Source organism: Gilliamella sp. W8145, assembly GCF_016101145.1.
Lineage (GTDB): Bacteria > Pseudomonadota > Gammaproteobacteria > Enterobacterales > Orbaceae > Gilliamella > Gilliamella apis_A.
This window is the reverse complement of the sequence record NZ_JACFRC010000001.1, coordinates 1,614,801-1,672,471: the sequence shown is the minus strand read 5'-3', so window position 1 is coordinate 1,672,471 and position 57,671 is coordinate 1,614,801. Positions and strand designations below refer to the sequence as shown.

52 protein-coding genes, 2 tRNA genes and 1 pseudogene (1 of these 55 only partly in view) are annotated in these 57,671 nt (G+C 34.9%); 28 read left to right on the top strand and 27 right to left on the bottom strand.

Annotation, left to right across the window (positions count from 1 at the left end; genetic code table 11):
- Positions 1-226 precede the first annotated feature (226 nt).
- The 9 genes from tolB to murJ all read left to right on the top strand — a co-directional run bounded on the left by tolB (position 227) and on the right by murJ (position 12,916).
- Positions 227-1,522, top strand: coding sequence for a Tol-Pal system beta propeller repeat protein TolB (gene tolB / locus H3T80_RS07450; RefSeq protein ID WP_181414674.1), 1,296 nt, complete (start codon positions 227-229; stop codon positions 1,520-1,522).
- Between the two features lie 163 nt (positions 1,523-1,685).
- A complete protein-coding gene (gene pal / locus H3T80_RS07445; RefSeq protein WP_198201042.1) occupies positions 1,686-2,159 on the top strand; it encodes a peptidoglycan-associated lipoprotein Pal in 474 nt (157 codons plus the stop codon).
- A 68-nt stretch (positions 2,160-2,227) separates the two neighbouring features.
- Entirely contained in the window at positions 2,228-2,959 is a 732-nt protein-coding gene (gene ybgF / locus H3T80_RS07440) for a tol-pal system protein YbgF (protein ID WP_181414612.1), read from the top strand.
- 135 nt (positions 2,960-3,094) lie between these two features.
- Positions 3,095-3,170: transfer RNA gene (locus H3T80_RS07435), tRNA-Lys, on the top strand.
- 502 nt (positions 3,171-3,672) lie between these two features.
- Positions 3,673-5,790 carry a TonB-dependent siderophore receptor gene (locus H3T80_RS07430; RefSeq protein ID WP_198201041.1) on the top strand — a complete coding sequence of 706 codons (2,118 nt, stop codon included), beginning with the start codon at positions 3,673-3,675 and terminating at the stop codon, positions 5,788-5,790.
- Between the two features lie 525 nt (positions 5,791-6,315).
- Entirely contained in the window at positions 6,316-8,580 is a 2,265-nt protein-coding gene (locus H3T80_RS07425; RefSeq protein ID WP_198201035.1) for an aconitate hydratase, read from the top strand.
- Positions 8,581-8,601: 21 nt separating this feature from the next.
- Positions 8,602-9,864, top strand: coding sequence for an NADP-dependent isocitrate dehydrogenase (icd, locus tag H3T80_RS07420; RefSeq protein ID WP_198201034.1), 1,263 nt, complete (start codon positions 8,602-8,604; stop codon positions 9,862-9,864).
- 19 nt (positions 9,865-9,883) lie between these two features.
- Complete coding sequence (locus H3T80_RS07415) at positions 9,884-11,239, top strand: citrate synthase (protein WP_198201032.1); 1,356 nt, start codon at positions 9,884-9,886, stop codon at positions 11,237-11,239.
- Positions 11,240-11,377: 138 nt separating this feature from the next.
- Positions 11,378-12,916, top strand: coding sequence for a murein biosynthesis integral membrane protein MurJ (murJ, locus tag H3T80_RS07410; RefSeq protein ID WP_198201030.1), 1,539 nt, complete (start codon positions 11,378-11,380; stop codon positions 12,914-12,916).
- A 1,047-nt stretch (positions 12,917-13,963) separates the two neighbouring features.
- Here the strand turns inward: murJ and dusC are convergent.
- The 6 genes from dusC to H3T80_RS07380 form a co-directional block, all read right to left on the bottom strand.
- Positions 13,964-14,914: a tRNA dihydrouridine(16) synthase DusC gene (dusC, locus tag H3T80_RS07405; RefSeq protein WP_198201028.1), complete on the bottom strand. Its 951-nt coding sequence runs from the start codon at positions 14,912-14,914 to the stop codon at positions 13,964-13,966.
- On the bottom strand, positions 14,905-15,684 hold the full coding sequence (locus H3T80_RS07400; RefSeq protein WP_110447067.1) for a molybdopterin-synthase adenylyltransferase MoeB: 780 nt from the start codon (positions 15,682-15,684) through the stop codon (positions 14,905-14,907). Before H3T80_RS07400 ends, dusC begins: the two co-directional genes overlap by 10 nt.
- A gap of 79 nt (positions 15,685-15,763) precedes the next feature.
- Entirely contained in the window at positions 15,764-17,083 is a 1,320-nt protein-coding gene (locus H3T80_RS07395) for an amidohydrolase (protein ID WP_110447068.1), read from the bottom strand.
- Between the two features lie 21 nt (positions 17,084-17,104).
- Positions 17,105-17,554, bottom strand: a complete 450-nt coding sequence (locus H3T80_RS07390; protein WP_198201026.1) for a hypothetical protein — start codon at positions 17,552-17,554, stop codon at positions 17,105-17,107.
- A gap of 10 nt (positions 17,555-17,564) precedes the next feature.
- Positions 17,565-18,341 carry a DUF3100 domain-containing protein gene (locus H3T80_RS07385; RefSeq protein ID WP_086354316.1) on the bottom strand — a complete coding sequence of 259 codons (777 nt, stop codon included), beginning with the start codon at positions 18,339-18,341 and terminating at the stop codon, positions 17,565-17,567.
- Positions 18,342-18,386: 45 nt separating this feature from the next.
- The gene (locus H3T80_RS07380) at positions 18,387-18,932 is read right to left on the bottom strand and encodes a cysteine hydrolase family protein (RefSeq protein ID WP_110447069.1); all 546 of its coding nucleotides are present in this window, start codon (positions 18,930-18,932) and stop codon (positions 18,387-18,389) included.
- 285 nt (positions 18,933-19,217) lie between these two features.
- Here H3T80_RS07380 and aspS point away from each other — a divergent pair, with 285 nt between their 5' ends.
- The 5 genes from aspS (at position 19,218) to H3T80_RS07355 (ending at position 24,572) form a co-directional block, all read left to right on the top strand.
- A complete protein-coding gene (aspS, locus tag H3T80_RS07375; RefSeq protein ID WP_110447070.1) occupies positions 19,218-20,975 on the top strand; it encodes an aspartate--tRNA ligase in 1,758 nt (585 codons plus the stop codon).
- 10 nt (positions 20,976-20,985) lie between these two features.
- A complete protein-coding gene (gene nudB, locus H3T80_RS07370; RefSeq protein ID WP_110447071.1) occupies positions 20,986-21,453 on the top strand; it encodes a dihydroneopterin triphosphate diphosphatase in 468 nt (155 codons plus the stop codon).
- The gene (locus H3T80_RS07365; protein WP_086359542.1) at positions 21,450-21,866 is read left to right on the top strand and encodes a hypothetical protein; all 417 of its coding nucleotides are present in this window, start codon (positions 21,450-21,452) and stop codon (positions 21,864-21,866) included. The genes nudB and H3T80_RS07365 overlap by 4 nt, the downstream gene beginning before the upstream one ends.
- 56 nt (positions 21,867-21,922) lie before the next feature.
- A complete protein-coding gene (ubiD, locus tag H3T80_RS07360; protein WP_110447072.1) occupies positions 21,923-23,386 on the top strand; it encodes a 4-hydroxy-3-polyprenylbenzoate decarboxylase in 1,464 nt (487 codons plus the stop codon).
- A 115-nt stretch (positions 23,387-23,501) separates the two neighbouring features.
- Positions 23,502-24,572 carry a tetratricopeptide repeat protein gene (locus tag H3T80_RS07355; protein WP_110447073.1) on the top strand — a complete coding sequence of 357 codons (1,071 nt, stop codon included), beginning with the start codon at positions 23,502-23,504 and terminating at the stop codon, positions 24,570-24,572.
- 11 nt (positions 24,573-24,583) lie between these two features.
- On the opposite strand, the gene ppc is transcribed toward H3T80_RS07355, so the two are convergent.
- Entirely contained in the window at positions 24,584-27,226 is a 2,643-nt protein-coding gene (gene ppc / locus H3T80_RS07350; RefSeq protein WP_110447074.1) for a phosphoenolpyruvate carboxylase, read from the bottom strand.
- Positions 27,227-27,554: 328 nt separating this feature from the next.
- Between ppc and H3T80_RS07345 the strand changes: the two genes are divergently transcribed.
- The 12 genes and pseudogenes from H3T80_RS07345 (at position 27,555) to H3T80_RS07295 (ending at position 38,849) form a co-directional block, all read left to right on the top strand.
- A complete protein-coding gene (locus H3T80_RS07345) occupies positions 27,555-28,046 on the top strand; it encodes an NADH-quinone oxidoreductase subunit J (protein ID WP_110447075.1) in 492 nt (163 codons plus the stop codon).
- A gap of 1 nt (position 28,047) precedes the next feature.
- Complete coding sequence (gene nuoK / locus H3T80_RS07340) at positions 28,048-28,350, top strand: NADH-quinone oxidoreductase subunit NuoK (RefSeq protein WP_065577763.1); 303 nt, start codon at positions 28,048-28,050, stop codon at positions 28,348-28,350.
- Positions 28,347-30,194: an NADH-quinone oxidoreductase subunit L gene (locus tag H3T80_RS07335; RefSeq protein ID WP_198201024.1), complete on the top strand. Its 1,848-nt coding sequence runs from the start codon at positions 28,347-28,349 to the stop codon at positions 30,192-30,194. Before nuoK ends, H3T80_RS07335 begins: the two co-directional genes overlap by 4 nt.
- Positions 30,195-30,210: 16 nt before the next feature.
- A complete protein-coding gene (locus tag H3T80_RS07330) occupies positions 30,211-31,755 on the top strand; it encodes a NuoM family protein (RefSeq protein WP_110447077.1) in 1,545 nt (514 codons plus the stop codon).
- 6 nt (positions 31,756-31,761) lie between these two features.
- Positions 31,762-33,477, top strand: a complete 1,716-nt coding sequence (locus H3T80_RS07325) for an NADH-quinone oxidoreductase subunit N (RefSeq protein ID WP_110447078.1) — start codon at positions 31,762-31,764, stop codon at positions 33,475-33,477.
- A 182-nt stretch (positions 33,478-33,659) separates the two neighbouring features.
- Positions 33,660-33,992 (top strand): preprotein translocase subunit YajC, encoded by a 333-nt coding sequence (yajC, locus tag H3T80_RS07320; protein WP_086359534.1) that lies wholly within the window; start codon positions 33,660-33,662, stop codon positions 33,990-33,992.
- 58 nt (positions 33,993-34,050) lie between these two features.
- Positions 34,051-35,907: a protein translocase subunit SecD gene (gene secD, locus H3T80_RS07315; RefSeq protein ID WP_198201022.1), complete on the top strand. Its 1,857-nt coding sequence runs from the start codon at positions 34,051-34,053 to the stop codon at positions 35,905-35,907.
- Between the two features lie 15 nt (positions 35,908-35,922).
- Positions 35,923-36,918 carry a protein translocase subunit SecF gene (secF, locus tag H3T80_RS07310; protein ID WP_110448012.1) on the top strand — a complete coding sequence of 332 codons (996 nt, stop codon included), beginning with the start codon at positions 35,923-35,925 and terminating at the stop codon, positions 36,916-36,918.
- Between the two features lie 123 nt (positions 36,919-37,041).
- Positions 37,042-37,117, top strand: a tRNA-Ala gene (locus H3T80_RS07305).
- A 183-nt stretch (positions 37,118-37,300) separates the two neighbouring features.
- Positions 37,301-37,552 carry an integrase arm-type DNA-binding domain-containing protein gene (locus H3T80_RS07300; protein ID WP_110447080.1) on the top strand — a complete coding sequence of 84 codons (252 nt, stop codon included), beginning with the start codon at positions 37,301-37,303 and terminating at the stop codon, positions 37,550-37,552.
- A 496-nt stretch (positions 37,553-38,048) separates the two neighbouring features.
- Positions 38,049-38,333 (top strand): annotated as a pseudogene (locus H3T80_RS12250) (DNA primase); the annotation flags it as partial.
- Entirely contained in the window at positions 38,307-38,849 is a 543-nt protein-coding gene (locus H3T80_RS07295) for a primase-like DNA-binding domain-containing protein (RefSeq protein ID WP_255547869.1), read from the top strand. The pseudogene H3T80_RS12250 and the gene H3T80_RS07295, both read left to right, overlap by 27 nt.
- 168 nt (positions 38,850-39,017) lie before the next feature.
- Here the strand turns inward: H3T80_RS07295 and H3T80_RS07290 are convergent, their stop codons facing one another.
- Positions 39,018-39,659, bottom strand: a complete 642-nt coding sequence (locus H3T80_RS07290; RefSeq protein ID WP_309146260.1) for an NADPH-dependent F420 reductase — start codon at positions 39,657-39,659, stop codon at positions 39,018-39,020.
- 79 nt (positions 39,660-39,738) lie between these two features.
- Between H3T80_RS07290 and H3T80_RS07285 the strand changes: the two genes are divergently transcribed.
- The gene (locus tag H3T80_RS07285; protein ID WP_370548235.1) at positions 39,739-40,635 is read left to right on the top strand and encodes a LysR family transcriptional regulator; all 897 of its coding nucleotides are present in this window, start codon (positions 39,739-39,741) and stop codon (positions 40,633-40,635) included.
- Positions 40,636-40,788: 153 nt separating this feature from the next.
- Here the strand turns inward: H3T80_RS07285 and H3T80_RS07280 are convergent, their stop codons facing one another.
- The 7 genes from H3T80_RS07280 to H3T80_RS07250 all read right to left on the bottom strand — a co-directional run bounded on the left by H3T80_RS07280 (position 40,789) and on the right by H3T80_RS07250 (position 46,614).
- Positions 40,789-41,148, bottom strand: a complete 360-nt coding sequence (locus tag H3T80_RS07280; RefSeq protein WP_198201016.1) for an MmcQ/YjbR family DNA-binding protein — start codon at positions 41,146-41,148, stop codon at positions 40,789-40,791.
- A gap of 811 nt (positions 41,149-41,959) precedes the next feature.
- Positions 41,960-42,175, bottom strand: a complete 216-nt coding sequence (locus tag H3T80_RS12415) for a LysR substrate-binding domain-containing protein (RefSeq protein ID WP_370548274.1) — start codon at positions 42,173-42,175, stop codon at positions 41,960-41,962.
- A gap of 104 nt (positions 42,176-42,279) precedes the next feature.
- Positions 42,280-42,531 (bottom strand): LysR substrate-binding domain-containing protein, encoded by a 252-nt coding sequence (locus tag H3T80_RS12245; RefSeq protein ID WP_198201014.1) that lies wholly within the window; start codon positions 42,529-42,531, stop codon positions 42,280-42,282.
- A gap of 217 nt (positions 42,532-42,748) precedes the next feature.
- A complete protein-coding gene (locus H3T80_RS07265; RefSeq protein ID WP_110447086.1) occupies positions 42,749-43,207 on the bottom strand; it encodes a cyclophilin-like fold protein in 459 nt (152 codons plus the stop codon).
- Positions 43,208-43,230: 23 nt separating this feature from the next.
- Positions 43,231-44,262, bottom strand: coding sequence for an alpha/beta hydrolase (locus H3T80_RS07260; protein ID WP_110447087.1), 1,032 nt, complete (start codon positions 44,260-44,262; stop codon positions 43,231-43,233).
- A gap of 30 nt (positions 44,263-44,292) precedes the next feature.
- Positions 44,293-45,501: an MFS transporter gene (locus H3T80_RS07255; protein WP_198201012.1), complete on the bottom strand. Its 1,209-nt coding sequence runs from the start codon at positions 45,499-45,501 to the stop codon at positions 44,293-44,295.
- A 231-nt stretch (positions 45,502-45,732) separates the two neighbouring features.
- Complete coding sequence (locus tag H3T80_RS07250) at positions 45,733-46,614, bottom strand: LysR family transcriptional regulator (protein WP_198201010.1); 882 nt, start codon at positions 46,612-46,614, stop codon at positions 45,733-45,735.
- Between the two features lie 515 nt (positions 46,615-47,129).
- Here H3T80_RS07250 and H3T80_RS07245 point away from each other — a divergent pair.
- The gene (locus H3T80_RS07245; RefSeq protein ID WP_110447090.1) at positions 47,130-47,447 is read left to right on the top strand and encodes a chorismate mutase; all 318 of its coding nucleotides are present in this window, start codon (positions 47,130-47,132) and stop codon (positions 47,445-47,447) included.
- A gap of 121 nt (positions 47,448-47,568) precedes the next feature.
- Here H3T80_RS07245 and ureG read toward each other — a convergent pair whose 3' ends face one another.
- The 12 genes from ureG to urtA form a co-directional block, all read right to left on the bottom strand.
- Positions 47,569-48,186: an urease accessory protein UreG gene (ureG, locus tag H3T80_RS07240; protein WP_086359531.1), complete on the bottom strand. Its 618-nt coding sequence runs from the start codon at positions 48,184-48,186 to the stop codon at positions 47,569-47,571.
- 38 nt (positions 48,187-48,224) lie between these two features.
- Positions 48,225-48,893 carry an urease accessory protein UreF gene (locus H3T80_RS07235; protein ID WP_370527345.1) on the bottom strand — a complete coding sequence of 223 codons (669 nt, stop codon included), beginning with the start codon at positions 48,891-48,893 and terminating at the stop codon, positions 48,225-48,227.
- 1 nt (position 48,894) lies between these two features.
- Positions 48,895-49,362 carry an urease accessory protein UreE gene (gene ureE / locus H3T80_RS07230; protein ID WP_086359529.1) on the bottom strand — a complete coding sequence of 156 codons (468 nt, stop codon included), beginning with the start codon at positions 49,360-49,362 and terminating at the stop codon, positions 48,895-48,897.
- Positions 49,363-49,382: 20 nt separating this feature from the next.
- Positions 49,383-51,086 (bottom strand): urease subunit alpha, encoded by a 1,704-nt coding sequence (ureC, locus tag H3T80_RS07225; RefSeq protein WP_144189541.1) that lies wholly within the window; start codon positions 51,084-51,086, stop codon positions 49,383-49,385.
- Positions 51,079-51,408 (bottom strand): urease subunit beta, encoded by a 330-nt coding sequence (locus H3T80_RS07220; RefSeq protein WP_110447092.1) that lies wholly within the window; start codon positions 51,406-51,408, stop codon positions 51,079-51,081. Before H3T80_RS07220 ends, ureC begins: the two co-directional genes overlap by 8 nt.
- A gap of 12 nt (positions 51,409-51,420) precedes the next feature.
- Positions 51,421-51,723, bottom strand: a complete 303-nt coding sequence (gene ureA, locus H3T80_RS07215) for an urease subunit gamma (RefSeq protein WP_086363101.1) — start codon at positions 51,721-51,723, stop codon at positions 51,421-51,423.
- Positions 51,724-51,756: 33 nt separating this feature from the next.
- Entirely contained in the window at positions 51,757-52,599 is an 843-nt protein-coding gene (locus tag H3T80_RS07210; protein ID WP_198201008.1) for an urease accessory protein UreD, read from the bottom strand.
- A complete protein-coding gene (gene urtE, locus H3T80_RS07205) occupies positions 52,596-53,291 on the bottom strand; it encodes an urea ABC transporter ATP-binding subunit UrtE (protein ID WP_198201196.1) in 696 nt (231 codons plus the stop codon). Before urtE ends, H3T80_RS07210 begins: the two co-directional genes overlap by 4 nt.
- Positions 53,284-54,144 carry an urea ABC transporter ATP-binding protein UrtD gene (urtD, locus tag H3T80_RS07200; protein ID WP_198201004.1) on the bottom strand — a complete coding sequence of 287 codons (861 nt, stop codon included), beginning with the start codon at positions 54,142-54,144 and terminating at the stop codon, positions 53,284-53,286. Before urtD ends, urtE begins: the two co-directional genes overlap by 8 nt.
- Positions 54,141-55,241, bottom strand: a complete 1,101-nt coding sequence (gene urtC / locus H3T80_RS07195; RefSeq protein WP_110447095.1) for an urea ABC transporter permease subunit UrtC — start codon at positions 55,239-55,241, stop codon at positions 54,141-54,143. Before urtC ends, urtD begins: the two co-directional genes overlap by 4 nt.
- Before the next feature lie 2 nt (positions 55,242-55,243).
- On the bottom strand, positions 55,244-56,818 hold the full coding sequence (gene urtB / locus H3T80_RS07190) for an urea ABC transporter permease subunit UrtB (protein ID WP_198201003.1): 1,575 nt from the start codon (positions 56,816-56,818) through the stop codon (positions 55,244-55,246).
- Between the two features lie 123 nt (positions 56,819-56,941).
- Positions 56,942-57,671 carry the 3' portion of an urea ABC transporter substrate-binding protein gene (gene urtA, locus H3T80_RS07185; protein WP_294912242.1) on the bottom strand. 566 nt of this gene lie beyond the right edge of the window, so only the last 730 of its 1,296 coding nucleotides appear in the window; the start codon falls outside the window, past its right edge; its stop codon occupies positions 56,942-56,944.

Sequence of the window (57,671 nt, the reverse complement as noted above, 5' to 3'; positions counted from 1 at the left end):
ATATAATAGTATAAATTAAAAAAATCTTTTTTACTCAAAAGGCTATGGACTTGTTACACAATATCGGCTATCTTTCTCGCTGTAAAATTAACTATTTTTTTAAAGCATAGTATCTGTTATAAATTAACTTTAACAGTTTAATTTTAAAATACTTTTACTTTTCTTTATATGGGGTTAAGTCTATTTTAACCTAGTGTATTTCGCTTTGATTAAGGAATTTAAGATGATCAAATTTGCTTCTCGCTTTTTGATAGCTTGTTTTGTTTTATTATCAACAATGATGGCTACAGCTGAAGTTAGAATTGTTATTACTGATGGTGTCAGTTCAGCAAAGCCAATTGCTATCGTACCATTTAAATGGACTGGTAGCGGAGAACCTCCCCAATTTGTAGATAATATTGTTGCATCCGATTTACGTAATAGTGGTAAATTTAATCCTATTGATGTGGCAGCAATGCCACAAAAGCCAACTACTGCATCGGAAGTTAATCCTAGTGTTTGGAGTAATATGGGTATTTCTGCTGTTGTAGTGGGATCAATTCAACCAGATGTATCAGGAAAATATCTTATAACTTATCAACTAGTTGATACTGTTGATCGCCCTGGTTCAGTATTAGCAGAAAATCAATTTTCTATAGAAAAACGCTGGTTACGTTATGCTTCTCATACAGCAAGTGATGAAATCTTTGAAGCATTAACTGGTATTAAAGGTGCATTTAGAACACGTATTGCTTATGTGGTAAAAAACAATAAAGGACCTTATACCCATGAATTGCGTGTATCAGATTACGATGGTTATGATCAAATTACTGTGCATCGTTCTAAAGAGCCACTAATGTCACCAACCTGGTCTCCTGATGGTAAAAAGTTAGCTTACGTAACTTTTGAAAGTGGTCGTTCTGCTTTAGTCTTAAAGACGTTAGACAGTGGCGCAGTTGAAACTATTGCTTCATTCCCACAACATAACGGTGCACCAGCATTTTCGCCTGATGGTAGTAAATTAGCTTTTGCTTTATCAAAAGGCGGGAGTTTAAATTTATATATGATGAATTTGAGTTCTAAAAAGATTACCCAAATTACATCTGGACGTAGTAACGATACAGAACCTTCTTGGATGCCAGATAATCAAACCATAGTTTATACCTCTGACCAGGCAGGACGTCCGCAACTTTATTCAATTAATATTAGTAGTGGAGCATCGCAACGGGTAACTTGGGATAATACTCAAAATCAAAATGCTCGCGTATCTCCAGATGGCAAGTTTATTGCTGTTATTTCTACTAATAATGGTGAGCAACATATTACTCGATATGATGTAGAAACTAATACATATCAACGATTGACCGATACTTTTCTAGATGAAACACCGAGTATTGCTCCAAATGGCACTATGATTATCTACAGTTCTTCACAAGGTTTAGGTACAATTCTGAATCTTGTTTCTACTGATGGTAATTTTAAAGCAAGGTTACCAGCGACAGATGGGCAAGTGAAATTCCCTTCGTGGTCACCTTATTTATAAGAACGACTAATTTTTGGGCAATAATGACATTATTAAAATTGTGTAAATGTGAAGGTCGTTATAATATATACCTCTAATCTTTCTAGTTAGTAACGAGTGTTACTGTTAAGTCGGTTAGATGTATAAAAATAAGTAAATTTATTTAAAAAAAGGAGTTAATACAATGCAATTTTCTAAATTTCTTAAAGTAGCTGCGGTTGCTTTACCATTAGTCGCTGTGACAGCATGTTCATCAAACAGCAGCAGCACTGCAGGTGGTAACGGCACTTTATCAAAAGAAGCTTTAGAGCAACTTCAAAAACTACAACAAATTAACACTGTTTATTTTGATTATGATAAATACAATGTTAAAGCAGAATATGAAACATTATTAAATGCACATGCTGTATTTATTCGTTCAACTAACTTAAATGTTGTTATTGAAGGTCATGCCGATGAGCGTGGTACACCAGAATATAATATCGCTTTAGGTGAACGTCGTGCGTCAGCAGTTAAATCTTACCTACAAGGTAATGGTGTTTCTGGTGAACAACTATCAATCGTTTCTTATGGTAAAGAAAAACCAGCAGTATTAGGTCACAACGAAGCAGCTTATGCTAAAAACCGTCGTGCAGTAGTTACTTACGCTGGATACTAATCCCATCTAATGACGGCTGAATCATCAGCCGTTTTTTATTTCCAATGTTCACGTTGAGTTTATATAATATGTATAAAAAAATAATCACATTGTCCTTATTTCTTTTGTTTGCTGGTTATGGTTGTGCTGCTGGTAGTTCTGATGTTGATAGAACAATACAAGCTCAAGGGCAGTTAATCATTCAGAATCAACAAAAAATTAGTGATCTACAATCTGATTTAGATACACTTCGTGGCCAATTAGAAGAAACAAGATACCAACTTAATCAAACTATTGAACGTCAAAAAATGATTTTGCAAGAAATAGCTAATGGTACAGGTTTCTCAGCAAATAATTCCAATACAGGCTCACAAGAAAGTAGTTCTGATTCGGCTGTAAGTTCTGAGCAATCGTCTTCAAACCTATCTGGATGGACGACATCAGGAGATGATAAAGCTGATTATAATTTTGTTATGCAATTTATAAATGATGACAAGCAAACCGATAATGCTATTGTTGCCTTTCAAAGTTTCTTAAAAGCTTATCCAAAGACCAACTATCGTGCGAATGTTAACTATTGGCTTGGTCAACTTTGTTATAAGAAAGGCCAAAAAGATGATGCTTCATTCTATTATGCAACAGTAGTGAAAGATTTCCCTGCGTCACCAAAAGCTGCAGATAGTCTTTATAAAGTAGGTGTTATCTTACTTGATAAAGGTGATAAAAAGAATGCTAAAGCTGTTTTTCAACAAGTAATAAATAAATACGCTAAAGACAAAAATGCGGTTGAGCAAGCAAATAAAAAGCTAGCATCGTTGTAACAAAGTGTATAAATAACCAGCTATCGAATAAAAATAGCAATAAAAGGGTTGCGTGCTTTTACAATTATAAGTATTATAGCAACCCGAAATTGCTTGAAACATAAAGTAATTTCACAGAAGTTATCTTATCAAAATGGGTTGTTAGCTCAGTCGGTAGAGCAGCGGACTTTTAATCCGTTTGTCGAGCGTTCGAATCGCTCACGACCCACCACTTCTTTGCATCACTATAAAAAGCAACTCAAATAAAATTAATAGATAAAACGATGAGAACGTTAGCGTTCGACAAATTCGTCAGGAACGAATTTGAACAACACAACGTGTTGGCACTGAAAGGGTGAGACACAGGATGTGTCGAATAATCTAGCTCACGACCCACCACTTCTTATCCATCACTAGAAAAGCAACTCAAGTAAAATCAATAGATAAAGCGATGAGAACGTTAGCGTTCGACAAATTCGTCTGAATTATTTGTATTGTCGTTTATTCAATTTTTTATCATTTCTAAAACTTGCTTTAACTAGTAAATTGAATCCTAACTAAAATTAATTAAATTTTCTAATAATATAAAACAATTTTAATAATATATGAGTTGATAACCATTTTTAATTGGTTAAAAAATATAAAATAATTTGTAAAGGTAAATAATAATCATTATCATTATTTGTTGTTATTTTGAAATTAATTAGATAACACAGCAAATAATAGGAAAAATAATGAAATTAGTTAATCAATTAGTCTTACCTTGTATATTGGGCTCATCAGCTTTTATAGTTAACGCCCAAGAAAAAGTTAATGATGATAATGAAATTGAAACTATGAAAGTTGTCGCAACGATTAAGGATAATAATGATCAGCGCATAAAAAAATCATCAACAGCAACTAAAACATCCTTTGATATTAAGGATATACCACAAACGATCAATTCGGTTAATCTTGAACAAGAGAAAATTTATGGACAAAACGACCTAAGTGTTATTGTCAATAAATTGCCTGGAGTAGATGCAACCTATGATATGCGGGATGAAGGCATAAAAATTAGAGGCTTTTCCGCAAGTTCTGGTGATATTTACCGAGATGGTGTTCGTGCAAGCGGACAGGTTAGACAAAGTACCGCTAATATTGAGCGAATCGAAGTATTAAAAGGTCCTGCATCGGTACTCTACGGTCGAGGTTCTGGTGGCGGAATAATAAATATGATCAGTAAACAAGCCAACTTTGATTCACCAACGACATTAAGTATACGTGGTGGATCTTGGGATAAATATGGTGGAATGGTAGATATTAATCATGTTTTACATGATAAGCTTGCGGTAAGAATGACTATTGATCATCAATCGGATAAAAGTTTTCGTAAAGGTATCAAACAACGAGATACAATGATTTCTCCAAGTTTATTGTATGATAATTTGGAAGGCTTTAATTGGTTAGTGCAATATACTAATGATAAATTATGGCGTAAACCAGATCGGGCTCCAGCTTATTATGAATTACCTAAAGGTGTTTCGATCAAAACGGCTTATGCGCATCCAGATGACTATGTCAAAGATAATTTTAATTCATTACGTTCGGTAATGGGATATCAATTCAATCATGATTGGTCTATCAAATTAACGAATATGTATCGTAAAGCTGATCAAAATTTTGACCATCTTTATGCGGGTACTTATTGTGATCTGAATGGAAAAACTAGCAGAAATACCTCTTGTAACTATCAAGGTAAATTGAAATTCCGTCGAGCATGGCAAGAAACCTCAAACAAAACTTATAGTAATACGCTTGATTTAGCGGGTAAATTTGATACAGCAAGTATTACTCATGATATGTTAATCGGAATTGAATATAATATTGAAAAACGACAACCTCGATTAGCTTTAACTAGTGAATATCCAGAAGCGATTGATCCGTTTCATCCTCACTGGAACTCTAAAAAGCCTCGTTACAATAAATTAAGTACTAAGACAAATCATAAAGCTACATCTAAAGGATTATATTGGCAAGATCTCATTAGTTTTACTGAACAATGGAAATTACTGGCAGGATTACGTTATGATAAGTATGAATTTGCTTCGGATAATAAATTAAATCAACAAAGTCGTTCTTATGATGGTCACTCTTTAAGTCCACGGGTAGGATTAATTTGGCAACCAATAGCGTCACAAAGTTTTTATGCTTCTTATAGTAAAAATTTTGCACCTTATGGGGGACGAGGCCTGATTACCATTGCTACTGACTCTAAGACGGTTTATGATGACAAACCTCAATATTCGCGCCAGTATGAAGTCGGAATTAAGAGCGATTGGTTTAATGATAAGCTATCTTCTCAAATCGCCCTTTATGACCTTGAACTGTATAATGTTCGTTATCAACCAGATGCCGTCAATGACCCTTATAATTGGCAGGTTAGAGGTAGTGATCGAAGCCACGGTATAGAATTAAGTGCAATAGGACAATTGAGTAAAAATTGGTATCTCAATAGTGGCATTGGTTATCAACAGGCCAAAGTTAATAAAGATAAAAAAATACCAGATAATAAAGGTAAGTATTTATCTAACACAGCCAAACATAGTGGTCATATTGGTGTTCGTTATTTACCTTACGAAAATTGGTTTACCGAAGTAGAATTTAATTATAAAGGCTCGATGTATAACGATGATAAAAATCTGGTTAAACGTGCTGGTTATGGAACATGGAATGCGGCAGTTGGTTATCAAACACGATCTGTTGATGTAACCTTAGCGGTAACTAATTTATTGGGTAAAGAGTATTGGCGATCAAGTAGTATGCCGGGCACGCCTCGAGCTTTCTTATTAACTGCTAGTTATAAATTATAATTGTTGATAAATATTTGTCAGAGCTAAATTAGGTTAATAAATTAAAAAGGGAATAGTATTCCCTTTTTTAATTATTCTTATCTTTTAACGACTGATTAAATAATTCTGACCAACTAATTTGAATAATGAGATTAATGTTAAAAAACTTAAAATAAAATTTAGATGTAACAAAAAATTATTTATTAATATCAAAAAAACATCCTCCTTTTGCCATTTTATAGCTTAAAAAACCCCTCTCCTCAAAATTTTCACATTATTTTTACTTATACAATTTGCTAATTTTGAATTTTCTTTAATGTGCATAATATTTAATATTCCGCTAGTATAGAATTTGTACTAGTTAACAAGTCTAAACTAATTACTGCTAATAATATTTATAGTAGCAATTACGTTAGGATTGCATAAAATAAAAACAATGCTATATTATATGAATAATTAATCAAAAAAATAGAATAAATATTCAATTATTTTGCTTGTGAATAGAGCTTTAAAGGATATTATAATATCAGCAATGGGAGCTTAATTATGGTTTTCGATATTGATTTAATAAAAGGTATTTATCAAAGTTATCCACAAAAAATTGATGTTATCCGCCAGAAAATTGGAAAACCATTAACATTGACGGAAAAAATTCTCTATGCTCATCTTGCCGAAGATGAAGAGCTGAAAGCTTATAAAAGGGGAGAGGATTACGTAAATTTTTCACCTGATCGAGTTGCAATGCAAGATGCAACTGCACAAATGGCGCTATTACAACTGATGAATTCTGGACGTAAACGAGTTGCAGTTCCATCAACAGTCCACTGTGATCATCTGATACAAGCCTATAAAAATGCACATGATGATCTGATTATTGCTGAAAGTAATAACCATGAAGTTTATCAATTTTTACGTGATGTATCGAACAAATATGGTATTGGATTCTGGAAACCTGATGCCGGAATTATTCATCAAGTAGTACTTGAAAATTATGCCTTTCCGGGCGGAATGATGATTGGTACTGATTCACACACCCCAAATGCTGGTGGTTTATCGATGATTGCTATTGGTGTTGGTGGGGCTGACGCGGTTGATGTTATGGCCGGTATGCCATGGGAATTGAAAATGCCGAAAATAATCGGTGTAAAATTAATTGGAAAATTATCCGGTTGGGCCTCACCCAAAGATGTCATATTAAAACTGGCTGGAATACTAACCGTCAAAGGTGGCACCAATTCAATCATTGAATATTTTGGTGAGGGTACTGAGTCGTTGTCTGCTACTGGTAAAGCTACGATTTGTAATATGGGGGCTGAAGTAGGAGCGACCACCTCAATATTTCCTTATAGCCAAAAATCAGCTGATTATCTAACCATGACAGGTCGTCAAGAGGTGGTTGATTTAGCAAATACATTAATCTCTTGTTTTAATCCTGACGCAGCCGTTTTAGATGACCCTGAAAGCTATTATGATCAAGTTATCGAAATTGATTTGTCGACGTTAGAGCCTTATGTGAATGGTCCATTTACACCTGATTTAGCTTATCCAATTTCACAGCTAGCAAACGCAGTTCAACAACATGATTATCCTGATAATATGGAGGTAGGTCTTATTGGTTCATGTACTAACTCTTCATATGAAGACATGATGCGAGCTGCTTCTGTAATCGATAGTGCCAATAAATTAGGCTTAAAAGTAAATGCAAAACTAATTATTAATCCTGGTTCAGAACAAGTTAAATATACTTCTAAACGTGATGGTATTTTGCAGTGTTTTGAACAAGCCGGTGCAGCTATTATGGCTAATGCCTGTGGTCCTTGTATAGGTCAATGGCGTCGTGATGATGTTGCCGATGAGCACAAAAATTCGATAGTTACTTCGTTTAATCGTAATTTTGCTAAACGAAATGATGGTAGTCCAAACACTTATGCATTTGTGTGTTCGCCCGAAATTGTTGTTGCATTATCGATTGCTGGTAAATTAAGTTTTAATCCAATAACTGATGAACTAATTAATGATAAAGGTGAAAAAATTAAGCTGCCAGAACCTATCGGCGATGAGTTACCAAAACAAGGATTTGCTGTCGATGATGCCGGATATATTAAGCCAATTGCTGATGGTAGTTTGGTTGAAGTAAATATTGATCCGCGTTCTGAACGTTTACAACAGCTTGCACCTTTTTCTCCATGGGATGGTAAAGATATTCTCTCCCAACCATTGCTGATTAAAGCAACGGGTAAATGCACCACGGACCATATTTCAATGGCCGGTAAGTGGTTAAAATTCCGCGGCCATCTAGATAATATTTCGAATAATATGTTAATTGGTGCCGTTAATGCCTTCAACCAAAAAACTAATAGTGTATTAGACACTCAATCTGGTGATTATATTGAAGTACCTGCTTTGGCTCGTCAATTAAAAGCGCAAGGAATGGGGTCGATAGTAGTAGCCGAAGAGAATTATGGTGAAGGGTCATCTCGCGAGCATGCTGCAATGGAGCCTCGTTTTTTGAACGTTAAAGCAATTGTCGTTAAATCTTTCGCTCGTATCCATGAAACAAATCTGAAAAAACAAGGTATGTTAGCGCTAACTTTTGTTAATAAGGATGATTACGAAAAAATTCAAGAAGATGACCAAATCAGCATTACAGGGCTCAGTGATTTTGCCCCAGGTAAAAATCTAACATTAATCCTTCATCATCATGATGGTAGCATAGAATCTTTTGCTGTTGCGCATACTTATAACCACGCTCAAATTGAATGGTTTAAAGCGGGTAGTGCATTAAATAAGCTAAAAGAAGAATTTAAGTAACAGATAAGAGGAAGAGACAATATGAATCAGCAAGTTTCAATTGAAAATGGACAATTAGTCGTCCCAAATCATCCCACTATTCCTTTTATTGAAGGTGATGGTGTTGGCAAAGAGATTTGGCAGGCTGCTCAAACAATTTTTGATAAAGCTATTGAAAAAGCTTATCAAGGTAAGCGTAGTATTCAATGGAAAGAAGTACTTGCTGGCGAAAAGTCATACAACCTAAATGGTACATGGCTTCCAGAAGATACCATGAATGCTTTTAAACATTATCTTGTTGGTATTAAAGGGCCATTAATGACACCTGTTGGTGGTGGGATCCGTTCACTTAATGTTGCGTTACGTCAAGAATTAGATCTTTATGTCTGTTTACGTCCTGTGCGCTGGTTTAAAGGAGTAGAATCACCATTAAAGCATCCTGAAAAGGTCAGTATGACGATTTTCCGTGAAAATACCGAGGATATTTATGCCGGGATTGAATGGCAACAAGGTACAGCTGAAGCTGAAAAGTTTTATCATTTTTTATCTGAACAAATGCACGTGAGCAAAGTACGCTTTCCTAATACCTCGGCTTTTGGTGTTAAACCTGTTTCAATTGAAGGATCGGAACGTTTAATTCGATCTGCTATTAACTATGCACTACAACATAAATTACCGTCGGTTACTCTAGTTCATAAAGGTAATATTATGAAGTTTACTGAAGGTGGATTTAAGCAATGGGGCTATGAACTTGCGGAAAGAGAATTTTCTGACGCTGTGTTCACGATGAATCAATATGGCAAAATTCAAAAAACCGAGGGTAATGCTGCAGCTGATCAAGCATTACAAACCGCTAAATCAGCCGGTAGATTAATTATAAAAGATGTTATTTGTGATGCATTCTTACAAAATACCTTATTAAAACCAGAAGATTATTCGGTTGTTGCAACATTAAACCTTAATGGTGATTATGTTTCCGATCAGCTGGCTGCAATGGTTGGAGGAATAGGTATTGCGCCGGGCGCTAATATTAACTATTTAACCGGACATGCTATCTTTGAGGCAACTCACGGAACTGCCCCTGATATAGCTGGTCAAAATCAAGCTAATCCGTCATCACTCTTATTATCTGGCGTGATGATGTTTGAATATTTAGGATGGCATGAAGCTGGACAACGAATTACTAATGCCATGGAAAGCTTATTTCAATTAGGCAAAGCAACTGCAGATTTAGCGCGCTTTATGCACAATGGGCAATCATTATCAACAACCCAATTTACTCAAGCAGTAATTGATAAATTATAGTTCAAAAGGGAGGTGATTAATGAAAGAAAAGTTTTTGGTTTATAAATTATCGGAAACGATTAAAAACACGAGCAAAATTGAATCACAACTATTTGAACAATTTAATGTAAAACGCGGATTACGTAATGCCGATCATACTGGGGTTTTAGTAGGATTAACTAAAATTGGCGATGTACTAGGTTATGAACGCTTAGATGATGGTTCATTGAAACCCATCGCGGGTAAATTATTGTATCGTGGTATCGATATTGAAGAATTAGTACATAATGCACAGAAAGAACAACGTACAGGTTTCGAAGAGACTATTTATTTACTCTTATCTGGTTCTTTGCCCGATAAAGAAGAATTACGTGATTTCTCACGTTTACTTTGTGAATCAATGGCATTAGAAAAGCAAACCAAGATTGCAATTATGGAGCTTGAAGGGCACGATGTAATGAACATTTTGGCTAGAACTGTTCTAGAAATGTATACTTATGATTCACTGCCAGATGATACTTCTCGTGATAATTTAATGTGTCAATCCATAGATCTGATTGCTAAATTTCCAGCTATTATTGCGTATGCTTATAATATGTTAAGCCATAGCGCTAAAGGTAAATCCTTACATATTCGCCATCCTCATGAGGATTTTTCAATTGCGGAAAATTTTCTTTATATGATGAAAGGGTCAGGCGGATATACCGAGTTAGATGTAAGAGTACTTGATTTAGCGATGATTATTCATGCTGAGCATGGTGGTGGTAATAACTCGACGTTTACCGTTCGGGTAACAAGTTCAACAGGTACTGATACTTACTCATCAATTGCCGCTGGGATTGGATCATTAAAAGGGCCATTACATGGTGGAGCAAATTTACAAGTCGGAAAAATGCTTAAACATCTTGCTGATGAGATTAAAAATTGGACTGATGTAAATGAAATTGATGCTTATTTACAACGTATTTTAAATAAAGAGGTCTTTGATCAAAAAGGGCTAATTTATGGTATTGGTCATGCTGTTTATACGGTATCAGATCCACGGGCAATGTTACTAAAAGAGATGGCATATAAACTCGCTCAAGAAAAAGGCCGTGAAAAAGAGTATAACTTCTTAAATTTATTAGAAGAACGAGCTATTCATGCGGTGGTGAATCGTAAAAATGCCAGAACCAAAAAACAAGTTTGTGCCAATGTTGATTTTTACTCAGGGTTTGTTTACGACATGATTGGTTTACCTAAAGAAGTTTATACCCCTTTATTTGCTATGTCGCGAATTGTTGGTTGGTGTGCTCATCGCATTGAAGAACTCAATTTTGATGATCGTCGAATTATACGTCCAGCCTATAAAAACATTGGCCAACTTATGTCATTTACTCCTCTAAAAGATCGTTAGTTTATTTACCGTCAGTATTCTCTGACGGTAGCGCCCAAAAATATTGCTTATTAAAAAATCGTGGTGATTTAGAACAATAGTTTGTAGACTATACCTAATTAATCGTTTTTAGCTATGTACTTTGTACATAAATTATATATGAATCTTTTAAAATCTTTAGCTACAGTCAGCTCAATGACAATGGTTTCACGAGTTTTAGGCTTTGTTCGTGATGCGATTATTGCCCGTTTTTTTGGTGCGGGGATGGCAACTGATGCCTTTTTTGTTGCCTTCAAATTACCAAATTTGCTTCGCCGTATTTTTGCCGAAGGTGCCTTTTCACAGGCGTTTGTACCGATTTTAGCTGAATATAAAAATCAACAAGGGATTGAAGCATCACGTACTTTTGTGGCTTATGTTGCTGGGCTATTAACGCTAGTATTAGCTATTGTTACCTTAATTGGTGTTATAACTGCACCTTTTATAATAATGTTAACTGCACCTGGATTTATGCAAGATTCAACTGAAAAGTTTGAGCTTGCTACTGTGATGTTGAGAATAACATTTCCCTATATCTTTTTTATTTCACTTGCATCATTAGTTGGAGCTATACTTAATACTTGGAATCGTTTTTCTGTTCCTGCTTTTGTGCCAACTTTACTTAATTTAAGTATGATAGTTTGTACATTATTTTTAACACCTTATTTTAATCCTCCGGTACTTGCACTTGCTGTTTCGGTAGTTATTGGTGGTGTTTTACAACTGCTTTATCAGCTACCATATTTAAAAAAGATTGGTATGTTAGTTTTACCTCGGATTAGCTTCAAAGATAGTGGTGTTTGGCGAGTGTTAAAACAGATGGGCCCTGCTATTTTAGGTGTTTCGGTTGGTCAAATATCGTTAATCATTAATACAATTTTTGCATCATTCTTAATTTCGGGTTCTGTTTCTTGGATGTATTATGCTGACCGACTTATGGAGTTTCCTGCCGGTGTGCTCGGTGTGGCACTAGGTACTATTTTATTGCCATCTTTAGCGAAAAGTTTTGCTAAAGGTGATCAACAGCAATATTCTGAATTATTAGATTGGGGCCTTCGTCTCTGTTTTTTATTAGCCTTACCGAGTACTGTGGCATTAGGTGTAATTTCTAAGCCACTAGTTTCAACACTCTTCGAGTATGGACAATTTACTTTGAATGATACGTTAATGACTCAACGTGCTTTAATTGCATATTCAATTGGTTTACTTGGGCTGATTTTAATTAAAGTATTAGCGCCTGCGTTTTATTCCAGACAAGATATTAAAACACCCGTTAAAATAGCCATTGTCACTTTGATACTAACTCAGTTAATGAATTTGGTATTTATTGGGCCATTACAACATGCAGGACTTTCATTATCAATTGGCCTTGCTGCTTGTTTTAATGCCGGTTTATTATTTTGGCAATTACGTAAAAAGAATCTTTATCAACCTCAACCTGGCTGGTATCGATTTTTAATCAAGGTAATTATTGCTGTTGTATTGATGTCTTTGACTTTATGGTTTGGTGCTCAGTTATTACCTGATTGGTCTACTGGCTCAATGTTAACCAGAATTGGTCGTCTATTGTTGTTGGTTATAGTTGGTATTGGCATCTATTTCGGATCACTGGCTTTAATGGGGTTTAAAATAAAGCATTTTATTAAACGAATTGAATAAATTATTTTTACCTGCTAATTAAAACCAGTTATTCAAAAAGAGTTGAATGACGAGTTATTATCAATAAATAAAAACATTGATAATTAGGAAATTAAATAGAAATGGAAAACGGGTCCTTCTTCCAATTGTCGCTAATAGGCAGTTTAGTCTATTTTTTAATAAGCATATTATTGACTATATTGGTTTTATTTTTACAAACAGATATTTTATTGCCACAAGGTCTATTCTGGCATCTTTTTTTGAATTCATCATTCTTTTTGCGAATTCTTTTAGATGTTTGTTTGGTTGAAATTCTATGGACGTTTGGTATTTTAACGTTATTTCTGTATTCAGCTCATATTAATATAGTTAATAGAATTAATGTCATTTCATTAATCATTTTAATGTCGATTTATTCAGTTATAGCTTATTTTATTTCGATAAATACTAACATTCACTTGCAAACTCTATCGCCGTTCGGGCAAATATTTCTTAGCATAACTTTTGCTATTATCCGATATTTACTTGAAGCTTTGCTGTTATATTATTTAATTGAATTCTCAAAAGGTTATTTTGTTAAAAGTCAAAACAAGTTTCGTTTAACTGAAAAGAATCTCTCACAAATTCATTATATTGTTTTTTCTACTTTTAGCTGTTTTATATTATTGAAAGGTTATATTTTGGAAAGTAACGCTTTTACAGCTTTATTTTCTGGTACATTACATAATTATTTAGCTACTATTTATTTGTTTGCTGTATTGCTAGGTCTTATCATAAGTAAGCGGAATTTTAAGATTTTCTCTGATAAAATTCGATATGGAAAACTTGTTAAAAGCATATCAATATCAAGTATTTTTATTTTATCGGTGATTTTTATTGTCTTTAGCCTTATTGATAATAATCCATCAAAATATTATGTTGATTCATTTAGTGCTATTTTTAATAGTATTCATAAATTGTTTTTGTTGTTATTACTTAGTTCATTAATTTGTATAATTCTTAATATCACTACTCAATATCATTTTAATAAGACACGAATTAGAGACAATAAAATCGATTAGATTACCTCTAATTAGCTAAGTGGTTGTTCAGGAATTCGCAGATATCATTTTGTGATTTTAGTTGCCTGATTTCAGGTAATAATATTGATGCTTGTGGGTAATATTGCCTTAAATAAGCTAACCACTGCTTTATTCTAGCCGAATGGTAAAGGGGTTTAGCATCTTCGATGGATGTCATTGCATAACGAAGTAGTAATTGCATTACTTGATGCCAATTTAATGGTGAATGATTAAAACGAATTGTATTGGCTAAATTAGGAATATTAAGTATTCCTCGACCTAGCATAATGTCATTTGTATGACTTTGTGTTATGCAATTTTTAGCATCTTCAGCAGAAAATATTTCACCATTAGCAATAACAGGAATGGTTAATTTTTGCTTAATTTTACCAATGGTTGGCCAATCAATTTTCTCGGCTTTATATCCATCAATTTTTGTTCGTCCATGAATAACAATTTCATTAGCACCAGCTTGTTCAATTGCTTCAGCTATTTCGTAACAGTGAGATTTATCATCCCAACCTAATCGAATTTTAACCGATAAAGTTGGGATAGAGCCAATTGCTGTCCTAACCTGCGTTACAATCTTCAATATTTGTTCGGGATATTGTAATAAATAAGCACCACCGTGGCTGCCAACAACGGTTTTAGCGGGACAACCAAAATTGATATCTATGCCATAAGAACCTAGTTCAAGCGCTCTAATGGCATTTTCTGCCATCCATTCAGGAGATTGTCCTAATAGTTGAACTCGGACTGGCGTTCCTGATAAGGTTTTTCCTTCATTATAAAGTTCTGGACATAGTCGATAAAAAGTTCGGTTTGATAATTTATGCTGGGTTACTCTTACAAATTCAGTTACACAATAATCAAATTGATTGATTTCGGTTAATATTTGCCGCACATGATAATCAAGAACCCCTTCCATTGGTGCTAAAATGATGCGATTTATTTGCATTTTAAATCCTGTTTAGCATGTTGGTTTCCACACACAATACAATTAGTTTGTTTAGTAAATATGACTTGGTTAAATTCCATTGTCATACTATCAATCATTAGAACTCGACCAATTAAAGGTTTTCCATAATTTGTAAGTACTTTGATTGCCTCTAGAGCTTGCATTGAACCGAACATACCAACTAATGGAGCCATTACGCCCGCTTCAATACACGTCAGCTGGTTTTGCCCAAATAATTGACTTAAGCATTGATAGCATGGTTGATTCTCTTGATAATTGAATACAGTGAGTAAACCTTCCATGCGGATTGCTGCACCAGAAATTAATGGTTTCTTTTCGATAAAACAACAGCGATTAATTTGTTCACGGCTAGTTAAATTATCGGTGCAATCAATAACGATATCATGTTGTTTGATTAGGGAAATTAGCTCATTATCACTCAGTTTCTGATTAATTGTTTCAATAATCATATCGGCATTAATATTACATAATGCTTGTTTTGCGACTTCAACCTTATACTGATTTATTGATTGTTGAGTATATAAAATTTGCCTATTTAAATTCGACGCTGATATTGTGTCAAAATCAATCAATGTTAGTTTACCGATGCCTGATGCTGCTAAATAGACGGCAGCAGCACAACCTAACCCGCCTAATCCTATAATTAATGCTGTACTATTTTTTAAAATTTGCTGCTTGTCGATATCGAATCCATGCAAAGTGATTTGTCGATCGTAGCGTAGCAATTCTTGATCAGAAAGCGTTAACATATGAAATGATAGTTATTGTTGATAATGATTTGTATAGTATAACAAAAACTTGGCACATGATTGTGCCAAGTTTTTAACTTTATTTATCAAAACCAGATAGGAATGTTAAATATTCTTCTTTTGTCATAAGTGGCTTGTAGTTTGCCATTAGTGTTTGAGCTGATTCAGCATCATCATAAAGTAAATCAATAATGGTACAGGCCATCATTTGTGCAGGGCGGATATAAGCCATATCTTCATCAAATACGGTGTAATCTTTACCATGTAATACGCCTCTAACCGAACCAATCCAAGGGTGACTTACTGGCATAATATGCGATAGATCACCTGTGTCGGTACTTCCTGTCATATGAGGTGCAATTGAAACATTTTCTTCACCAATTAAATTTTCAGCATTTTGTTTTAGAAAATCATTGAGTGTTGGATTATTATTTAACGGCAGATAACCTGGAAGATCTTTAATTTCACAAGTAGCACCAACAGCCATTGCTCCTGCCTTTAGTGCTTGATTAATTCTTTCATTAGCATCAATCATGGCTGGTACATTACCTGCTCGCACATAACTTTCCATTCTTACATCGCTTGGTACAACATTCACTAAATCACCACCTTGGGTAATAATTGGATGAAAACGAATATAATCTTTTTCTTGAAATGTTTCACGGATAGCATGTACACCCATCATTCCCATCATAGCTGCATTTAATGCATTTACACCAGCATGAGGAGCTGCGGCAGCATGGGATGCTTCACCTTTATATTTAATTAGTTTACCAATAAAGCCATTGCTTGTAGTTGAGATCTCAATAAAACCATCTTGGCGTTCAGCAGGTACACTGGTTAAATGTATTTGTAATGCCATATCAACATCATCAAAATCACCACGTGAAATTAATTCTGGTTTACCACCAATATATTTAATCTTACCTTCTTCTATTAATCGATTTCGATAAGTAATTTCAACATATTCTTCTGCAGGAACGGCAAATGGTACTACATCACCAGCTAAAAATTCCATTGCACCTGAGTCAATTAATCCCATGGTAACCGCCATCATGTTGGCTATTTGGGCATTATGTCCACAGCAGTGAGCTGCACCTGATGTTTCATCAGCAGCTGGGTGGTCGGCACAGATGATAGCATCTAGCTCACCAATAACCGCTATACTATATTTGCTACCTTTACCGCCTTTAAGACGACCTTTTACCCCGGTTAAGGCTAATTTATTTTTAAAAGGAACACCTAATTTTTCAAAAGCATCTTCTACTTTTTTAGCGGTTTTATGTTCTTTGTAACCAAGCTCTGGTTCTGACCAAATTGCTTCGGCAATTGACTTGATATCTGCTTTTCGATTTGCAATTGCATCGCAAACTTTTTTCTTTAGTTCTTCTTTTGTCATAAATAAAATCCTTATCTAAATTTAGATAACGCCTTCCCAGTGTAGTGTGACTTGAGCAATTATAGCAGCAAAAATAAATGTACCAGAAAAAACAGCTAAAGATACGGGAATAATGCGCCAAGATATATTTTTAAATAGTGCAAGATCTTTACCGATAGCCAATCCTGCATAAGCAAGTATAGGAGTACAAACAGCAAGTAATGACACTTGATCAGTAATTGCAACAATTTCTTGATGGTATGGGAATATTGGTGCTGACATGATAGCTGCAACCACAGATACCCATAAAATTACCGGTAATTTATTAAATCCGGGTAACTTACTGATTAACAGTCCTACAACAGAGATAATAACTAGCATCGCTACTGCTTCAAGCGATGAAATCAAATCAATTTTATATCCCACGGTGTTACCAGCTGCCATAATAATGGCGACTAGAATAAATACAAAAATCGTCTCAAAAATCTTCATTATGACATCCTTATTTCTTGCGTCGGAAACGGTCTAAAGTGTTATACATAAAAGAAGCGAAAGGCAAAGAAAATAGTGTGTAAATATACATGCCCACCATTCCCGACATTAAATTCGCTGTGGTAGCATAAGCATTAATGTTTTCTGATAAGTCAGGGTATAAATCACTTATTGGTGCAAGAGAGGCTGCCATCATACTTCCACTACCTACGCCAGCTCCCATTGCTAGCGCATATGGGTGTAGAATGTTCAATTGTGCTATTAAGCTGGCAAGAATACTCATCCAAATCGCACCATAAAGCGTACCGCAGACATACATAGCCATGACACCTCGACCTTCGGGTGAATCTAAACCATATTTATCAGCAACTATGGCGATATTAGGTTCGCGAGCTACCGAATAAGTAGCCCCAACAGCTTCTCGTTTCATACCTAATATCATTGCTAATGGTAGGCCCAGTAAAATGGTTCCGGCAAAATGACCTAATTCTTGAAAAATTAGGGCTAGCTTGGCATCTTCTAAAATCATATCAATTTTCGGGCCTACAGCTACACCAAGTTTTGCCACAAGTAGAATTAATGTAACCATCATCACAAGACTTGCATTTTGCATATTTTTGTTGGTTAATATTTTTAGTTTTGGGAAGCTAATGATGCCACCAAAAATCATTGCATATAGCATTGGATAAACTGCAATAATCCATATAGTTTGTCTACCGATAAGCTCACAAATAATTACTACTAAAAAGGCAATTAAATGCAATTTATAGTCTCGTAAAACTTCCATTCTTGCTCCTTCTTCATTTTTTTATCTATTTTTACACTGCACTTCTTATACTACGGTTGCTCCTAAGGTATTTTGAAAATGCTTTAAAGCCCATTGATGGCCAATGGGATCAAAGCTTGCAACAGCATTTTGATGAATAACTAATTTATAACCTAAGTTATAGGCATCTACAGCCGTATGTAAAATACAAATATCAGTACAAACGCCAATCAGATGGATTTCAGTGATATGTCTTTCGCGTAAACGGAGGTCAAGATCCGTACCACAAAATGCTGAGTAGTGACGTTTATTGATCCAGTAGATATTGTCTGAATATTGATGTTGTTGGTAAAGTTGCTGTAATTTACCAAATAATTGTTGGCCAAGAGTCCCAACAAGATTGTGAGGGGGAAATAGCAAATTTTCCGGATGGTATTTATCTAAGGGATTATGAGCATCAATAGCAAAAACGATAAACTCATTATTTTTAATAAATGATTGAGTTATATTTATCATTTCTGATTCAATTTGTTGACCCACAGCGCCAGTCGTTAATGCTCCATCATCAGCAATGAAATCATTGGTATAATCAATTGAAATTAAAGCTTTCATATCCAATAAACAATATTTAAATAGTCCTAAAGCTTATTAATAAATATCAGATATGACAAGTTATTAAATTAATCATTTTTCAAATTTATTTATAAAAGATGTAATTTGATTAATTATCTTATTGAATTTAAATAAATTTATAAATGATTATATAAATTAAAATTATTATCATAAACTGAGTATAAATAAATTAAATAAGGATTATTTTTATAGATGGTCTTTATCCCCCGATAAATTGCTCTATAATAATTATCATTTTTGACAATTGTACACAGGATATATTTAATGAGAACAATTTATTGCGGACAATTAAACGCAAGTTATATTAATCAAGAAGTCACACTATGTGGATGGGTCAATAAACGCCGAGATTTAGGTGGAATGATTTTTATTGATATGCGTGATCGTGAAGGAATTGTGCAAGTTTTTTTTGATCCTGATTACCCACAAGCACACGAATTAGCTGGTGAATTACGTAATGAATTTTGTATTCAAATTAAAGGGAAAGTAAGAGCAAGACCTGACGGTCAAGTTAATAAAGATATGGCAACGGGTGAAGTTGAAATTTTGGCCACAGAGCTGATTATTTTTAATCGTAGTGATATCTTACCTCTTGATTTTAATCAAAATAACAGTGAAGAGCAGCGTTTAAAATATCGTTATATTGATTTGCGTCGCCCGGAAATGTCTACCATTTTCAAAACTCGAGCCCAAATTACCGCATTTGTTCGTTCTTTCATGAATGAACATGGCTTTTTAGATATCGAAACACCAATGTTAACCAAAGCTACACCTGAAGGGGCTCGAGATTATCTTGTACCAAGTCGTGTTCATAATGGTGAGTTTTATGCATTGCCACAATCGCCGCAGTTATTTAAACAGCTACTAATGATGTCAGGCTTTGATCGCTATTATCAAATAGTTAAATGTTTTCGTGATGAAGATCTTCGCGCTGATCGTCAACCAGAATTTACCCAAATTGATGTTGAAACTTCTTTTATGAGTGCTGAACAAGTACGTGAAATAATGGAGAAAATGATTCGTGAACTTTGGTTACATGTGAAAAATGTCGATTTAGGTAGTTTTCCAATATTAACTTTTGCTGAAGCAATGCGACGATTTGGTAGTGATAAACCAGATTTACGTAACCCACTGGAAATTATTGATGTGGCTGATTTAGTAAAAGATATCGATTTTAAAGTATTTTCAACGCCAGCGAATGATCCAAAAGGTCGCGTTGCACTGCTTTGCGTACCAAATGGTGCACAATTAACGCGCAAACAATTAGATGATTATACGCAATTTATCTCGGTATACGGCGCGAAAGGTATGGCGTGGATCAAAGTTAATGAACGTAACAAAGGTTTAGCTGGTGTACAAAGCCCTGTAGCTAAATTCTTTAATGAAACTCAAATGGAAGCTTTATTGAATCGTGCTGATGCTGAAGATGGTGATATTTTACTATTTGGTGCAGATAGCTATAAAATTGTTAGTGATGCATTAGGGGCTTTACGTTTGAAAGTCGGTAAAGATTTAAGTATAACTGATGAAAATAAATGGGCAGTACTTTGGGTTGTTGATTTCCCTATGTTTGAAGAAACAGACGAAGGCTTAAGTGCTATGCATCATCCATTCACATCACCGAAGGATTTCACTCCAGAGCAATTAATCAGTAACCCTGAAAATGCGGTAGCTAATGCATACGATATGGTTATTAATGGTTATGAAGTCGGTGGTGGTTCTGTGCGTATTCATCGAAGTGAAATGCAACAAGCCGTATTCTCAATTTTAGGTATTAATGAAGATGATCAACGTGAAAAATTTGGCTTCTTACTTGATGCGCTAAAATATGGTACGCCACCGCATGCAGGTTTAGCCTTTGGCTTAGATAGATTAACTATGCTATTAACTGGAACAGATAATATCCGTGATGTTATTGCTTTTCCAAAAACAACTGCAGCAACATGTTTGTTAACTGATGCACCTAGTCCAGCTAATCCAGCAGCGTTAAAGGAACTTGGTATCGAAGTGAGCCAAAAGTAACGGTATTTATATGCAAAAGTATAAGAACCCTGAGTCAGTTTTAGTTGTTATTTATTGTAAAAGCACTCAGCGTGTTCTTATGTTGCAACGTAAAGATGATCCTAATTTTTGGCAATCAGTTACAGGTAGTTTGGAAGAAAATGAATTGCCAAGGGAGGCGGCAATTCGTGAAGTTTTTGAAGAGACCGGTATAGATATTAATGGAAAAAATCTTAAATTAATTGATGCAAAACATGTGGTTGAATTTGAAATTTTCCCTCAGTTCAGATATCGGTATGCACCAGAAATAAAGATAAATAAAGAGCATTGGTTTTATTTACCTCTTTGTGATGAGATAACGCCAGTGCTTACAGAACATTTATCTTATCAATGGTTAACTATAAATAGTGCAGCCAATCTTACTGTATCACCAAATAATTGTGAGGCTATTGGTAAAATTGGTTCAATTGAGAAAATTAATTTAAGAGACCAAAAATGAAATTTAACCAATATATCTTTTTGTTGTTTAGTTTATTCTTTCTAATGTCAAACAGTTATGCTGAGATAAATATAAAAAAATGTAAAGCAAATCAAGGTGACTACATTATTTTTGATGAGTATGATTCTCAAATTGCCGAAAAAATTATCGATTATAAATTACATAATCAACCTGAGAAACGAGAAAATAGCATTATTAAAATTTTTGCCAATGAAAATAGTGATGATCGTAATTACTGGTTAGCTTCGATTCAAACAGATAATAAAGCTGAGGATTATCTATTTTATCAAGTAGATCAAAATAAATTTACTGAAGTTGATCAGCAACAGTTTCAAATTTTATTACCTAAAATTGTTGAGTGTAATCAGATCAAAGAAGTTCCTATATATAGTGAAAACTTCGATGCAGATTAGTTAATATTTATCAGCTTGTATTTGATTAATGTAATTTAGAGTTGAAAGGAGTAATAATGGCATTATCTAATTTTCGAAATTTTTTAGATTACCTTGAGCAGCAAGGCGAACTGAAACGAATTAGTTATCCCGTTAATCCTTATCTTGAAATGACAGAAATCGCTGATCGTGTATTACGTTCACAAGGCCCGGCATTATTATTCGAAAATCCAATTGGTTATAAAATTCCAGTATTGTGTAATCTTTTCGGTACGGCTAAACGAGTCGCTATGGCGATGGGACGTGAAGATACCACGGAATTGCGAGAAATTGGCGAATTACTCGCTTTTTTACGAGAGCCTGAACCACCGAAAGGTATTCGACAGTTTTTTAATGTTTTGCCTAAATATAAACAAGTTCTCAATATGCCGGTAAAGCATCGGTCTTCAGCACCTTGTCAGGAATTAATTTTTAAAGATGATGAGGTCGATTTAACTCAATTACCTATTATGCATTGCTGGCCAGGAGATGTTGCTCCACTTGTAACTTGGGGGTTAACAGTAACCAAAGGGCCTCATAAAGAGCGTCAAAATATTGGCGTTTATCGCTTACAATTATTAGGTAAAAATAAATTAATCATGCGTTGGTTATCGCATCGAGGTGGCGCGCTTGATTTTGCTGAATGGCAAAAATCTCATCCAAATGAAAATTTTCCAGTTAGTATCGCAATAGGCGCAGATCCGGCAACTATATTAAGTGCCGTTACGCCGGTACCAGATACATTATCAGAATACGCTTTTGCAGGATTGTTACGAAATAGTCGAACTGAAGTTGTGAAGTCATTATCAAATGAATTAGAAGTGCCAGCGACAGCTGAAATTATTCTCGAAGGTTATATCAATCCCAACGAACTAGCTGCTGAAGGCCCTTACGGTGATCATACTGGTTATTATAATGAAGTTGAAAAATTTGCCGTGTTTACGGTGACTCATTTAACTCGACGCAAAGATGCAATTTATCATTCCACTTATACCGGTAGGCCTCCAGATGAACCAGCTGTAATGGGATTAGCATTAAATGAAGTGTTTATTCCGATATTGCAAAAGCAATTTCCTGAAATTGTTGATTTTTATCTTCCACCAGAGGGATGTTCTTACCGTATTGCTATTGTCACAATTAAAAAACAATACCCAGGACATGCCAAAAGAGTCATGATGGGCGTTTGGTCTTATTTAAGACAATTTATGTATACAAAATTTATTATTATTTGTGATGATGATATTAACGCAAGGGATTGGAAAGATGTTATGTGGGCGATCTCAACAAGAATGGATCCACACCGAGATACTACTTTTGTTGATAATACTCCAATTGATTATCTAGACTTCGCTTCACCAGTGTCTGGTTTGGGATCTAAAATGGGATTGGATGCTACAAATAAGTGGCAGGGCGAAACAAATCGAGAATGGGGTAGCATTATTACGAAAGATGAAAAGGTGGTAGCCCATGTTGATGAAATTTGGCACGAACTTGGTTTGTAATATATTTAACTAATTAATGGGGAAAGTAATGGATAACGTTTATTGCAAAACAAAACTATTCCCTTTTAGGGCAATTATGTATAATTATTGCCAATATTATGGCATTTAGACAATTATGAAAAAACTTCAAATTATATTGGCTTTGATGTTATTTATCTCTTGTGGAGTAATGGCAATTGAAGCTAAAACACAGCCTGATACGGAATTAAAAGTGAGCGATCCTAGTTCACTAATACCTTCTTTATTACTTGCTGCTGAAAAGGGTGATATGCAATCACAATATACTCTCGGTACCATTTATAAACAAGGATTAGGTGTTGAAGTTAATGATTTAAGAGCCTTTTTTTGGTTTAATAAAGCTGCTGAACAGGGATCAGCTAGGGCACAAAACAATTTAGCCTATATGTATCAAAATGGATTAGGAACCAAAGTAAATTTATCTGAAGCATTTAAATTTTTTAAATTGGCTGCAGATCAGAATTACGCTTTAGCTAAATATAATTTAGCGTTAATGTATAAAAATGGAGAGGGAGTTGCTAAAGATATTTCTGCTGCGATTAATTATTTTACTCAAGCCGGTGATCAAGGTATTTATGATGCCTATTTAAATTTGGGTATTATGTACTTTTTTGGTGATGATGTCGAAAAAGATCGAATGATTGCTGCTGATTGGTTTAGTCAAGCTGCAAAAGATAATAATGCTGAAGCACAATATTATTTAGGATTAATGTCTCAAAATGGTGATGGTTTAACTCAGGATTATGTTGCAGCACTTTATTTTTATACGCAAGCCGCAGAACGAGGCCATGTATTGGCAATGTATAATTTAGGTATTATGTATGCAACAGGCTCGGGGACAAGACCAGATAATACTCAAGCAGCTTATTGGTTTACTAAAGCAGCCGAGGGTGGTAATGCTGATGCCCAATATAATATTGCTGTTATGTATGATGTCGGTGGTGGGGTCCCTAAAGACGAGAAAAAAGCTATAGATTGGTATAATAAAGCCGCCAATCAAGGAAGTGTTGATGCTCAATATAATTTAGCTATTAAATACCTTGAAGGTCAGGATGTTAAACAAAATATCAAGTTAGCTATCTATTGGTTCACCAAAGCTAGCGAGCAAGGTGATGAAGATGCTAAAGCATATTTGGAACAACTTTCTCAAAATAAAAAGGGCGAATAAGCCCTTTTTTATTATCCTGAATTTCGCATTCCAGCTGCAATACCTGAAATAGTTATCATTAATCCTTGTTCAACGATACTATTTTCATCATTATTTTTACGAGAACGACTCAATAATTCGGCTTGCAATAAGTTAAGAGGTTCAATATAAGTATTACGCAATGCGACTGATTCGGCAATCCATGGCAAGTCTGCCATTAAGCTAATATCATCTGTGATCGTTAGTACAGTATTGATATCTTCAGTTAATAAATTTCTTAATTCATCACCTAATGGCCATAATGTAGAAGAAACTAGACGTTGTTCATAATATTCATGAATATTTGGTGCTGCTTTGGCATAAACCATTTCTAGCATTCCTAAACGAGCATTAAAAAATGGCCAATTATGATACATATCTTGTAATTGCTCTTTTTTGCCTTCACTGATAACAACTCTAAGTGCACTACCTGCACCAAGCCATGATGGCACCATTAAACGGTTTTGTGTCCAAGCAAAAATCCATGGTATTGCTCGTAGGCTCTCAATCCCCCCACCTGTTCGACGTTTTTGTGGACGAGAACCTAATGGTAATCTACCTAGTTCAGCTTCTGGTGTAACGGCTCTAAAATAATCGACAAATTCAGCTTTTTCTCGAACATAGCTTCGATAGCATTGGCAAGAATAATCTGACATTTCATCCATAATATCTCGCCAGACTTGCTTAGGCTCTGGAGGTGGAAGTAAATTTGCTTGTAAAATCGCTGAGGCATAAAGCATTAAACTACTAAGTGCAACCTCAGGTAAACCAAGCTTAAATCTAATCATCTCACCTTGTTCGGTAACACGTAAACCACCTTTAAGTGATCCTGGTGGTTGTGAAAGTAAAGCCGCATGAGCTGGTGCACCACCACGTCCAATTGAACCACCACGACCATGGAATAATACTAAGTTGATATTATATTTTTCAAATAAATTGACTAGTTCTTCTTGTGACCGATATTGTGCCCATGACGCAGCAAGCGATCCTGCATCTTTCGCTGAATCTGAATAGCCAATCATTACCATCTGTTTGCCATTGATCTTTTCACGATACCAAGGAATATCTAAAAGTTTTTGCATAACAGATTTAGCATTATTTAAATCTTCTAAGGTTTCAAATAAAGGCGCAACAGGAATATTTTTTTGGCAATCAACACTTTTTAGAAGTAAATAAACAGCCAAAATATCAGAAGGTGCTTTGGCCATTGAAATTACATAAGAAGCAATTGATTCCTCACCAGCTTTTTTGATAACTCGGCAGGTATCTAATACTTCTTGAACCATTTCATCAGGTTGCCAATTATAAGGAAGTAATGGTCGATTAGATTGTAATTCAGCTAATAAAAATTCCTGTTTTTCTTCTTCTGTCCATGAGGCGTAACTACCTAAATTAAGTTCTTTAGTTAAGGCGTCTAATGCTTCTGTGTGTACAGAACTATCTTGGCGAATATCTAATCGAACTAATTGCAACCCAAAGCTTTTAATACGTCTTAATGTATCTAATAATGGCCCATGGGCAATAGTTGACATGCCATTCTCTATTAAAGATTCATAACAGATATAAAGTGGTGTCCATAATTGTTCATTTTTAGTCAACAGATCGGCTGGTGCTAAAACTTGCTCATTGTTTAATAGAGAAACGATATAACTATGAGTTTTAACTAAACGAGACCGTAGTTGTTTCATTACCGCTCGGTAAGGCTCTGATGCTGTTTTATTTTGTTCGTTTAATAAATCAATAACCGACTGACTACATTCTGTCATGGATAATTCACGAACTAAAATCTGAATATCAGCTAAAAATAATTCGATTGCTTTTAATCTGGCTTGTAACATGACCTTTTCAGTCACCTTTGCTGTCACATTTGGGTTGCCATCTCGATCTCCGCCCATCCATGAGGTAAATTTAACTGGTACATGTTCAACGGATAGTTCTTCATTAAAGGAATCAACTAGCTGGTCATTGAACTCACGTAAAAATAAAGGAACACCTTCCCATAAACTATCTTCAATAACCGAAAATCCCCACTTAGCTTCATCAAGCGGAGTAGGGCGTTTTTTACGAATTTCATCGGTATACCATGCTTGGCAAACGAGCTGTTTTAAACGACGCATAATCCGTTCTTTTTCATAATCGGCTAAATCATTATGGTCAAGTTGTGATAAGCAACTATTAATTGCGGTATAAGTATTAATCATTGTGCGGCGGTTAATTTCCGTTGGATGAGCAGTAAGTACTAACTCAATAGATAAATTATTAATCGCTTGTGAAATAGTCTGAGGGGCAAAATTTAAGTTTTTAAGTGATTTGAATAATTCAGTCATTTTTTTAGGACTGCTTGATGCTTCGCCATGAGGCGAAATACCATAATACTCTGCAGCAGTGTTAACTAAATTTAAAAATTGGTTAAATGCACGTGCAACATGAAGTAGATCTTGATCATTAAGATTCTCTATTAACTTAAGTAATTCGTTATGCGCTTGTTTATTTCCTTGTTGCGCCGATTTGGATAACTGACGGATTTTTTCGACTAAATCGAAAGTTTCATTACCTGTTGCGCGTTTAATTGCATCGCCCAATAGGGTGCCTAACATGTTGACGTTGCTTCGCATCGATGAGTATTGATTATTCATTCTATTCTCTACTTGTTTATATTTTGCCTAAGTACCTTTAAGCTGCATGATTAAAATGACAATTTAAAGAAAAAGGTATAAATATAGGTTAATCGCTCAGAATACATACTTTATAACAATGTTGTATTGAATTTAAATAATAAAATTTTATGGATTTTATTATTTCTATTGTTTTTATTATATTTGCTAAATAAATATCCTGACTATTATGAAAGGTTAATATTCTATTTAGAAAGACTTTTTTGCATTAACACTAGGTTAGTAAACTGTATATTGTTGTCAATTAAGTATATACTAGTGGCATTATGAATAGGTATTGGATGAATTAATGATCGTTGTTTTTTATATCGCATCGATAATTGCTGTTGTTGCAAGTATAAAAGTGATTTTTTGTCGGCGAGTAGAAAAAGCAATTTTATATCTGGCTATATCACTTTTTGCATCAGCATTAATATTTATTCTCCTTGAAACGTATATTTCGGCTGTTTTATATATTCTCTTTTTTATAAGTGGAGCAGTCATTCTGTTTAGAGCTGTTTCTTTAATGCTGGAAATACGTCGTGACAATGTTGAAAATGGTAAACATGGTATTAGTCCTAAAATTTGGCTAGGGCCATTAGTTTTAGCATTTATTTTATTAGTTGTTCTTATTTATGGCGTAGTAAGTACTGACTATACACAATTCACTGAATCGCATGAATTGATGCACCAAATGTCAATCTATGCTTATGTATTAATGGCTGAGTTAGCTGCGTTTTTATTATTAGGCGCTGCAGTTATATCTTATCATTTTATGCATCGAATGCTGTCGGAGAAATAATGTGATACCACTTATGTATGGTTTGATTTTTGCCTCAATCTTATTTGTAATAGGACTTTTAGGGGTAATGATTAGACGTAATCTCTATTTCTTATTGTTAAGTCTTGTCATCATGAATAATGGGGCCATCGCTGCACTTTTTGTCGCAAGTAGTTATTGGCAACAATCCGATGGAGAGGTGCTTGCTATATTAGCGGTAACGGCTGTATTAGCTCAAATATCTGTCGGGCTTGCTTTATTGGTAAAATTAATTTATCGACGTAAAAACTTTAATATTGACTCATTGAGTGAAATGAAAGGATGAATTTACTTTATTTAACTATCATTGTTCCATTGCTATCTTTCTTGATATTAGTCTGTTATGGGCGACAAATACAATCCATTAATGTTATGTTAATCGGGATTTGTACGATGTTTCTTGTTGGATTAATAACAATATTTTCTTGTATTGATTTTACTACCAATACAGTTCCAGATATGACATTGGTTTATACAAGAAATTTATGGACTTGGTTTTCAGTTGGTGATTTTGATGTTCCTATATCTTTAACGCTAGATGGCTTATCACTGACATTCTTGGTATTAATATCATTCTTTGGTTTGTTGATCTATTTTTTTGCTGCCTGTTATTTAAAATCGAGGAAAGATATTTACACTTTTTATGCATATAGCAATTTACTGATAGCAAGTGTGTTAACGGTTGTTCTTGTTGATAATTTGTTTGTGATGTTACTTGGTTGGGAAGGGGTAAGTATAAGTACTTACTTACTTATTGGTATCTACTACAAACAAACTCGCAATAGTTATGCAGCAGTTAAAGCATTTGTTATGATGCATTTAACTGATATTTTTCTAATCATAGGTATATTTTTACTTTATCAGACTTTAGAAACATTAAAAATCAGTGATATTTTAATAAAAGCACATAATGACTTAGCAGTTGATTCAGACATTATTTTTTGGATTACGTTGATGTTATTCCTTGGCGCTATGAGTAAATCAGCGCTTTTCCCAATGCATTCATGGTTCAAAGAAACAACACTAGCACCGATGCCTGCTGTCGCGTTATTGCAATCATCTACTGTTATATTCGCTGGTGTTTATCTAGTCCTAAGGCTAAGTAATCTGTTTATGATGTCAAGTGATACGCTTTATATAATGCTTTTATTCGCTTCTTTAACTGTTATTTTTGCTAGTAGTATTGCTTTGGTTCAAAATGATATAAAACAGATTATAACTTATATTAATTTAGCGCAAATAAGTTATCTATTTTATGCATTTTCGACACAGAGCTGGAATTTATCCTTAAGTTGTTTGATTAATTATACTGTTACTAGCACTTTACTCATTCTTGCTTCTGCAATTTTAATCAAACAGTGCCAAGGTGAACGGGACATCAATAAACTTGGTGGCTTGTTAAAGTCTAATAGAGTCTTATATGCAATTTTCTTAGTCATCATGTTATCACTTAGTGCCTTACCGTGGGTCTCCGCATCTTTTTATATTAAAGGCGATATTATCTGGGGTTTAATGGTTCAAGATAGCTTAATGGCCGGTACTATTGGCTTATTAGGAATTTTATTGTCGAGTTTATGCATTTGGCGTTTGATATTTTTAGTTTTTCATCATTCAATTAAAATTGAAAAAATAATAAGAATCAGAAAAATAAATTATTATCCGATTTTTATTTTATTGATATTTACTACGGCACTGTTTATCTACTTACCATTACCGATACAAGGGATAATCCCACTAGCCAATTTAGATACACAAGGTCAAATCCCATTTAGAATATTATTGTGTGCAGTAACCCTATTAAGTTTTGTCATTGCATATATTCTTTATGCTCATCCGAATGCTGAAGTTCATGAAATTCTTAATACTCCGATGATCAAATCGTTAGGAAAATTATGTAAAAGTGATTGGCGATTCGACTATTTGTTAAATAATTTTTTTGTAAAACCGTATATTTATTTAGCAAACTTATTGAAAAAGGATCCACTAGCCTTATGGGATGATTGGATTATGTGGGGTATAAAGAAAATAAATGCCTATATTGTCAGTTTAGAAAATGGACAAATAAGATGGTATATGGTTTCAATGGTAATAGGTAGCATTATTATATTAATGTTATTGATTTTTATTTGATAAAGGTGTGAACTTAATGTTGTTATGGCTTGTTTTCTTACCTGTAATTGGTGGATTTATTGGTTGGTTTTGTCATGTATTTTTACAAAGAATCGTGACTTCAACCGATATACAGTTGCGTTGGCAACGTTTACCAATGATGATTGCTCTTACAACCATATTAATCACATTTATTTTGGTAATTGTTTTATGGGCAGATGCAAATAGTGCTTTAGAACAAAGTCCAAACTGGATTAAAGAAGTTAATATTGATTGGATACCTTTACTTGGCATTCATTTTCATCTGGTATTAGATGGTTTATCTTTGATTGTTATTAGTTCAACACTCTTTATTGTATTGTTAGTTATTGTTTATTCTAGTAAAGAAAATCTTAATAATGTCGGATTGTTTTATTTATGTGTATTATTTATGACATCAGCCATTATGATGTTATTCGTAATTACTGATCTGTTTTTAATGTTTTTCTTCTGGGAAGCGGTAGCTATTCCAATTTATTTTTTAATTTCATTGTGGGGCAGACGCGATTTAAATTCTCAATTACGTTTTAATGGGGCTAGTAAATTTTTAATTTACACTCAGATAAGTAGCCTACTAATGCTAATATCGATTGTGTCGTTGGCTTTGATCAACTGGAATCTAACGGCAAAATGGACTTTTGATTATCAAATTTTAACTAAGACGCCGATTTCAAGTAATACCGAATTTTTATTAATGCTAGGATTTTTAGCCGCTTTTATTATACGAATTCCTTTAATCCCTTTTCATAATTGGTTTATTGAGGCACATATCGAATCTTCAACAAGTGGTTCGATGATGATTAGTGGTTTATTAGTTAATACGGCGGCATTTGGTTTATTACGTTTTGTGATACCTCTTTTCCCTAATGCTTCGTTAGCGATTATGCCGTTTATTTTAGTATTAGCTATATGCACGCTATTTTACACCGCGTTACTTGCTTTTAATCAAACCGATATTAAGAAACTGATTGCTTATATCCATATTGCTTTAATGGGGTTTGTGACGGCGATTATCTTTAGCGGCTCAGTTATTGCTTTCCAAGGTGTTGTTATTCAAATGATAGCGATTAATTTAGCTATTGTTGGTATGTTTATAATAAGTGGTTTATTAGCAGAATGCTATTTAACTCGAAATATTAACCAATTTATTGGCTTAAAAGAACAAGTAAAGTATTTGTCTTCTTTTACTCTGTTTTTCATGTTAGCTGTGTTAGGTATTCCCGGAACCGCTAACTTCATAGGTAATTATATGATGTTATTAGGTAGTTATAATTCATATCCTTATTACACTATTTTATTAGCAATTGGATTATTGTTATTGTCGATATCGTTAATTATTCGCATGCAACCTATTTTTTATGGTGAAGTTGATAAAATTACGGTTACAAAACACTTGCTGAGTAAAAAAGATATTTTTCTATTGTCTAGTGTTCTTATTGTATTAATTTTTATTGGATTATATCCAAAAATGGTTTTAGATATGTCTTATTCTATTGTTAACCAAACACTGCAATATATAATTACCGAACGAGTGGGAGAGTAATAACTTATGATAGCTTTATTGCCAATATTTATATTGAGCTTTGCCATAATAATTTTGCTCATCGCACTATTTATTTTTAAAATAGATACTAAAAAATGTGCTACTTTAACCATATCGGGATTAATTTTTGCACTAATCGGCTCAGCATTTTTGGGGTATAAAATTTCCTTTAATACCGAAGCAATATCAGATATTAGTAGTGATAATATGCAAATATCGGTTTCTTCGCCAGCAGAGAATACCGATACAACATCTGCAACAGAACAAACAGTCGCTATTGATACCGTACCTACGGAGCAAGAAACCACCGCCTCAACAAGTGAAGAAGTTACCGAATCTATTGCGGAAAATAATGATATGGTTGGACCATTCCCTCAGGTTGATGATACTCAGCAGTATGATACCAATAACGAATGGCAAGCACGTCATGTTACTGCATTATTTACTTGTGATGGTTATGGATTACTTTATACCTGCTTAATTTTAATTATTTCAATTGTGGTTTCATCATTAGCTTATCGATGGTTTGTACAAGAAAAAATCAACCATGGATTATTCTATCTAATTTTACTGTTTATGGCGTTAGGCGGAATAACTTTAGTTTATGCTAGCCACTTAATGTCATTCTTTCTTGGCATTGAGTTGCTTTCAATTCCATTTATAGGTTTAATAGGCTATCAATATATCCAAACTCATGCGCTTGAAGCTGCGATTAAATATATGATTTTGTCCGCCATTGCTAGTTCATTTTTGTTAATGGGAATTGCTTTCTATTATGCAACTACTGGTGAGCTCACATTTAGTGGTTTAAGTTATCAATTATCAACTATGACTTATCCAAGTACTTTATTATTAATCGGTATTTGTTTAATGTTAGTTGGTATTGGTTTTAAACTTTCGCTGGTACCTTTTCAACTTTGGTTACCCGACGTTTATCAAGGGGCTCCGACTGTTGTTTCATTACTACTATCAACTGTAGGTAAAGTTGCTGTGTTTTGTGCTATTGCCAGACTATTTTTATTAGCGCCAATAGTGAATAATGAAACAATCCGTATTATTTTGGTTATTATGGCCTTTTGTTCAATTCTATGGGGAAATTTATCGGCATTAATGCAAAGTAGCTTAAAAAGGTTACTGGCTTATTCATCAATTGCTCATTTTGGTTATCTTTTGCTGGCATTAATTGCCGTGCAGTATCAAGTGCTCGCTTTAGAAACAATAGGTGTTTATTTAATTGGCTACATTTTTGCCAACATCTGTGTTTTAGGCGTGATCAGCTTAGAATCCCATTCCAATGAGTTACAGGATCATGAAAAGGAAATTGATCTTTCAGGATTATTTTGGCGTCGACCTATTTTAGCCTTAGCAATGGGAGTCGGTTTATTATCTCTAGCAGGAGCACCACTTACTGCGGGTTTTGTGGGGCGTTTTCTTTTAGTTCTATTAGGGGTTACGGCTGAATTATGGTGGTTAATTGCTGCAGTAGTGATTGGTAGTACCATAGGATTATATTTCTACTCAAGACTTATTCTCAATCTTTATATCAGGCCTATCAATCGTGATGATTTCTCCAGTAATAATTCTATTATTAAATTGAAGTGGCGAGATATAAAAGTGAGTGAATTGTTTATTGTTATCGCAGCATTTTTAACCATGGTATGTGGTGTTTATCCTAAATGGTTATTTAACCTGGTTAGTATGGCACAATATTTAACGACTTAATTTTTTTGCTGGTTGATTGTTAGTGGGTACTGTATTTATTTAGTTAATTGAATAAAATAGTTAATAATAACGATATTTGTTGTTGACTTAAAAGATATTGGCAAGAAATAGTTAATAATCGATTTATTTATTGTGTTATAATTCTGCACTTTAATATTTTTATATACATTAAGAGGACCAATATGGACTTTTTTATTTCTAATGCATACGCAGCTGATGGTGCTAGTGCTGAAGCAAATCCTTATTTTTTACCTATCATGTTAGTCGTGTTTGGACTATTTTTCTATTTTATGATTATGCGTCCACAACAAAAACGTGCTAAAGCACATCGCGAGTTAATGGCTTCTATTTCAAAAGGTGATGAAGTATTAACTAATGGTGGACTTATTGGTCGAGTATCAAAAGTTAATGAAAATGGTTATATTGTGTTAGAGTTAAATGATACAACTGAAGTTGTTATCAAACGTGACTTTATCACATCAGTATTACCAAAAGGAACAATGAAATCATTATAATAGATTTTCCTATTATAATTCATTGTATTAATTATCTAATCCCACAAGAGAATATGTCGTGCTAAATCGCTATCCTTTGTGGAAGTACATTATGTTGGTCGTCGTGATTTGCGTCGGCCTACTTTATGCTCTTCCAAATATTTATGGTGAAGATCCCGCTATACAAATTTCAGGTTCAAATAGTGCCGAAATTAATGTTGCTACGCAAGATAAAGTCAAACAACTTTTGGTGAAAAATCAAATTGAACCTAAATCACTGGTTTATGAAAATAAATCTATTTTAATTCGTTTAAGTGATAATGATACTCAGCTGAAAGCTAAGGAATTAATATCACAAGAATTAGGTGATGATTATACTGTTGCACTAAATCTAGCGCCTGCAACACCATCATGGTTAACGATGATTGGTGCCGAACCCATGAAATTAGGGCTCGATTTGCGTGGTGGTGTGCATTTCTTAATGGAAGTAGATATGACTACTGCGTTAAGTAAATTGACAGAACAATCGATTGAAAATTTAAAAGCAGAGTTCAATAAAAATAATTTAAATTACAAAGCATTAAATAAAAGTAGTAATCAACAAATCTTAATGCAATTCGATAATACAGAAGATCGAAACAAAGCTATTACTAAAATTAATGGATTGCTAGATTATGAATTAACTTCGCAAAGTGAAAATAGCATCGTTATTAGTGTTAGCCAACAGCGCCTGCAACAAGCTAAAAGTGATGCTGTACAACAAAATACTACCATTTTACGTAATCGTGTTAATCAATTAGGTGTTGCTGAACCAATTGTTCAACGTCAAGGCTCTGATCGTATTGTTGTTGAGTTACCTGGTATTCAAGATACTGCATTAGCGAAACGAATTTTAGGTGCAACTGCAACCCTTGAGTTTAGGCAAGTAAATGAAGATGGTTCAACTAACTTAGAAGCTATTTTAAAAGGTGAAATGCGTGTTCCATATGGTTCTGAAATAAAATATATGGAAAATGGTCGTCCGGTCTTACTTTATAAACGTGTGGTATTAACTGGTGATCATATTACCGATTCTTCATTTAGAGTAAATGAATATAGCCAACCAGAAGTTTCTATTAACTTAGATAGTGCTGGTGGCAAAACCATGCTTGATTTCACGCAGAAACATCTGAAAAAAGCAATGGCAACATTATTTGTTGAATATAAAGATACTGGAAAACGTGATGAAAATGATAAACCTATTCTTGAAAAACAAGAGAGAGTTATCAATGTAGCAACGATCCAAGGTATTTTTAGTGACCGATTCCAAGTAACTGGGATTAGTAGTGTTGATGAAGCTAGAAATTTATCACTATTATTAAGAGCAGGAGCCTTGATTGCGCCGATCCAAATAATCGAAGAACGCACCGTTGGGCCATCAATGGGGCAAGAAAATATCACTCAAGGTTTAGAATCTTGTGTATGGGGATTATTAATTTCGGTAATCTTTATGTTAGTGGTATATCGTCTATTTGGTGTATTTGCTAGTCTTGCATTAGTTGCAAACTTAATTCTAATTGTTGGTGCAATGTCTTTATTACCTGGAGCAACATTAAGTATGCCGGGGATTGCTGGTATCGTACTAACTGTAGGTATGGCGGTCGATGCGAATGTTTTAATTAATGAGCGTATAAAAGAAGAGCTCAGTAATGGTCGAGGTGTCCAACATGCAATTAACGAAGGTTATGCTGGTGCTTGGAGTAGTATTTTTGACGCCAATATTACTACATTGATAACTGCGATTATTCTTTATGCAGTAGGTACAGGTTCTATCAAAGGCTTTGCCATTACATTAGGTATCGGTATTGTAACATCGATGTTTACCTCGATCGTAGGGACTCGAGCTCTGGCCAATCTTATTTATGGTGGTCGTCGCGTCAATAAGTTATCAATTTAGAGGTTTATTGTGACTATTAATAAAAAAGAAAATCATGATGTTAGAGAACTAAATCATGGACGAAGAGTACTCGACTTTTTAAAATTTGGCTTTATTGCTTTTGTTATCTCAATGTTATTGGTTGTTGTTTCATTTGTGGTTATTCTTGTTAAAGGCTTTAATCTTGGACAGGATTTTACCGGTGGTACCACCGTTGAACTGACAGTAACTAAAGCTGTAAATCTTGATGATTTACGTAATAGTTTACGTGATGCAGGTTATCATGAGCCAGTCGTTCAGTATTATGGTAGTAGTAAAGATATTATTATCCGATTAGCCACCGCCAATCAAAATGAGAGTAGTGCATCATCTGCAATTGATAATGCATTAGGTACTAAAATCTCTAATTTAGTACATAAAGATATTGATAGTAATGCTGAAATTAAGCGAGTTGAATTCGTTGGTCCTACGGTTGGTTCTGAATTAGCTCAAGATGGTATTTTGGCGATCTGCGCCGCATTAATTTGTATCTTAATCTATATTGCATTTCGATTTGAATGGCGATTTGGTACTGGTGCTGTTGTAGCATTAGCCCATGACGTGGTTATTACCGCTGGTTATTTATCACTCTTTGATCGTGAGTTGGATTTAACCATTATTGCAGCAATGTTATCTATCATTGGTTATTCTCTTAATGATACTATCGTTGTATTCGACCGAATTCGTGAGAATTTTAGAAAAATACGACGTGCGTCGCCGTATGATGTTATCAACATTTCGTTAACCCAAACATTACATCGAACCTTAATGACATCTGGCACAACGTTAGCCGTTGTTATTATCTTATATATCTTCGGTGGTTCAATGTTAAAAGGTTTCTCTGAAACATTAGGGGTTGGTATTGTGTTAGGTACAATTTCATCAATTTATGTAGCAGCATATATGTCGCTTAAATTAGGTGTGAAACGTGAACACTTTATGCCACCAAAAGTTGAAGCAGAAGGCGCGGATCAAAACGCAATTTTACGTTAATCATTTAAGCTCTGTCATAGACTGACAGAGCTTTGTTAGCTTGTTTTTTGAGCAAATAATATTAAATTATTTGACACCCTTTAACTAGTTGCATATTATTAGCCACAGTTTTTTATCCCTTTAGGGGCCATAGCTCAGCTGGGAGAGCGCAACGCTGGCAGCGTTGAGGTCAGGGGTTCGATCCCCCTTGGCTCCACCAATTCAATAATCAATAACATTCTTTTAAACCCTACAAAGTACACCAAATCCAGTAATAACAAGCCTTAATGTCTATTTCATTGCCCATTAAGTATCAGTAAGGTACATTTACAACCATAATTTTTAGGTATACGCTTAGGTATACAGATGCAATATACCTATATATCGTATACCTTAAATAATTATGGGAAGGAAAACACATCCATTAACAGACACCCAAATAAAAACCGCCAAACCAAGAGATAAAGATTACTCTTTATTTGATGGCGGTGGTATGTATCTCTTAGTTAAATCGAATAATTCTAAAATCTGGCGTTTTAAGTATACTCGTCCGTATACCAAAAAGGGCGCATTAATTAGCTTCGGTAGTTATCCTGAGGTTTCACTACAGCAAACACGAAAACAACGAGATGAAGCGCGAGAATTAATAAAGTAAGGTGTAGATCCTCAAGAGCACAAAGCAGAACAAGAACAACGCAAGCATGACGAAATTACTAGCACCTTTAAAAAGGTAGCCGCTGATTGGTTTAAAGTTAAAAGTGGTAAAGGATTAACTGAAAGCACCTTAAAAGAACGTGGGAATCGTTAGAGTTACATTTATTTCCTTATATTGGTGATAAATCAATCTTTAAATGAAAAGCAAAAGAATTTATTAAGGCCATGGAGCCACTAAGAGCTAATGGTAAATTAGAAACAATTAAAAGACTTTGCCAACGTATCAATTAGGTTATGTTTTATGCGGTGAATATAGGCTTGATTGATGCTAACCCAGCAGCCAAGATAAAAGATGCTTGAAAGCCCTATAAAAGGGCAGATGCCAACAATAAACGCGCAAGAGCTTCCCCAATTTATGCAATCCCTTACTATGGCCCGAATCGAATTACAAACGCGTTGCTTGATTGAATGGCAATTATTAACGCGGTAAAAGTGTTTTTGCTGAAATTGCGACGATGTTATCAGGTAAAAACAATACTGTAATAGGCACTATGGACGCATTAGAAAAGGCAAGGGACAGAGCCTTAATCGTGGGTTACTCATTAGTCATATTACCCGACCAACCACGTTACATGGGCAGTGGCGCAGGATTAAAAGCGATTACTGGCGGTGATGAAGTCGCAATTGACCCTAAACATAAGCAACCCTATTCCTGCAAGATTCCAGCAGTAGTGTTAGTAATTAACAACGAAGCCATGCGATTTAATGAGCGCAACGGGGGCATATCAAGGCGAAGAGTAATATTTCACTTTGGCGAGGTTATACCAGAAAAAGAGCGAGATTTAAACTTGGTTAGCAAAATAGAGCAAGAGCTACCCTCAATTGTTAGACTGCTACTTAATGAGTTCTCTAACCCTAATGATGTCAAAGAACGATTACACAAACAGCAACAATCAGAAGAAGCAACGACTATTAAAAGAGAATCGGACCATTTAGTCGATTTCTGTAGCTATTTTGACGCGTTAAACAACCCTACCGGTATGTTAATAGGAAATCTTGGAATTACGCCATTTAATCCAAGAAAGTATCTTTACCATGCTTATATCGAATACATCCGTAACACAGGGCTGAATAATCCCCTATCCCTTACCCAGTTCGGCACATCTTTAAGTTATGCAATGAACGAGAACGGCAAGCAATACATGAAGAAGCGCTATACAGCAGGAAATAAAACTAATTTAGAACTTACTTTAAACGTCAGCAAAGACTGGTTACCTAAAGCGGAAGAGCCTATCTAAAGCTAATTATTTATTAATGTTTAAACCGCCTTGATTGGCGGTTTTTTTGTATAGTACGAATATAGAGTTAAAATATAGACCGTACATGGCGACTATTTAGAAATATAAATTTTAATATCATTTTGTTTATTATGAATTAAATAACAAAATTGACTATTATTTTCGTATTTATGCTTTGACCCAAATCGGGGCTACAGTTGGTCCTTGCCCAAGGAAAAAGGCAAAATGAATATTCATTGCACCAATAGGTTCAATAAAACGACTATTACACAAAGAACCAGCGTCAATCGGTTCAAATCCAATTGAATTAGCAATGTTTGATACAACGGTTTTCGCGTTATCATCATCAGAAGCAATAAAAACTTGCAAAGTTTGTTTTGTTCGTGCTGATGTAGGTAATAATTGAGCAAAGATAGTATTAAATGCTTTTACGATTTTCGCCTTTGGTGCCAATGCTTGAATTTCTTCTGCGCCTGATGTGACATGACCAATCAGTAACTCTTTAAAGTCTTCCGTAACTGGGTTAGTTATATCAATTAATATTTTATCGGTTAAATCACCACAAGAGAGTAATACCTCTTTTACGGCTTGATAAGGTAGTGCTAAAATCACCATTTCGGCTGATTTTACCGCAGTTTCAATACAACCGCTTTCAGCGCCTATATTTTTTGCGAGAGTCTGAGCTTTTGCTGAGTTTCTGCTTGCAATTACAATATCATGATTTGTTGTGGCAAGTACATTTGCAAGTCCTGTCCCCATATTTCCTGTTCCAATAATAGCAATTTTCATTTTTATCTCCTGTTTATGAATGAATTGATAAAACTATACAATAGAAATAAAAAGTGATAAATTTCAGTTATATTTCATATTTAAAAACAAATTGTTTCTAATGGATAGATTAACTTCTATGTCTGTTTTTGTGAAAGCCGTTGAATTAGGCTCATTTTCGGCTACAGCGAACGTATTTAATATGTCACCACAATTAGTCGGTAAACATGTCCGAATGCTTGAAGAACACCTAAATGTTCGTTTGTTAAATAGAACAACTCGTCACCAGAGCTTAACCGAAGTAGGACGTGCATTTTATGAACGTGCCAAAAATATTCTTGCCGAAGTTGAAGAGTCAGAAGCGATTGCAGCACAAATTAATGCCATACCTCGAGGGCGAATTAAGATTAGTGCACCAACAACATTTGGCACTCATGCATTAGCACCTCAGTTACCCGAGTTTTTAAGCACTTATCCAGAAATTTCCATTGATTTATCACTTACTAATCGTATTGTTGATTTAATTGATGAAGGATTTGATTTAGTTTTCAGAGTTGGCGAATTACCTGATAGTGGATTAATTGCAAGAAAATTAAAACCTTACCAGTTGATTTTGTGTGCTGCCCCTTTATATTTAAAATCCTCACCACCGATTAATTCACCAAAAGATCTTAAATATCACGAATGTTTAGGTTTTTCTCACACAACATTACAAACTCATTGGCAATTTGAGGGAGCTGAAGGTCATTTTTCTGTACCTGTATCAGGGCGATTCATGACCGACAGTGGTGATGCACTATTACCAGCTGCCATTGCTGGATTAGGTATTATGTTACAATCAGCCGAAATGGTGACACCAGCAATAGAAAAAGGACTGTTAGTTCATCTTTTACCTGATTATCATGTACCAACCCGACCCATGCATATTCTTTATGCATCTAATCGCCATGTTTTACCTAAACTAAGATGTTTTATTGATTTTTGTATCCAAAAATTTGGTGAAGATGAACAAGGTTAGAAATCATAATAAGCTGTATAAATTGGTTACCTAAAGCAGATGAGCCTGCTTTTTTGTTTATGAATATTCTAACCGCCTTGATTGGTGGTTTTTTGTATTATACAAAATAGATACTTAAGGAAATAAACAAATATACTAAAGCTAAGGCTAAAATTACTTTGAAGTTAAGTGATAACTTTCGGTAAGTAAATCGAATATTTCTTTATCTGATAAAGGTCCAGAAAGAATAATGCTGATCCAATGTTCTTTATTCATATGATATGCTGGCAAAATACCTTCTTTTTTCCTTAAAGATCCTATATGTTCAGGTCTTGCTTTAATATCCAGAATATCAATCTCTTTATCATCTTTTATACCAAGTTTTGAGCCAGATACATTCATAACAATAGCATACCATTTATCACCATCTTGATGATGTCGCAATACTGCATAATTAGGTAAATTTTCCCACAGATAATTAGGTTCTGAATGAAAATGTTTTTTGGCATAGTTAAATAATGTTTCTCTATTCATTATAATCTCCTAAAGATGTTGGATATAGAAAATACAACTTAACCGCATTGAAGTTTATTCCCTTAAGTATAACATTATAGTTGACTTGGAATAATCAAAATCATAAAAAATAAATAGCCCATTATTTAGCTAATCTAGTAATAAATTTTTACACCACTGAATTATGTACAGCTCGAATGTAGAGTTATGTATAGTTAAAATGCCGACTATACATAGCATAAACCCTTATACAATAGGGCTTATAAGAAATCATGTATAGTATGTACAGTTTTTTATAAAATTTTATGTTAATGGGGAAGTAATTTCTTTACCACTCAAATTTGGGTGCAGTCTCTTTGGACTGATTTTTACATCTGCGAAAAATCAACTTTAAATCAAAAATAAGAGAGTACTAAAAATACCCAATTTTAGGGGTTACTTTTTATTTTTTGGGTACACTAACAAATATAAAAAATAGAAATCATTTACCCAAAAGGGTTTAAAAGACGTTTTTCAAGTCCCGACCATGCACGATTAACAAATCTACACAACTCTACCGAAGTCAATCAAACCCTTATATACAAACACTTTCAAGAAATCCTTACTCAACTGAGTTCAACTGCAATTATCCCAAATCTAGTATTAAATCGGATACCAAACAGGATACAGAAAAAAACATTAACTAAATTTTTTATTTTTATTCAACATGTTAGTTAAGTTATTCGTGTCCTATAACAGGGCTTGAAAAATATATTTCATAACTTTCCCTTAATAACGATTATAATTTTATTTCTTAAAAATTGAACAATCCTCTAAATCTTCACATTTAAATTTAAACCCTCAACGTATTCACCACAACCCGTAATGCGGATGATATATTGCGATGTGGATAGTAGAGGTATAAAAATGGAAAAGTATAGCTATACTCATTAAAAATGCGGATGAGTTGACCATTAACCAGTTCCTTTGCAATCAGTTCTTCGGGTAAATAAGCAATCCCTAATCCCATTTTTGCGGCAACGAGCGTTGGATAATCATCATTTAAAATCCATTGTCCTTGTGGGGTGATTTTAACAATTTGACCTGAGTATTCAAATTGCCACTAAAAAAGATGTCCGTTGGATAAACGATAACCAATACCTTGATGTTGTGTTAACTTTTGTATCGTGCTAGGAAATCCTTTTTTTGAAAATAATCAGCCGTTGCTACAACCGCCATTTTCATAGGTTGACTAATGCAAAAAGCGACCATATCTTCCGCAACACCACTACCAAAACGAATACCCACATCAAATCCTTTTGCAACAATATCAACAAAACGATTATTACTAATAAACTCAAACTGAATATCAGGATATTTGTCCTTAAAATGGGCTAATTTAGAGAGTAGTAGCGTCTCAATCACTTGTAGTCCACAGTTAATACGCACTAAGCCAGATGGTCAATTTCGATAGTGTTCAATCTGTTGAAGTTCGTTATCCATTTTAGCAAAACTTGTTTCAACAGTACGAAATAGCTGCTCGCCAACTTGGGTAAGCGATTGCCAGTGCAACGGATAAAAGTAATAATATTACCACTATTTTATAAATCCACTTTTTTTATATTTTAATGCCTTATTTAATTTACTCCACACGACTTAGTGTTGCCACAAAATCCTGTTTTAAATTTGCTAATACGGTTCGGCCAGACTCAATATGACCCAATGTATACAATTGTGAATTAGTACCTACACCTTGATAAAACAGAGCCAAATTCCCCCAAGGTGCATAATAAGTAAAATCCCCAGAAATATGAGCGGCACTTGCCATACCTTGAGTAATTAAGCGTTGTGGCAGATAAGCGATCTTCTCGGCACCAACATAATCACTAAAAGTCAGTGTTAAAGGTAGCAGTGCCAGTAGCTGATGACTGGCAGGAGTATCGAGCAAATTGACAATCACTTGCTGATCGTCAATAGTCAGTTTTATTTTTGCTAATGTTGCACTTTCAGTTTTTTGACTAAACGCCGAGAAACTCATCAAAAGTGTAATAAATGCGGTTATAAACAAGTTTAATTGTCGTAATGGATGTCTATTTATCATGATGATATCGCCTAGAGTGAGAATTAGTTAGCTAGATACTGATCAAAAAACTGACTTGCTTCATTAAAATAACGCTGGGCTTCTGGCGCATCAGAAACCATTAAATATTGGGCATGAGATACGCCTTCTAGCACCACTAAATCAGCAGCCACGCCGGCATCTCGTAATTTCAAATGCATTCTGATTGTGTTACTTAAAAATAGATCGCGCGTTCCCGTAACTAACAGCGTTGGTGGAAAATCATTCACGTCACCATAAATGGGAGATAATAGTGGCTCTTTAAGATCATGATCGCCAGCATACAGTTTGGCTGCGTCTCCCAACCAGCCGTCATAACTGACGAGCACATTATCAATCCCCTCATGCGTAAAATAGGAATCACCAGTTTTACTTAAATCGGTCCAAGGCGTGCCAACAACGATCGCCGCTGGTAAAGGTAGGTCGTGAGCTTTGGCATTTAGCATTAAGGCTAGTGTCATACCACCGCCAGTTGAGGTGCCAAATACGCCAATATTCTCGGCAGGATACTGTTTAAGCAATTCGCGATAGGCTGTTAGTGCATCGTCTACGGCCGCTGGAAACAGAAAGTCTGGTGCCATTCGATAATCAATTGAAATGACGTTGATTTTTCCATATTCCGCCATCATAATTGCTTCAGCGGTACCTGCCTCACCTGGATTAAGCACATAACCACCGCCATGAAAATGTAATAAGATACGATTTTGATTATATGGTGCAATCGTTTTAGGTGTGACCATAAAGGCATTAACATTACCAAGCTGCGTAGCTGTAACACTGACTTGCATTCGTTCTTTTAACATAGGAAGTGTTTTTAATGTTTGGGCAGCAATCGTATCAACCCATTGATGCCATTCGGAATTAGTTTTAGGATGATCATTCCAAAAGGAAGGGGGTTCGCCAGAGACTAAAGGTTGTAATGCCTGACTCACTGTTGATGGATTTGGAAAATGTTGCACAGCCACTTCTGCCGTGTTCGCAAGTGTTGTTTGTACAAAAGTTAGCATAAACACTAAAGCCGTAAACTTGATTTTCATTTGTGATCCTTTTTATCTATATAAGATTGATTAAGCAAGGTTGCCTGTTGCTTTTTTATATAAACTAAAACACAAGGCGGTAATGATGGCACCTATAATACAAATAATCGTGGCCGTGATAAAAATGCCACTAACCCCTAATTGGTCAAAGGTCATTCCACCAACACCAGCTGCTAAACCAATGGAAAGTTGAATCGCGGCAACCGACAATCCACCAACCAATTCAGCTTTATCAGCAAGCGTTCGAGTGATCCACGTTGACCAACCAACAGGGATAAATCCAAACACAAATCCCCAAGCAATCACTAATGTAGTATCCATAGTCACATTATCAGAACTTAAAAACCTATATTTAATAAATAAGAGCATGGCTATAGCGGCTAAGACTAAATGAATAGCGATCATCACAGGTCTAAAAAATCGGCCAAGTAGTAAACCCGCAACAAAGGTTCCGATGCAATTAGCGATACCAAATACCAATAAAATAAGGGTTAATGGACCGGTTTGTAGTGCTAAATTGTGCTCTAAAAACGGTCGCAGATAAGTAAAAAAGAGGTGATAGCCTCCATAACTAAAAATTGTACCGATAATGCCAAGAAAACACCAATTTTGCTTAAATAGGGCAAACATATTTTTAAAATTACTGCTTTCACGCGGCGGTAAAGATGGTAGGGTAAGCCGTTGCCAAACTAGTGCGATAAAACTTAACGCCGCAGCAATAAAAAACACATTACGCCAACCGACTAAATGACCTAAATAACTGGCAAGAGGCAGTGAAATAATCGTTGCAACCGACACTCCGGTATAGACAATACTTAATGCTCGAGGAATATCTTTACTCGGCGCTAATTGTAATACTACAGCAGATGCCATTGACCAAAATCCACCAACACAAATCCCTAATAGCGCTCGACCAATCAGCATAATGAAATAATTAGGCGCAACAGCAACGAACAAATTGGATAATACTAATAAAATAGAAAAAGTGAGTAATACTACTCGACGATTAATATTTTGGGTCATGGGTGCGAGAACCAAACTGGTGACTACCGCAAAAATCCCCACCATTGTGACGCTTTGGCCTGCTTGACCTTCAGTAATATTGAAATCTTGTGCGATAGGGGTTAATAAGCTAACAAGAATAAATTCCGCGGCAATCAAACTTGTTACTCCAATAAATAGTGAAAATATTGCTCCCCAATACGCCGTACTTGGGGAATTTAATGTGTTATCTGACATGGTTAATCCCATTATTATATTAAAGACGAATGAATTGAATAGTTGTGGAATGGATCATAGTCTAAATAGCAGCTAAATATATGTAAATTACTTATATTTTATGGTTATTTATGCCTTAAAAGCATGGGTATAAACTGTATTTAATGTCATTAATATCAATAAAAAGAAGTCATAAGAATAAGCCCAGCAAAATAGGAGGATCATTTTGCTCACTTCTATATTCAGAGGAATTTATTGAGAAAAAGCCCGTTTCATTCGCTGTAAACAGATTTCAGCTGCTTTTGAAAAAATTTGATAACGTTTCCAAACTAAGTGAATATCAACCGTTAATTGTGGCTCTAAAGGTTTAAAACAAAGATGACTATTACCTGTCGTGTTAATCAGCTTATCAAGACTTAATGCATAACCCATGTTTTTTTCGACCATAAGTGAGGCATTGTAAAGTAGGTTATATGAGCCAATTACATTGAGTTTATCTAAATCACGTTTTAACCAGCGCGTAATTCGGTTATCGACTTCTTTCTGTTTAGAGATAATAAGTGGCAAGTTCCATAAATCGCTAGGTCTAATCACATCTTGATGTGCAAGTGGACTATCTTTACGCATTAACACTCCCCAAGTATCTTTTTCCGGCAATAGCAACGACTCATATTTGCTGATATTTTCCACACCAATTAATAATCCAAAATCGAGCAAGCCTTTATCGAGACGTTCTGTTACTTCATCAGCATCACCACTATAAATATGCACATGAATTTGCGGATAGTCGTGTTGTAATGCTTTAACAACCTCAGCAATTAATCCCATGGCATGGGTTTCACCACAACCAATATAGATATTGCCACTGATTTCCTCAGCTGAGGTTTGAAACTCTAATTCAGTTTTTTGCACTAATTCTAAAATTTCTTCAGCACGTTTGCGTAAACGCATACCTTCATCGGTTAAGGTAATTTTACGACTGCCTCGAATAAATAAGGTGTTACCCAATTCTTGCTCTAATTCAGCCAGTTGACGAGATAATGTTGGCTGAGTCAGATGTAAATACTCAGCAGCCGCAGTGATACTTTCCGCTCTAGCAAGAGCTAAAAAATAACGTAATACTTTAATATCCAAAATGACCTCACATACAACTATTTTTTATGCTTAAAAAGTATAACAATAATTAAGTTATAGGAAAAAGGTTCGTTGTTTTTATGTACAGTAAAAATGTAGAGTTATGCAGAGTTAAAATGTAGACTATACATAGCACAAACCCTTATACAATAAGGCTTATAAAAAATCATGTATAGTATGGACAGTTTTTTATAAAATTTTATTTTAATGGAGGGGGTAATTTCTTTAACACTCAAATTTGGGTACAGCCTCTTTGGACAGATTTTTACATCCGCGAAAAATCAACTTTAAATCCAAAATAAGTGAGTACTAAAAATACCCAATTTTAGGGGGCACTTTTCGTTTTAGGTATACGATTGAGTTTGTTAAAAATAAAAATATAGTACTAATAAGGTTTTTTATTGGGTTGTTTAGTTTCCCTTGGCTCACCAATTCCAAATTTGGCAATTTAAATTCTTTTAGCAATATTTATACAGTGCTAAGATAGCAAAACTATCAATTATCGGCCACACTATATGTTTCAATACCATCCAAATGTCTTAGCCAATGAATGTCGTGATATGAATGATATTCGCGCGGAAATTGATAATATCGATCATCTAGTAATTCAATTACTAGCAACTCGTTTTGACTATGTTAAAGCCGCCAGTCAGTTCAAAAAAAATGCTATCGATGTTCAAGCTAAAGAACGTTTTAATAGTATGCTTGAGCAACGTAAGCTTTGGGCTGATGAGTTAGGTCTCGATGGTGATATCATTAAAGAATTGTATGCTAATTTAGTGAAATATTTTATTGATGAAGAATTAAAGCGTCTTCAACATAAAGAAAAATAATTACATTAACTTGTTATTAACAATTTAATTTAAGCTTATTAATTGCTAGGTTAAATGTTTATGCTTGGTTCTTAACTTCCCCAACATTATTTATCTGGATAATGTTGGGAATGTGATAAACTTATTTAAATAAACCATTGGTTTCAATAAATTCAATGACTTTATCTAATCCTTGTTTCGTCCGTAAATTAGTAAATGCCCATGGTTTATCAATGCGCATTTTATTGGTATCAGATTCCATCACTGCTAAAGAAGCACCGACATACGGTGCGAGATCAATTTTATTAATGACTAAAAAGTCTGATTTAGTTATACCAGGACCTCCTTTTCGTGGAATTTTTTCTCCTTCAGCAACATCAATGACATAGATAGTCAGATCGGCCAATTCAGGACTAAAAGTTGCACTAAGATTGTCTCCTCCACTTTCGATAAAAATAATATCTAGATGTGGAAACATTTCCATTAATCCCTCAACTGCAGCTAAATTCATTGATGCATCTTCGCGAATTGCTGTATGTGGGCAACCACCAGTTTCAACACCAACAATACGTTCGGGATCTAATGCTTTTGCATCGGTTAATATTCGCTGATCTTCTTTTGTATAAATGTCGTTAGTGACAACGGCTAATTGATATTTGTTGCGCATTGTTTTACATAGCATTTCAAGTAGGGCCGTTTTTCCTGAACCTACCGGTCCGCCAACTCCAATTCTTAGCGGTGTATGTGTAATGGTATTCATATTCTCTTCTCTTTTTTCTATAATTTTATGAGCTTAATTTATGATCGAAACAGTCTTGAGTACTGTGTTTCGTGACAACTACTGGCAATAGCTACTAAAGGCGATCCTGCGCCAATATCATCATCTTTAACATCATTTGCTTGCTTAATAATTGAAGGTAATAATGTTGATAATTGATAAATCAGCTGTTGTCCTGCTTGCTGTCCTAAAGGTACTAATTTGATTGCCGCCATAATGTTGCTTTCGAGCCAACTGTAACTCCAGCTTATTTGTATATCTTCTAACGACATTTTATTTGTCGCACCATACCAAGCAAATCCGGCAACTTGTGATTGTATTAATAAATTTTGCCATGGATGAATAAACCCTAATCCTTCTAGGAATCGAAAAAAGGCTTTTCCTCGTTGCTGTTCTTCAAGTCTTAATTCACTTGTTTCTCGTTGACGTAGTAAATTTCTAGTCCAATAACTAAAACCTTGTTCATCTTGGTTAATAGTACATTGATGTAGTCGAGCCAAAATAGGTAAGTCACAAAAGCGCAATGTGCTATACATTTGCTGTATTAGCCAATCTTTGGTTTCGATTTGATTAGTTACCCATTTGGCTTCAACTGCCCATTCTAATCCTTGAGAATAGGTGAATCCCCCAACAGGTAAATTTGCACTGGCTAATTGTAAGTTACGTAAATATTGCAGCATGTTTTTTATCTTAATGATGATGGTGGCCAATAGCACTACTTTGATAAGCTCCAGCTTCCGGTTCAAATGGAGCTTGTTCAACCAGTACTTTAATTCCTAATTGTGTTAGCATTTCATCCAACACATGATCATGTTGATAACGAACAAAGTCTGTAGCAATTTGTAATGGAACATGACGATTACCTAAATGATAACATGCTCTGGCTAACAACAATTTATCATTGCAGTAGGCTGTGGATACATTTTCGTTTGCAGCCAATACTTCAATAATTATTGATTCATCCTCTGTTGCAAGATAATCACCACCGCGAATTAATAAACCTCTAGGTAATATAACACCGGCTTCCTGACCACTATTAAGCACTATTTTGCTGCGGCTTTTTATTCGGCTATCAATATCTAATTTAGTACAGTATTTGACAGACTGTAGTTGTGTTTTTGTTAATGGTTTAGTAAGTATCTTTGTTAAAATTATCATGATGTTATGTTCTCAATTTATTAAAATAAAAAGTATCTCTGTGCCATTGGTAAGATAGATGCAGCTTCACAACTCAATAGATTGTTATCGGCCTTTACTTCATAGGTTTGGGCATCCACTTCAATATTGGGTTGCCATGAGTTATGGATCATGTCTTGTTTTTTAATCTGACGGCAATTTTTTGCCACACCAATCAAACTTTTTAATCCCAAGTTTTTTGCTACATTTAAATCGGCAGCTGTTTGTGAAATAAATGTCATTCTAGATAAAAAACCTGCTTTTCCTAAGCTAGCAAACATAGGGCGATAGTGTACGGGTTGTGGTGTGGGAATTGATGCATTAACATCACCCATTTCGGCGTAAGCAATCATTCCCGCTTTAATAATTAAACTTGGTTTTATGCCAAAAAAAGCAGGTTGCCAAATGACTAAATCGGCTAATTTTCCTACTTCAATAGAACCTACTTCATGGCTTATACCATGGGTAATCGCTGGATTTATAGTGTATTTAGCTAGATAACGTTTAACTCTAAAATTATCATTCTGTTGATTATCTGGATATAATGGGCCACGTTGCGTTTTCATTTTATGAGCAGTTTGCCATGTTCTTATGATAACCTCTCCCACTCGTCCCATGGCCTGAGAGTCTGATGAAATCATAGAAAATGCGCCTAAATCATGTAATATGTCTTCGGCAGCAATAGTTTCTCTGCGTATCCTTGATTCGGCAAAAGCAACATCTTCTGCAATTCCAGCATCTAAGTGATGACAAACCATCAACATATCTAAATGTTCATCAATAGTATTGATAGTATAAGGGCGAGTAGGATTTGTGGAGGAAGGTAAAATATTAGCGTAACCACAAGCTTTTATAATATCGGGGGCATGGCCGCCTCCTGCGCCTTCCGTATGATAAGTGTGAATGGTTCGCTCTCCAATGGCAGCGAGAGTGTCTTCTACAAAGCCAGATTCATTTAAAGTATCGGTATGAATAGCTACCTGTACATCCATCTTATCGGCTACATCAAGGCAATTACTTATTGCTTGTGGTGTTGAGCCCCAATCTTCATGTAATTTTAAGCCAATAGCGCCGGCATTGACTTGTTCGATTAATGGCTCAATAACACTGCAATTCCCTTTAGCTAATAACCCAACATTTACAGGTAAATTATCACAAGCTTGTAACATTTTTTCGATATGCCACTTACCTGGTGTACACGTGGTTGCGTTTGTTCCCGTTGCTGGGCCGGTACCACCACCTATAAATGTAGTTATTCCTGAACATATAGCCTCTTCAGCTTGTTGTGGGCAAATGAAATGGATATGAGAGTCAATTCCGCCTGCTGTAACAATGCTATTTTCGCCAGCAATAATTTCAGTGCTAGCACCAATAGCGATGGTTATATCTGGTTGTATATCGGGATTTCCCGCTTTACCAATAGCTAAAATACGTCCATTTTTAATACCAATATCAGCTTTAACAATTCCCCAATGATCAATGATTAAAGCATTGGTTATTACAACATCGGCAACCAAATCTGCACATAATTGGCTTTGCCCCATACCATCACGGATTACTTTTCCACCACCAAATTTAACCTCTTCACCATAAGTAGTGAAATCTTGCTCAACTTGTATCCATAACTCGGTGTCGGCTAAGCGAACTTTATCTCCGGTGGTTGGGCCAAACATTTCTGCATACGCTTGTCTAGAAATATTACTCATTTTCAATTCCTTTATTATCTAATGCACCCATTACAGCACCTTGGAATCCATACACTTGCCTTTTACCAGCTAGTTCAACTAACACTACAGTACGGCTTTGCCCGGGCTCAAACCGTACAGCTGTACCGGCGGCAATATCTAAGCGAAATCCATAACTTTTGGCTCGCTCAAATTTTAAGGCTTGATTAACCTCGAAAAAATGATAATGAGAGCCTATTTGAATAGGTCTATCACTATGATTAGCAACCGTTATTTGAATGGTTTTGCGATTTTTATTTAATTCAATATTACCTGCTTGTACAATCACTTGGCCTGGAATCATATAATTTACCTTTTAAATAATAGGATTATGAACAGTCACTAATTTAGTCCCATCAGGAAATGTTGCTTCAACCTGAACATCTTGGATCATATCGGCAATTCCCTCCATTACGTCGTTACGCGTTAAGACTTTTCGTCCTAGATTCATTAATTCAGTAACGGTTAAACCATCTCTAGCACCTTCTAAAATTGCGGCACTAATTAGTGCTATTGATTCAGGATAATTTAATTTTACCCCTCGCGCTTTTCGCCTTTCGGCGACCAATGCTGCTGTAAATAGTAATAATTTGTCTTTTTCTCTCGGAGTTAGTTTCATCGTTATTTTCTCATTGCATATATAATAAATAAGTTAGGTTGCCCAAATTCGAGGTGGACATGCGGGTAAATTGATAATTAACGGACGCAATAATGCCCATAATTGGTGTAAATATTGTTGGCAAATTTGGTTATCATTTGCTAGCAAGCGAACGGTTAATAATTGTCCCAAAGCAGTTGCACCGATTGGAACCCTACTATTTTCAAGTTTTTTTTGCACTTGTTGTAAAATGGTTAGATTAATCGGATAGGCAAATAAAGTTGCACTATATGTGTAATTACCTATAGGAGCACAATTACCATCAATAATTTTTAAGTGCTCCTCAAGACCTAATTCATCCGGTAAATTAATTGTTAAACGGCTTTTGATATTGCCTTGTCCAAATTTTTCATGCATAACCGGTCGACCAAAGCATAATGTTTCCCAGCCAAGCAATCGACTATTTAACGTTAAATTAAATTCAGTCGTTAAATTAGCATTAGTACCATTAAAAAAAATATTTTCTTGCGGTAACCATTCAATAATACTATTCGGCGCTAAAGTAAATTTTTGTTTTAGCTGTGCAATATTGCCGTGACTGCGATAAAATTTACTTGCTCCGGGCATAGTCATTAATAGATGGCTATCGTGATCTAAAAAAATATCCAGCTCAAGTTTATCCCCTCCAACAATCCCTCCTGGGGGATGGAGTAAATAAATATGGCAAGGTTTTCCTTCTGGATAGAATGGCCGTTGTATAGTTAAAGGCCCTTGTTGTTGACGATCAACTAACTCAGTTCGCTGTAGTTCACCATTTACAAAACGGTTAGCAAAAGATAGTGATAGTTTACCTAGCCAGCCATTAGCATTTTTTTGAGATGTATTATTTTGAATCATACCGTTAAATAATTTTTTATTAAATCTGGTGTTAGTTGTTGTAAGGCGCCATTAGCGATATTTCGTCCTCGGTCAAGTAAATAAAAATCATCAGCAACCATCTGAATAAAAGGCAATTTTTGTTCAACTAACAATACAGTTAAACCTAATTCATGATTGAGTCGATTAATGATATCGCCTATATCATGTACAATATTGGGTTGAATACCTTCTGTTGGCTCATCTAAAATTAATAATGATGGATCAATAACTAAAGCTCTTCCAATCGCTAATTGTTGTTGTTGTCCTCCAGATAGATCGCCGCCACGACGGTTTTTCATCTCTTTTAATACAGGGAATAACGAATAAACTAAATCAGGTATTTTGGCTGAGCGGGATCTTTTAGCTGCTAAACCAACACGTAGATTTTCTTCAACAGTTAGTTGAGAAAAGATTTGTTTACCCTGTGGAACGTAACCTATTCCCATATAGGCGCGGGTTTCGATAGATTTATGGGTAATATCGGTATCATTAAATTGTATATTGCCTTTTTTGATCTTTAAATTTCCCATAATAGACTGTACTAGAGTAGTTTTGCCAACGCCATTACGTCCCATTAGACATGTACATTTACCTTTGGCTAAACACAGATCGATATCCCATAAAATGTGCGTTTGTCCATAAAATTGATTGACATTAGATAATTTAAGCAACATTAACGTTCCTCCCAGTAGTAGATTGTCCTAAATAGACTTCAATTACTTTAGGATTATTTTGTACTTGTTCCATATTTCCTTCAGCCAATATTGAACCTTGATGCAATACTGAAACAGTTTTGGCAATTTGTCTGACGAAATCCATATCATGTTCAACAACAATTAACGAATGTTTGCCCGCTAACGAATTTAATAATTCTGCTGTTTTATCCATTTCTTGAGTTGTCATTCCGGCAACAGGTTCATCAACTAATAATAGTTGAGGTTTTTGCATTAATAACATTCCTAATTCCAACCACTGTTTTTGTCCATGAGATAAAATAGCCGCATATTTATGACGCATGTCCATTAAACCGATTAGCAGAAGTATCTCATCTATTTGTTCTTGTTCTATCTTGTTAACTCGATGGCGAAGAGTATGCCAAACTGTTTTTTTCCCGGCATTTGCTATCATTAAATTGTCATTAACTGTTAAGGCTTCGAATACAGTCGGTTTTTGAAATTTGCGACCGATGCCGGCTTGGGAAATTTGTGGTTCATCCATAGTTAATAAATTAAGTTTTTGACCAAACCATGCTGTGCCTGCTTGTGGTTTTGTTTTACCAGTGATTACATCCATCATTGTCGTTTTACCTGCGCCATTAGGACCAATAATGCAGCGTAATTCACCCTGTTTAATATAAAGATTCAAATCATTAATCGCTTTAAAGTTATCAAAACTAACATTAATGCCTTCCAAGTAAAGAATAATACCTTTATTGGTATCCAAATCTGGTTGTGGTAGTGCTTCAAAGTCTTTAAGCAAAGGAGAGGCAGATTTTAATTTTTTATTTAAACTTTTTTTATTCATATATTTGCCTCCAATTGTTTTAGTTTGTATTTTTTAGATATAGTTAGATTGATTAAACCAACAATACCTTTTGGAAGAAATAAAGTAACTAATACAAACAGAAGGCCTAAAGCAAATAGCCATTGGTCAGGGAACCATACGGTGAAAAGTGATTTGCAATAATTAACTAAAAATGCACCAACAATAGCGCCATATAAAGTCGCTCGTCCGCCGACTGCAACCCAAACGACAATTTCGATTGAATTTAAAGGTAAAAATTCAATAGGTGTGATAATTCCTACTTGTGGCACATATAACGCTCCTGCAATACCAGCTAATACGGCTGAAAACGTAAAAACAGCTAATTTGATATTTTCAACTCGATATCCAACAAACCTAATGCGTGGTTCTGCATCTCGAATAGCAATAATTACTTTACCCAATTTACTTTTGATTAATTGATAACATATCAGATAACTAATAATGACAGCCATTAACGTGATAAGTAATAATGTTATCCGCATTCCGTTAGTGGTGATTGAAAAACCTAATAAATATTTAAAGTTAGTCAGACCATTATCACCCCCAAATCCCATCTCATTGAGTTGAAAAGCTAGCATTAATGCAAAGGTGAGTGCTTGTGTAATTATTGAAAGGTAAACCCCAGAAACACGGGAACGAAATGTCATATAACCGAATATAAAAGCTAATAATCCAGGTACTAGAATAATTAATAGCAAAGTAATTAAAAAATTATCTGATCCTTGCCAATACCAAGGTAAACTTTGCCAATTAATAAATGAGGCAAAATCAGGCAGAATGGTCGAACCATTTTCTCCCTGTACAGACAAATACATTCCCATCATATAGCCACCCAGTGCAAAAAAAGCACCGTGACCTAAACTTAAAATGCCTAAATATCCCCAAACTAAATCAACAGATAGTGCAAGCAAGGCATAACATAGATATTTACTGACTAAAATAATAGTCTGATTACCAACATAAAATAGGCTATTAGTTGGGAAAAAAAGATTAGCTATTACTAAATAACTGACTAATAAAGTTAGACAAAATAGAACATAACCGCCATTATCTTGTTTAAAATATTTTGTTAACATATTTACCCCTCTACAGCTCGACCGCGTTGTGGGAAAAGACCGCGAGGTCGTTTTTGAATAAACAGTACTAAACTAATCAGCACCACAATTTTAGCTAACATGGCTCCAGTAATTGGCTCTAAAAATTTATTGGCCAACCCTAAAATTAAGCCAGCAATTAATGTTCCCCATAAATTACCAACACCACCAAATACCACTACCATGAATGAATCAATGATATAATTTTGACCAAGATTTGGGCCAACATTGGTGATTTGTGAAAGAGCAACGCCTGCCAATCCAGCTATACCGGAACCAAGGCCAAAGGTTAGCGCATTTACCCAGCTGGCTTTAACGCCTAAACATCTTGCCATTAATGGATTCATCGAAATAGCTCTGACATTAAGTCCTAAAGCTGTTTTTTTCATAATCAATAACAAAATAATGAAAATGGTTAAGCTAAAACCAATAACATATAGCCGATTAATCGTGAGCGATAAAAAGTCATTGATCTGAATTGAACCTTGCATCCAACTCGGCGTGATTATTGCTTTATTTAACGGTGAAAATATTGTTCTGAATAACTGTTGTAATAATAGACTGATACCAAAAGTGGCTAATAAGGTTTCGAGAGGTCTACCATATAGATATCTAATAACGCTTATTTCTATTAACATTCCTACCGCACCGCATACCAAAAATGCAGCAGGGATAGAGAGAATTAACGCTATGCCGGGATAGTTAGGCAATAGTTGTTGCATCACGTATGTGGTATATGCGCCAATCATAATTAATTCACCATGCGCCATATTAATCACGCCCATAACCCCAAAGGTAATAGCGAGTCCAATGGCAGCAAGTACGAGTACTGCACCTAAACTAATACCAAAATAGACTTGTTCAGTTTTTTCATACATTGCTTTTTTTTGGGTTAATTTATCAAGTAGGTTTTGTGCCGTATCTTTGACTATTTGTGAATCATTGGTGGTAGTCAATTGTTGTAGTTTCTGAACAAAAATAGGGTTAGTCACCTGACTAAGTTGTGTCAGTAGAACCAAACATTCATTTTCATCGCAATTTGTCAGTTTTGCGAATGATAATGCTTCAAGTAATCGCTGTTTAACTTCACTATCTTGTTCTTGAGCTAACCTTTCAACAATGAAATTCATTTGTGATGGTGATTGAATATGTCCGAAAAGCTCTTTCGCTGCAATACGTCTTGTTGGAATAGTATTACTAGTTAGCTTCATTTGAAGTTGATATTCGGCAATTAATTGACGAATATTATTGTTAATCGCAATACGTTTAAACTTATTTTTAGGTACATCCAGTACTTGCTTGTTATTCCAATTAACAAATTGATTATCCTTTTTTATAACTAGTGTACTATTGGTCTCCAGCCAGTATAAGTTCCCCTCAACTAATGCATTGAAAAGAGGCTGTATTGTTGCATTATTTTCCTTAATCATGTCACTGATTAATTGTTGTTTTTCAGTTAGTGAACCTTTTGCTAGTTTTTGCTCAAAATGTTCTGGTAGTACTGCTGTTGCTAGATTGGCGATCATCCATAACAGACAAATCAATATTATTCTTTTCATTATTTATTCCTATGCTTCTGCTCGTCATATTGATTAACCAATGATCGGTTTTGTATTTTCATCTTTATTGCAGAGATGTGGTGAGATATAACTCACCATGCATAATTTTTTGGCTTCAAATGATTAATCTTTTAGGCAAACTTTTTTACTCACATCATATTTACCGCATGCTAATGGTGCTCGCCAATCAGCAATCATTGATTTAGAACTAGGTAAATAATCTGACCATTCATCACCAACAATAGTACCTGCTGACTTATATACCACTTCAAATTGACCATCGTTTTGAATTTCTCCAATCATAATAGGTTTAGTAATATGATGGTTTGGCATCATTACTGCATAACTACCAGATAAATTAGGTACTGTTACACCTATTAATGCATTTTGAACTGCGGTTGGATCATCGGTACCTGCTTTTTCTACCGCTTTTACCCACATATTAAATCCAATATATGTGGCTTCCATCGGGTCATTTGTTACCCGTTTATCACTTTTAGCAAAGCTATGCCAGTTATCTATAAATTCACTGTTTAAGTCAGTATCAAGTGATTGGAAATAATTCCATGCTGCTAAATGACCGACTAATGGAGCCGTATCAATACCTGATAATTCTTCCTCACCTACAGAAAAAGCAATGACCGGAAGTTGGTTTGCTGTAATACCTTGGTTAGATAATTCTTTATAAAAAGGAACATTGGCATCACCATTGATGGTTGATATCACGGCTGTCTTTTTACCTGTTGCGCCAAATTTTTTGATATCAGCAATAATAGATTGCCAATCAGAATGACTAAATGGGGTGTAATTAATCATTATGTCACTATTTTTCACACCATAATGGTCTTTAAGA

Coding starts and splice junctions, on each gene's coding strand:
- pal (WP_198201042.1), top strand. CDS start 1,686: ATGCAATTTTCTAAATTTCTTAAAGTAGCTGCGGTTGCTTTACCATTA.
- ybgF (WP_181414612.1), top strand. CDS start 2,228: ATGTATAAAAAAATAATCACATTGTCCTTATTTCTTTTGTTTGCTGGT.
- H3T80_RS07430 (WP_198201041.1), top strand. CDS start 3,673: ATGAAATTAGTTAATCAATTAGTCTTACCTTGTATATTGGGCTCATCA.
- H3T80_RS07425 (WP_198201035.1), top strand. CDS start 6,316: ATGGTTTTCGATATTGATTTAATAAAAGGTATTTATCAAAGTTATCCA.
- icd (WP_198201034.1), top strand. CDS start 8,602: ATGAATCAGCAAGTTTCAATTGAAAATGGACAATTAGTCGTCCCAAAT.
- H3T80_RS07415 (WP_198201032.1), top strand. CDS start 9,884: ATGAAAGAAAAGTTTTTGGTTTATAAATTATCGGAAACGATTAAAAAC.
- murJ (WP_198201030.1), top strand. CDS start 11,378: ATGAATCTTTTAAAATCTTTAGCTACAGTCAGCTCAATGACAATGGTT.
- dusC (WP_198201028.1), bottom strand. CDS start 14,914: ATGCAAATAAATCGCATCATTTTAGCACCAATGGAAGGGGTTCTTGAT.
- H3T80_RS07400 (WP_110447067.1), bottom strand. CDS start 15,684: ATGTTAACGCTTTCTGATCAAGAATTGCTACGCTACGATCGACAAATC.
- H3T80_RS07395 (WP_110447068.1), bottom strand. CDS start 17,083: ATGACAAAAGAAGAACTAAAGAAAAAAGTTTGCGATGCAATTGCAAAT.
- H3T80_RS07390 (WP_198201026.1), bottom strand. CDS start 17,554: ATGAAGATTTTTGAGACGATTTTTGTATTTATTCTAGTCGCCATTATT.
- H3T80_RS07385 (WP_086354316.1), bottom strand. CDS start 18,341: ATGGAAGTTTTACGAGACTATAAATTGCATTTAATTGCCTTTTTAGTA.
- H3T80_RS07380 (WP_110447069.1), bottom strand. CDS start 18,932: ATGAAAGCTTTAATTTCAATTGATTATACCAATGATTTCATTGCTGAT.
- aspS (WP_110447070.1), top strand. CDS start 19,218: ATGAGAACAATTTATTGCGGACAATTAAACGCAAGTTATATTAATCAA.
- nudB (WP_110447071.1), top strand. CDS start 20,986: ATGCAAAAGTATAAGAACCCTGAGTCAGTTTTAGTTGTTATTTATTGT.
- H3T80_RS07365 (WP_086359542.1), top strand. CDS start 21,450: ATGAAATTTAACCAATATATCTTTTTGTTGTTTAGTTTATTCTTTCTA.
- ubiD (WP_110447072.1), top strand. CDS start 21,923: ATGGCATTATCTAATTTTCGAAATTTTTTAGATTACCTTGAGCAGCAA.
- H3T80_RS07355 (WP_110447073.1), top strand. CDS start 23,502: ATGAAAAAACTTCAAATTATATTGGCTTTGATGTTATTTATCTCTTGT.
- ppc (WP_110447074.1), bottom strand. CDS start 27,226: ATGAATAATCAATACTCATCGATGCGAAGCAACGTCAACATGTTAGGC.
- H3T80_RS07345 (WP_110447075.1), top strand. CDS start 27,555: ATGATCGTTGTTTTTTATATCGCATCGATAATTGCTGTTGTTGCAAGT.
- H3T80_RS07335 (WP_198201024.1), top strand. CDS start 28,347: ATGAATTTACTTTATTTAACTATCATTGTTCCATTGCTATCTTTCTTG.
- H3T80_RS07330 (WP_110447077.1), top strand. CDS start 30,211: ATGTTGTTATGGCTTGTTTTCTTACCTGTAATTGGTGGATTTATTGGT.
- H3T80_RS07325 (WP_110447078.1), top strand. CDS start 31,762: ATGATAGCTTTATTGCCAATATTTATATTGAGCTTTGCCATAATAATT.
- yajC (WP_086359534.1), top strand. CDS start 33,660: ATGGACTTTTTTATTTCTAATGCATACGCAGCTGATGGTGCTAGTGCT.
- H3T80_RS07300 (WP_110447080.1), top strand. CDS start 37,301: ATGGGAAGGAAAACACATCCATTAACAGACACCCAAATAAAAACCGCC.
- H3T80_RS07295 (WP_255547869.1), top strand. CDS start 38,307: ATGCGATTTAATGAGCGCAACGGGGGCATATCAAGGCGAAGAGTAATA.
- H3T80_RS07285 (WP_370548235.1), top strand. CDS start 39,739: ATGGATAGATTAACTTCTATGTCTGTTTTTGTGAAAGCCGTTGAATTA.
- H3T80_RS07280 (WP_198201016.1), bottom strand. CDS start 41,148: ATGAATAGAGAAACATTATTTAACTATGCCAAAAAACATTTTCATTCA.
- H3T80_RS07265 (WP_110447086.1), bottom strand. CDS start 43,207: ATGATAAATAGACATCCATTACGACAATTAAACTTGTTTATAACCGCA.
- H3T80_RS07260 (WP_110447087.1), bottom strand. CDS start 44,262: ATGAAAATCAAGTTTACGGCTTTAGTGTTTATGCTAACTTTTGTACAA.
- H3T80_RS07255 (WP_198201012.1), bottom strand. CDS start 45,501: ATGTCAGATAACACATTAAATTCCCCAAGTACGGCGTATTGGGGAGCA.
- H3T80_RS07245 (WP_110447090.1), top strand. CDS start 47,130: ATGTTTCAATACCATCCAAATGTCTTAGCCAATGAATGTCGTGATATG.
- ureG (WP_086359531.1), bottom strand. CDS start 48,186: ATGAATACCATTACACATACACCGCTAAGAATTGGAGTTGGCGGACCG.
- ureE (WP_086359529.1), bottom strand. CDS start 49,362: ATGATAATTTTAACAAAGATACTTACTAAACCATTAACAAAAACACAA.
- ureC (WP_144189541.1), bottom strand. CDS start 51,086: ATGAGTAATATTTCTAGACAAGCGTATGCAGAAATGTTTGGCCCAACC.
- H3T80_RS07220 (WP_110447092.1), bottom strand. CDS start 51,408: ATGATTCCAGGCCAAGTGATTGTACAAGCAGGTAATATTGAATTAAAT.
- ureA (WP_086363101.1), bottom strand. CDS start 51,723: ATGAAACTAACTCCGAGAGAAAAAGACAAATTATTACTATTTACAGCA.
- H3T80_RS07210 (WP_198201008.1), bottom strand. CDS start 52,599: ATGATTCAAAATAATACATCTCAAAAAAATGCTAATGGCTGGCTAGGT.
- urtD (WP_198201004.1), bottom strand. CDS start 54,144: ATGAATAAAAAAAGTTTAAATAAAAAATTAAAATCTGCCTCTCCTTTG.
- urtC (WP_110447095.1), bottom strand. CDS start 55,241: ATGTTAACAAAATATTTTAAACAAGATAATGGCGGTTATGTTCTATTT.
- urtB (WP_198201003.1), bottom strand. CDS start 56,818: ATGAAAAGAATAATATTGATTTGTCTGTTATGGATGATCGCCAATCTA.